The sequence below is a fragment of the Halolactibacillus miurensis genome (assembly GCF_900116255.1).
Classification (GTDB): Bacteria; Bacillota; Bacilli; order Bacillales; family Amphibacillaceae; genus Halolactibacillus; species Halolactibacillus miurensis.
Genome location: NZ_FPAI01000004.1, coordinates 1 through 57,671 on the forward strand (window position 1 = coordinate 1; position 57,671 = coordinate 57,671).

The 57,671-nt window shown below is 40.8% G+C and carries 57 protein-coding genes and 1 other annotated feature (1 of these 58 running past the window's edge); of the genes, 53 read left to right on the plus strand and 4 right to left on the minus strand.

What is annotated here, in order from left to right; genetic code table 11:
- Positions 1–59: 59 nt before the first annotated feature.
- Positions 60–1,577 (minus strand): IS200/IS605 family accessory protein TnpB-related protein, encoded by a 1,518-nt coding sequence (locus tag BM390_RS03665; protein WP_089852953.1) that lies wholly within the window; start codon positions 1,575–1,577, stop codon positions 60–62.
- 268 nt (positions 1,578–1,845) lie between these two features.
- Here BM390_RS03665 and BM390_RS03670 point away from each other — a divergent pair, with 268 nt between their 5' ends.
- From BM390_RS03670 to pyrE, 29 genes are all read left to right on the plus strand, one after another.
- Positions 1,846–2,676, plus strand: coding sequence for a cell division protein FtsQ/DivIB (locus BM390_RS03670; RefSeq protein ID WP_089852954.1), 831 nt, complete (start codon positions 1,846–1,848; stop codon positions 2,674–2,676).
- Positions 2,677–2,680: 4 nt separating this feature from the next.
- Positions 2,681–3,364: a DUF881 domain-containing protein gene (locus BM390_RS03675; RefSeq protein WP_062319806.1), complete on the plus strand. Its 684-nt coding sequence runs from the start codon at positions 2,681–2,683 to the stop codon at positions 3,362–3,364.
- Positions 3,365–3,380: 16 nt separating this feature from the next.
- Positions 3,381–4,094 (plus strand): DUF881 domain-containing protein, encoded by a 714-nt coding sequence (locus BM390_RS03680; RefSeq protein WP_089852955.1) that lies wholly within the window; start codon positions 3,381–3,383, stop codon positions 4,092–4,094.
- On the plus strand, positions 4,094–4,477 hold the full coding sequence (locus tag BM390_RS03685) for a small basic family protein (protein WP_062319810.1): 384 nt from the start codon (positions 4,094–4,096) through the stop codon (positions 4,475–4,477). The genes BM390_RS03680 and BM390_RS03685 overlap by 1 nt, the downstream gene beginning before the upstream one ends.
- A 319-nt stretch (positions 4,478–4,796) precedes the next feature.
- Positions 4,797–6,089 carry a cell division protein FtsA gene (gene ftsA / locus BM390_RS03690; RefSeq protein ID WP_371859877.1) on the plus strand — a complete coding sequence of 431 codons (1,293 nt, stop codon included), beginning with the start codon at positions 4,797–4,799 and terminating at the stop codon, positions 6,087–6,089.
- A 36-nt stretch (positions 6,090–6,125) separates the two neighbouring features.
- Positions 6,126–7,238: a cell division protein FtsZ gene (ftsZ, locus tag BM390_RS03695; RefSeq protein ID WP_089852957.1), complete on the plus strand. Its 1,113-nt coding sequence runs from the start codon at positions 6,126–6,128 to the stop codon at positions 7,236–7,238.
- Positions 7,239–7,462: 224 nt separating this feature from the next.
- Positions 7,463–8,251, plus strand: coding sequence for a sigma-E processing peptidase SpoIIGA (locus tag BM390_RS03700; protein ID WP_062319812.1), 789 nt, complete (start codon positions 7,463–7,465; stop codon positions 8,249–8,251).
- Positions 8,252–8,271: 20 nt separating this feature from the next.
- Positions 8,272–8,988, plus strand: coding sequence for an RNA polymerase sporulation sigma factor SigE (gene sigE / locus BM390_RS03705; protein ID WP_062319814.1), 717 nt, complete (start codon positions 8,272–8,274; stop codon positions 8,986–8,988).
- Positions 8,989–9,070: 82 nt separating this feature from the next.
- The gene (gene sigG / locus BM390_RS03710; RefSeq protein WP_062319816.1) at positions 9,071–9,856 is read left to right on the plus strand and encodes an RNA polymerase sporulation sigma factor SigG; all 786 of its coding nucleotides are present in this window, start codon (positions 9,071–9,073) and stop codon (positions 9,854–9,856) included.
- Positions 9,857–9,882: 26 nt separating this feature from the next.
- Positions 9,883–10,125: a PRC-barrel domain-containing protein gene (locus BM390_RS03715; protein WP_089852958.1), complete on the plus strand. Its 243-nt coding sequence runs from the start codon at positions 9,883–9,885 to the stop codon at positions 10,123–10,125.
- 106 nt (positions 10,126–10,231) lie between these two features.
- Entirely contained in the window at positions 10,232–11,023 is a 792-nt protein-coding gene (gene pgeF, locus BM390_RS03720) for a peptidoglycan editing factor PgeF (RefSeq protein WP_089852959.1), read from the plus strand.
- Between the two features lie 29 nt (positions 11,024–11,052).
- On the plus strand, positions 11,053–11,727 hold the full coding sequence (locus BM390_RS03725; protein WP_089852960.1) for a YggS family pyridoxal phosphate-dependent enzyme: 675 nt from the start codon (positions 11,053–11,055) through the stop codon (positions 11,725–11,727).
- An 8-nt stretch (positions 11,728–11,735) separates the two neighbouring features.
- A complete protein-coding gene (locus BM390_RS03730; protein ID WP_062319820.1) occupies positions 11,736–12,191 on the plus strand; it encodes a cell division protein SepF in 456 nt (151 codons plus the stop codon).
- A 2-nt stretch (positions 12,192–12,193) separates the two neighbouring features.
- Positions 12,194–12,445 (plus strand): YggT family protein, encoded by a 252-nt coding sequence (locus BM390_RS03735; protein WP_062319822.1) that lies wholly within the window; start codon positions 12,194–12,196, stop codon positions 12,443–12,445.
- Between the two features lie 9 nt (positions 12,446–12,454).
- Positions 12,455–13,237, plus strand: coding sequence for a YlmH family RNA-binding protein (locus BM390_RS03740; RefSeq protein ID WP_062319824.1), 783 nt, complete (start codon positions 12,455–12,457; stop codon positions 13,235–13,237).
- 65 nt (positions 13,238–13,302) lie between these two features.
- A complete protein-coding gene (locus BM390_RS03745) occupies positions 13,303–13,797 on the plus strand; it encodes a DivIVA domain-containing protein (RefSeq protein ID WP_062319826.1) in 495 nt (164 codons plus the stop codon).
- A gap of 74 nt (positions 13,798–13,871) precedes the next feature.
- Positions 13,872–14,084: a binding site (T-box leader), on the plus strand.
- A gap of 46 nt (positions 14,085–14,130) precedes the next feature.
- Positions 14,131–16,890 (plus strand): isoleucine--tRNA ligase, encoded by a 2,760-nt coding sequence (gene ileS, locus BM390_RS03750; RefSeq protein ID WP_089852961.1) that lies wholly within the window; start codon positions 14,131–14,133, stop codon positions 16,888–16,890.
- A 142-nt stretch (positions 16,891–17,032) separates the two neighbouring features.
- Positions 17,033–17,494 (plus strand): signal peptidase II, encoded by a 462-nt coding sequence (lspA, locus tag BM390_RS03755; RefSeq protein WP_255349933.1) that lies wholly within the window; start codon positions 17,033–17,035, stop codon positions 17,492–17,494.
- A complete protein-coding gene (locus BM390_RS03760) occupies positions 17,491–18,402 on the plus strand; it encodes an RluA family pseudouridine synthase (protein ID WP_089852963.1) in 912 nt (303 codons plus the stop codon). Before lspA ends, BM390_RS03760 begins: the two co-directional genes overlap by 4 nt.
- Before the next feature lie 186 nt (positions 18,403–18,588).
- Positions 18,589–19,131 carry a bifunctional pyr operon transcriptional regulator/uracil phosphoribosyltransferase PyrR gene (gene pyrR / locus BM390_RS03765; protein WP_062319828.1) on the plus strand — a complete coding sequence of 181 codons (543 nt, stop codon included), beginning with the start codon at positions 18,589–18,591 and terminating at the stop codon, positions 19,129–19,131.
- A 172-nt stretch (positions 19,132–19,303) separates the two neighbouring features.
- The gene (locus BM390_RS03770) at positions 19,304–20,671 is read left to right on the plus strand and encodes a solute carrier family 23 protein (RefSeq protein ID WP_089852965.1); all 1,368 of its coding nucleotides are present in this window, start codon (positions 19,304–19,306) and stop codon (positions 20,669–20,671) included.
- Positions 20,672–20,740: 69 nt separating this feature from the next.
- Positions 20,741–21,685, plus strand: coding sequence for an aspartate carbamoyltransferase catalytic subunit (locus BM390_RS03775; protein WP_062319831.1), 945 nt, complete (start codon positions 20,741–20,743; stop codon positions 21,683–21,685).
- Positions 21,651–22,928: a dihydroorotase gene (gene pyrC / locus BM390_RS03780; protein WP_062319833.1), complete on the plus strand. Its 1,278-nt coding sequence runs from the start codon at positions 21,651–21,653 to the stop codon at positions 22,926–22,928. The genes BM390_RS03775 and pyrC overlap by 35 nt, the downstream gene beginning before the upstream one ends.
- Positions 22,925–24,007 (plus strand): carbamoyl phosphate synthase small subunit, encoded by a 1,083-nt coding sequence (locus BM390_RS03785; RefSeq protein ID WP_062319835.1) that lies wholly within the window; start codon positions 22,925–22,927, stop codon positions 24,005–24,007. The genes pyrC and BM390_RS03785 overlap by 4 nt, the downstream gene beginning before the upstream one ends.
- A complete protein-coding gene (gene carB / locus BM390_RS03790) occupies positions 24,007–27,207 on the plus strand; it encodes a carbamoyl-phosphate synthase large subunit (protein WP_089852967.1) in 3,201 nt (1,066 codons plus the stop codon). Before BM390_RS03785 ends, carB begins: the two co-directional genes overlap by 1 nt.
- Positions 27,207–27,974, plus strand: a complete 768-nt coding sequence (locus BM390_RS03795) for a dihydroorotate dehydrogenase electron transfer subunit (RefSeq protein WP_062319837.1) — start codon at positions 27,207–27,209, stop codon at positions 27,972–27,974. Before carB ends, BM390_RS03795 begins: the two co-directional genes overlap by 1 nt.
- A complete protein-coding gene (locus tag BM390_RS03800; RefSeq protein ID WP_062319839.1) occupies positions 27,971–28,885 on the plus strand; it encodes a dihydroorotate dehydrogenase in 915 nt (304 codons plus the stop codon). The genes BM390_RS03795 and BM390_RS03800 overlap by 4 nt, the downstream gene beginning before the upstream one ends.
- A complete protein-coding gene (gene pyrF / locus BM390_RS03805) occupies positions 28,878–29,585 on the plus strand; it encodes an orotidine-5'-phosphate decarboxylase (protein WP_062319841.1) in 708 nt (235 codons plus the stop codon). The genes BM390_RS03800 and pyrF overlap by 8 nt, the downstream gene beginning before the upstream one ends.
- Entirely contained in the window at positions 29,575–30,192 is a 618-nt protein-coding gene (pyrE, locus tag BM390_RS03810; protein ID WP_062319843.1) for an orotate phosphoribosyltransferase, read from the plus strand. Before pyrF ends, pyrE begins: the two co-directional genes overlap by 11 nt.
- Positions 30,193–30,252: 60 nt before the next feature.
- On the opposite strand, the gene BM390_RS03815 is transcribed toward pyrE, so the two are convergent.
- On the minus strand, positions 30,253–31,965 hold the full coding sequence (locus BM390_RS03815) for an Rqc2 family fibronectin-binding protein (protein WP_089852968.1): 1,713 nt from the start codon (positions 31,963–31,965) through the stop codon (positions 30,253–30,255).
- A gap of 291 nt (positions 31,966–32,256) precedes the next feature.
- On the opposite strand from BM390_RS03815, the gene remA reads away from it, so the two are divergent.
- The 12 genes from remA to BM390_RS03880 all read left to right on the plus strand — a co-directional run bounded on the left by remA (position 32,257) and on the right by BM390_RS03880 (position 44,372).
- On the plus strand, positions 32,257–32,517 hold the full coding sequence (gene remA, locus BM390_RS03825) for an extracellular matrix/biofilm regulator RemA (protein ID WP_062319847.1): 261 nt from the start codon (positions 32,257–32,259) through the stop codon (positions 32,515–32,517).
- Positions 32,518–32,551: 34 nt separating this feature from the next.
- Positions 32,552–33,175, plus strand: a complete 624-nt coding sequence (gmk, locus tag BM390_RS03830) for a guanylate kinase (RefSeq protein WP_062319849.1) — start codon at positions 32,552–32,554, stop codon at positions 33,173–33,175.
- Positions 33,172–33,387 carry a DNA-directed RNA polymerase subunit omega gene (gene rpoZ, locus BM390_RS03835; RefSeq protein ID WP_369813733.1) on the plus strand — a complete coding sequence of 72 codons (216 nt, stop codon included), beginning with the start codon at positions 33,172–33,174 and terminating at the stop codon, positions 33,385–33,387. The genes gmk and rpoZ overlap by 4 nt, the downstream gene beginning before the upstream one ends.
- Before the next feature lie 79 nt (positions 33,388–33,466).
- Positions 33,467–34,663, plus strand: a complete 1,197-nt coding sequence (coaBC, locus tag BM390_RS03840) for a bifunctional phosphopantothenoylcysteine decarboxylase/phosphopantothenate--cysteine ligase CoaBC (protein ID WP_062319851.1) — start codon at positions 33,467–33,469, stop codon at positions 34,661–34,663.
- A gap of 2 nt (positions 34,664–34,665) precedes the next feature.
- Positions 34,666–37,077 carry a primosomal protein N' gene (gene priA / locus BM390_RS03845; RefSeq protein WP_089852970.1) on the plus strand — a complete coding sequence of 804 codons (2,412 nt, stop codon included), beginning with the start codon at positions 34,666–34,668 and terminating at the stop codon, positions 37,075–37,077.
- Positions 37,078–37,091: 14 nt separating this feature from the next.
- Positions 37,092–38,033, plus strand: a complete 942-nt coding sequence (gene fmt, locus BM390_RS03850; RefSeq protein ID WP_089852972.1) for a methionyl-tRNA formyltransferase — start codon at positions 37,092–37,094, stop codon at positions 38,031–38,033.
- Positions 38,026–39,387, plus strand: a complete 1,362-nt coding sequence (rsmB, locus tag BM390_RS03855) for a 16S rRNA (cytosine(967)-C(5))-methyltransferase RsmB (protein ID WP_089852974.1) — start codon at positions 38,026–38,028, stop codon at positions 39,385–39,387. The genes fmt and rsmB overlap by 8 nt, the downstream gene beginning before the upstream one ends.
- A gap of 20 nt (positions 39,388–39,407) precedes the next feature.
- Complete coding sequence (locus BM390_RS03860; protein ID WP_089852976.1) at positions 39,408–40,160, plus strand: Stp1/IreP family PP2C-type Ser/Thr phosphatase; 753 nt, start codon at positions 39,408–39,410, stop codon at positions 40,158–40,160.
- Positions 40,154–42,175: a Stk1 family PASTA domain-containing Ser/Thr kinase gene (pknB, locus tag BM390_RS03865; RefSeq protein WP_089852978.1), complete on the plus strand. Its 2,022-nt coding sequence runs from the start codon at positions 40,154–40,156 to the stop codon at positions 42,173–42,175. Before BM390_RS03860 ends, pknB begins: the two co-directional genes overlap by 7 nt.
- A complete protein-coding gene (rsgA, locus tag BM390_RS03870; RefSeq protein ID WP_089852980.1) occupies positions 42,176–43,060 on the plus strand; it encodes a ribosome small subunit-dependent GTPase A in 885 nt (294 codons plus the stop codon). It begins immediately after the preceding gene.
- Between the two features lie 2 nt (positions 43,061–43,062).
- Positions 43,063–43,722, plus strand: coding sequence for a ribulose-phosphate 3-epimerase (gene rpe, locus BM390_RS03875; protein ID WP_089852982.1), 660 nt, complete (start codon positions 43,063–43,065; stop codon positions 43,720–43,722).
- 2 nt (positions 43,723–43,724) lie between these two features.
- Positions 43,725–44,372, plus strand: coding sequence for a thiamine diphosphokinase (locus tag BM390_RS03880; RefSeq protein WP_089852984.1), 648 nt, complete (start codon positions 43,725–43,727; stop codon positions 44,370–44,372).
- 173 nt (positions 44,373–44,545) lie between these two features.
- Here the strand turns inward: BM390_RS03880 and rpmB are convergent, their stop codons facing one another.
- The gene (gene rpmB, locus BM390_RS03885) at positions 44,546–44,734 is read right to left on the minus strand and encodes a 50S ribosomal protein L28 (RefSeq protein WP_062319866.1); all 189 of its coding nucleotides are present in this window, start codon (positions 44,732–44,734) and stop codon (positions 44,546–44,548) included.
- Positions 44,735–45,088: 354 nt separating this feature from the next.
- Between rpmB and BM390_RS03890 the strand changes: the two genes are divergently transcribed.
- From BM390_RS03890 to rnc, 11 genes are all read left to right on the plus strand, one after another.
- Positions 45,089–45,451, plus strand: coding sequence for an Asp23/Gls24 family envelope stress response protein (locus BM390_RS03890; RefSeq protein WP_062319867.1), 363 nt, complete (start codon positions 45,089–45,091; stop codon positions 45,449–45,451).
- 37 nt (positions 45,452–45,488) lie between these two features.
- Positions 45,489–47,156, plus strand: a complete 1,668-nt coding sequence (locus BM390_RS03895; protein ID WP_062319869.1) for a DAK2 domain-containing protein — start codon at positions 45,489–45,491, stop codon at positions 47,154–47,156.
- 92 nt (positions 47,157–47,248) lie between these two features.
- On the plus strand, positions 47,249–47,914 hold the full coding sequence (gene sdaAB, locus BM390_RS03900) for an L-serine ammonia-lyase, iron-sulfur-dependent subunit beta (RefSeq protein WP_089852985.1): 666 nt from the start codon (positions 47,249–47,251) through the stop codon (positions 47,912–47,914).
- Positions 47,915–48,003: 89 nt separating this feature from the next.
- Positions 48,004–48,885, plus strand: a complete 882-nt coding sequence (gene sdaAA / locus BM390_RS03905; protein ID WP_062319871.1) for an L-serine ammonia-lyase, iron-sulfur-dependent, subunit alpha — start codon at positions 48,004–48,006, stop codon at positions 48,883–48,885.
- Between the two features lie 10 nt (positions 48,886–48,895).
- A complete protein-coding gene (gene recG, locus BM390_RS03910) occupies positions 48,896–50,932 on the plus strand; it encodes an ATP-dependent DNA helicase RecG (protein WP_089852987.1) in 2,037 nt (678 codons plus the stop codon).
- A gap of 92 nt (positions 50,933–51,024) precedes the next feature.
- Positions 51,025–51,588, plus strand: coding sequence for a transcription factor FapR (fapR, locus tag BM390_RS03915; RefSeq protein WP_062319876.1), 564 nt, complete (start codon positions 51,025–51,027; stop codon positions 51,586–51,588).
- A gap of 12 nt (positions 51,589–51,600) precedes the next feature.
- The gene (gene plsX / locus BM390_RS03920; RefSeq protein ID WP_089852989.1) at positions 51,601–52,605 is read left to right on the plus strand and encodes a phosphate acyltransferase PlsX; all 1,005 of its coding nucleotides are present in this window, start codon (positions 51,601–51,603) and stop codon (positions 52,603–52,605) included.
- On the plus strand, positions 52,602–53,543 hold the full coding sequence (fabD, locus tag BM390_RS03925; RefSeq protein ID WP_062319880.1) for an ACP S-malonyltransferase: 942 nt from the start codon (positions 52,602–52,604) through the stop codon (positions 53,541–53,543). Before plsX ends, fabD begins: the two co-directional genes overlap by 4 nt.
- On the plus strand, positions 53,540–54,274 hold the full coding sequence (fabG, locus tag BM390_RS03930; protein WP_062319882.1) for a 3-oxoacyl-[acyl-carrier-protein] reductase: 735 nt from the start codon (positions 53,540–53,542) through the stop codon (positions 54,272–54,274). The genes fabD and fabG overlap by 4 nt, the downstream gene beginning before the upstream one ends.
- A gap of 33 nt (positions 54,275–54,307) precedes the next feature.
- The gene (locus BM390_RS03935) at positions 54,308–54,541 is read left to right on the plus strand and encodes an acyl carrier protein (protein WP_062319884.1); all 234 of its coding nucleotides are present in this window, start codon (positions 54,308–54,310) and stop codon (positions 54,539–54,541) included.
- Positions 54,542–54,636: 95 nt separating this feature from the next.
- On the plus strand, positions 54,637–55,320 hold the full coding sequence (rnc, locus tag BM390_RS03940; protein ID WP_089852992.1) for a ribonuclease III: 684 nt from the start codon (positions 54,637–54,639) through the stop codon (positions 55,318–55,320).
- Positions 55,321–55,382: 62 nt separating this feature from the next.
- Here the strand turns inward: rnc and BM390_RS03945 are convergent, their stop codons facing one another.
- Entirely contained in the window at positions 55,383–55,592 is a 210-nt protein-coding gene (locus BM390_RS03945) for a DUF1128 family protein (RefSeq protein WP_062319887.1), read from the minus strand.
- Between the two features lie 122 nt (positions 55,593–55,714).
- On the opposite strand from BM390_RS03945, the gene smc reads away from it, so the two are divergent.
- Positions 55,715–57,671, plus strand: partial view of a chromosome segregation protein SMC gene (smc, locus tag BM390_RS03950; protein WP_089852995.1) — the 5' portion only. 1,613 nt of this gene lie beyond the right edge of the window; the window shows 1,957 of its 3,570 coding nt (coding positions 1–1,957); its start codon is at positions 55,715–55,717; its stop codon lies off the right edge, out of view.

The following is a 57,671-nucleotide window of genomic DNA, read 5'->3' on the forward strand; positions in this document are numbered from 1 at the left end:
AGACGACACTTATTCATATTTTTGAATAAATGTGTCGTCTTTTTTGATTCTAATTAAACTTACATTAAGAAAATCGTAAGATTTTCAGTGGCCTCCATTGGTGGGAGTATTTCTTTAAAACCCATTGCCCGACGGGCAATGACATAAGCGGCTGCCATGTGAATGGACAGACCGAGTCGCTTCATATATTTCATCTTACCAATTTGACTGGTATAAGCGGGATTCACAACGTAGACAGCGACCCCCATTTTTTCAGCTCTTGACTTGATCGCTAGGATCATCTTTTGATAAGCAAACTGACTCATTCGACGATTGGCTTTCCTATTTCCATAGGGACGCGACACTTTGGACCGCGTCGTATCCAATCTTTCGATGGCGAGTGGTTTATGATGTTTAACGGCATAGTCAACGAGGGCAATAACCTCTGCTTCTATGATTTTCGCCTGCTGTCCACTGGTTTTACCCTCTAAGTTAAACGGAAGCGTAAAGGCATCCACACATTGACCTATGGCGTTGACATTGGCGACAGCGATATGATTCACATTCAAATCAACACCAATCATGCCCGTTGATGTTGAGGTATTCAGATAGGGTGTAGCTGGCACATCGATTAAGCATTTAACGATGTAGTAGTCACCATGATCCTCAAGTGACCATCCAATAGGCTTCCCATACTTTTTCTTATCTTTCAGGTTCATTTGTGTCTGAATGGCATGGTTGACATGGTCTTGGCCATAAGGAAAAACAACGTCAGCGAGACGAATGACGCATTGGTCGATTGCTTTGAAGGTAAGGGTATGCGTCTCTGGGTGATAATGAAAGACAAAGTTACCTGATTTGGCGTCTTTCCGTCCCGAAATGGTCATCTTACCGTAACGCGCCGCTGCCCAATCTTTCTGCCAACGCTCAGGATGAGCGTGATAAGACTTTTGTGTTAACCGGCCGCGCGCGAGTTTCTTACTCCCGAAACACACACCCGTCACTTTGTTTGTCAATTGAATCAATTGTTTTTCATATCGATCTTTCTTAAAGTTTAACTGGCCCAAGCGAGACTTTAGGTGTTTGATTTCAACATCAAGGTGTTGATGCTCAAAATCATAAGCACAGTAAAATAAGCGTGTGGAATGCTTATATGCCACAACAAAAAAGGCCCCTTTTTGTTGTTCACGTGACGTTTTATTGAACATCGGTGTTCTTTTGACAAAAGAACCTTTTATCTTTTGAAGTGTCGTCAATCGCGCCTTCGTCGCTTTTATTTTTCTTTTAACGGCGTTGATTTGTTCTTTTTTATTACGCATGTACATGTTCTTCAATTCTCTTTGCGCGGATAGAAGGGCGCGTCCTTCTTGAACAGCACTGTTCGCATAATAATCATTTAATCCGTAACGTTGTTTCAACTGTTGATGGAGGGAGACGGAACTTTTCTCTTTCGAGCCCCTAAGCTCCCGGACCTCCGCTTGATAGCGAAAATGTTTGGCTTGATTAAACACCCGGAGGGTGTGATCCATGGACGTAACAAAATTAGGGTCAATCTTATGCTTATATAAGCGATTTGAAAAAAAGGCCTTCATGCCCATGATACCCACCCTCTCTTTGTTTTGTGACGGTCATTGTTAATGATTTAATTATACCGCGAAGAATATATGTTTGTCACTTCAAAAATATTCAAAACAAGCGATTCATCACCCACCTAGTGCTGACGCACTTGAGGAAGGTGTCTTCTCGCCCTAAAACGATAAAAAACCATTCAATAGTCATATGAAAAACTCCATCATGACCTATATAAATATGCTATAATTTAGGGTAGAGACACGATGATTACTTTATAGATAGAAGGCGTTAATAATGACCGAAGAAAAAAAGGTAGTATCGATAGAAGATCGGATACCAAAACTGAGAGAGACGCGCCGAAAGAAAGCGAATCGGCGCTTTATTTTTTATTTAACATGTTTATTAGTTCTTATTGTCTTTGTTGTTTACTTGCAATCTCCGCTAAGTTATGTGCGAGAAATAAATGTGACAGGATCACAATTTGTATCAAAAGACGTTATTCTAAAGCAAAGTGATATATCAACAGAACGGAGTCTATGGTCATTTCAACTCGAAAATATCGAAGCGAAGATCTTGGAACTACCAGAAATTAAAACCGCTAAAGTGACACGCTCATGGACACACGAAGTGACGGTGGCCGTCACAGAGTATAAGAAAATTGCTTATATTGACCAAGGGGAAAGTTTGTCGCCATTGTTGGAGAGTGGTCATACATTAGACCATGTTGAAAAAGTCGATTATAAAGGCGATGCCCCTTTACTCATTGGGTTTGACAATGAAGAGATTCGCAAGTTAATGATTGAAGGTATGCAAGCCTTACCGACCTATTTATTGAGTCATATTTCAGAGATTCACTATTCTCCAACAGAAGCGAATCCTTATCAAGTCCATTTAAATATGATTGATGGCTTTGAGTTGTTGACGACCATTAGAGGTTTTAGTGAACACATAAAGGCGTACCCATCTGTTGTGAGTCAATTAGATCAAGCCAATCCTGGTTTGATTGAAATTGATCACTCTGGGGCCATTTTTAATCAGTTTTCAGAACAACCGACGACTGATCCAGATTTAGAGATATATGAAGAAGGCGAAGAAAATCAATTGATTATAGAAGAGGATGAATAGGTTTATGCATGTGAAAGGTAAACATGTCATATTATCGCTTGTTTTATTTGTTTTTGGCTATTTAGTCGCTGTAAGTTATGAACAAGCACAAATATTGTTAGATGACGATCCGGTCTCGGTTGAAGAATGGGACCGTGCTTTTTACTATCGGCAACAGCTGATTGATTTCGAAGAGCGAAATAATGCGCTTGAACAACAAATTAACGATTTGCGGGTAGAGTTGCTTCAGATGGAAACTTCTCTTAGTGAAGAACAACAAAATCTAATGTCAGCTGTTGAATTAAAGCGAGAGTTACAAGCTTATGTCGGTGAGTTAGCGGTAGAAGGTCCGGGTGTGTTTATCACTTTGAAAGACCAGGATTATGTACCGGATGAAGCGAATGTGAATGACTATATTGTTCACGACCGACATGTCCAATTAGTCATTAATGAGCTCTTAAGTGCTGGGGCTGAAGCGATAGAAATTAATGGTCAGCGGATATTCCACCATAGTCATGTGTTTTGTGTTGGCCCTGTGATTACCGTTGACGGCAAAACACATCCTGCACCATTTACGATTGAAGCGATTGGTGACCAAGACACGCTTCGGCAGTCCCTTGAATTAGAGCAAGGCGTGATTGATCAGTTAGTGAATGAACGGATTGAAGTGGAATACGGTGAAAAACGAGTAGAAATGACACCACAATAAGAAGGATGACATATTTATGAAAAAACAGACAGTGATTCTCGCGGCGGCTGCCTTTTTTATCGGTGTCATGATTAGTTTGCACCTCTCAATTGAAGAGAAGCCTAAAACGCGTGATACGAGAGATTTATGGGAAATCAGAACAGCACTGTTAGAGGAACAAGAACGTCAACAAGTGTTGCAAGAAGAATTAAATGAATTGAAAAACATTCAAGCGGATTATGAAGACAATGTATACGTCACACAAACTCAGACATTGCGGAATCAAATTAGTGCCTTACAAGACCAAGCGGGTTTAACAGAAATGACAGGACCCGGCGTTGAGTTAACCCTTGTGGCGGATTTTGAACAGGCAAGTGAAACCGAAGGTTTCCCTGAGTTAACGAGTGAATTATTGAATCGATTGGTTAATGAGTTAAACGTCTATGGTGCTGAACACTTAGCCATAGGTGCTGAGCGCATTGTCAATCATACGGCGATTCGTGACGTAATGGGTCGTGTCTATGTCAATCAACGACCATTAAGGGATTTGCCAATCACCATTCTAGTCTTGACCGAAGAACCTGAGCGGCTCATTAACTACATGGAAGTAAGCCAAGCGATCAATGACTTAGCTATTCACAATATTAAACTTACCATGGACGAAAAACAAACCATCACCGTCCCTAAATATTCAGATGAATTATCGCTTAATTATGTTAAAGTAACAGATTATGAGGAAGGTGAAGAATAATGTGGTTAATGGTATTATTTTTAGGGCTAGGGATTGGGTTAGGATTGTTGTCAGATTTGACGATTCCAGCCGTCTACTCCAATTATTTATCGCTCGCGATCTTAGCGGCGTTTGATACCTTGCTAGGTGGTATACGGGCCCACTTTGAACATGTATTTAATCAATATATATTTGTTACGGGTTTTTTCTTTAATATTACCTTGGCTGTTTTATTAACGTTTATTGGTGAGCAATTAGGGGTAGACCTATATTTAGCAGCTGTGTTTGCGTTTGGCTGGCGTTTATTCCAAAATATCGCCATCATTAGACGCCGTTTATTTGATAAATGGCAGCAACAAAAAGTATTAAAGAAACAAAACCAATCGTCCTCGACTGCTGAATAGTCGAAATACATCGACAAATCGTGAAATACGTAGAATGAATCATGTAAAAACAATGGATTTCATGGTAAAATCATTAAAAAGTATGATATTTTTTAATAGACTATTAAATGTCTAGCAATTAAATGATATACTTAGCGTAGTGCATACCTTTTTAACAAAAAATTGTTGTTTTCATCACATCTTATTATAAAATATGATGATATGAAGGTAGAACATAAAAGAAATGAAAATCATGAATAAAAATCAAACATGTGAACATGGACAAAAAAAGAATTAAAGCGAGTGAAATAAGTGGTGTCACTTATAGGAGGTGCTAGTATTGGCTAACGAAGTGTTAGTAAGTTTGGACATAGGAACGTCCCAAATAAAAGTGGTCATCGGAGAAATAGCTGATGAACGTTTAAACATTATTGGTGTAGGTACGGCCAAGTCAAAGGGCATAAAAAAAGGTGGAATTGTCGACATTGATAAAGCGGTTCAATCGATTCGAGCAGCCATTGAATCTGCTGAAAGAATGGTAGATATGCACATTCATTCTGTTATTATTGGCTACAATGGCAATCAAGTAGAATTACTTCCTTGTCAAGGGATTGTGGCAGTACCAAATGATGATAAAGAAATAAACGATGAAGATGTGCTTCGTGTAATTGATAATGCTAAAGTCATCTCTTATCCACCCGATCGTGAATTTTTAGATCTTGTGATCAAACAATTTATTGTTGATGGTTTAGCAGGAATCAATGACCCACGCGGGATGATCGGTGTTAGGCTTGAAATGGAAGGCACGATTATTACGTCGTCACGAACAATGATACATAATACAACGAAGTGTGTGGAAAGAGCACAGCTTGATATTCAAGACCAAGTCTTACAACCACTAGCCGCCGGTGCCATTGCCTTGTCAGACGATGAGAAAGAACTAGGCGTGGCGTTAATTGATATCGGTGGTGGCACAACAACCGTCTCTATTTTTGATGATGGACAGTTAAAGGGCACACGAATGATTCCTATTGGTGGTGAGAATATCACTAAAGATATTTCGTATGGTTTAAAGACAAGTTTTGAAGAAGCAGAACAAATTAAAATCAAACACGGATATGGCTATTTCCCTGATGCCAATGAAGAAGAACAATTTGAAGTAAAAGCGATTGGTACAGAGGAGATTTCTACATTCAATCAAAAAGATTTATCTGACATGATCGAGGCACGACTAGAAGAGGTTTTTGTGTTAGTGGCTAAAGAAATTTCTAAATTAGGTTATCGTGACTTACCAGGAGGGTTTGTGTTAACTGGTGGTACGATGTTAATGCCAGGAGCATTAGAACTAGCTAGAGATCTCTATCAAGGTAATGTTCGTGTGGCTGTGCCTGATTACATTGGCGTAAGAGAACCACAATACACGCCTGGTGTAGGTATTTTGAAATTCGCGTATGATAATGCGAAAATACAAGGGAAACCTCTATCAGATGCTGTCTCGGACCAAGCGCAATATGAGGAACGACCGGTCAAAAAAGACAAGCCAAAACAATCGAAACCAATGAAACAGAAAAAACCAAAAGATGAGACAAAAGAGTCAGGTGTAGCAAAATTATTCAAAGTATTTTTCGATTAATAAAATAGAGAACTGTTGCGATTAGGAGGAAAGAATATGTTAGAGTTTGATACAGAATTAGATCAATTAGCAAAGATTAAAGTTATCGGGGTTGGTGGCGGTGGTAACAACGCTGTCAATCGTATGATTGAACACGGTGTTCAAGGAGTGGAATTTATTGCGGTGAATACCGATGCGCAAGCACTAAACTTATCAAAAGCAGAAGTGAAGATTCAATTAGGTACGAAACTGACACGTGGCCTCGGTGCAGGTGCGAACCCTGAAGTTGGTCGCAAAGCTGCTGAAGAAAGTAAGGAACAGTTAGAAGAAGCCTTACAAGGGGCGGATATGATCTTTGTGACAGCTGGTATGGGTGGCGGTACCGGAACGGGTGCGGCACCCGTCATTGCTCAAGTCGCAAAAGAAATTGGTGCCTTAACGGTGGGTGTTGTGACGCGTCCGTTTATGTTTGAAGGTCGCAAACGTTCAACACAAGCGATTCAAGGTATTGATGGATTAAAACAAAATGTCGATACGTTAATCGTGATTCCAAATGACCGTTTATTGGAAATTATCGACAAAAACACACCGATGCTAGAAGCTTTTAGAGAAGCTGATAATGTGTTACGCCAAGGTGTGCAAGGGATCAGTGATTTGATTGCCACACCAGGTATTATTAACGTCGATTTTGCGGACGTGAAAACAATTATGCAAGATAAAGGGTCAGCTTTAATGGGCATCGGGATTGCGACAGGTGAAAATCGTGCCGCTGAAGCAGCGAAAAAAGCCATTTCGTCACCGTTACTTGAAACAACCATTGACGGTGCTCATGGTATTTTGATGAATATCACGGGTGGTGCTGGCTTTACCTTGTACGAAGTACAAGAAGCAGCAGCGATTGTTACTGATGAAGCAGACCAAGAAGTGAATGTCATTTTTGGTGCGGTGATGAATGAAGAATTAAAAGATGAGATTGTTGTAACGGTTATCGCGACGGGTTTTGATGAGACAAAGAAAAAGTCAGATCATACGCGTCCGACTCAAACAACAAGACCAACTCAAGAAACAAAACAAAAACAAGAACAATCAACACCAGATGAACCGGCGTTTAACGAAGACGACACTTTGGATATTCCAACGTTTTTACGGAATCGCAACCGTCGTCGATAAGCTGATAAAATGACATGTTGAATAAATAGTGAACCACGTAGGATGAGAGAATAACTTTCATCCTACGTGGTTTTTTCATTTCTAAAGTAGGTCACTGCATAAGAGGGGGGACTGATTTTTATACAAAACCTCCATCATAAACGGTTTATTTGCACAATCATTTGACAAGCTTTGCGACATGGCTCTGATATGATGGTACCTATAAGGGAAGGAGGCCGGTTTACGTGTACGTTGATCTCGTATTTTTGCTGACTTATGGCGCGCATATACTACTCATTACTTTAACGTGTCACATTATGGGTATGAAGACATCACGTGTCTGGTGTCACGTAATTTCTTTTCTACTCAGTCTTATCGATATTATGCCAGTACTTATGTCTTTCTCCCACTACCGTTTTATACAACTGTTACTCTCCCTTATTTGTTTAAGCTGGTTATTTTTCTCACCTAGTAAAGCTAAAATAAGTCAACGATTTGTGACAATGACAATGGTATCTTGTTTTTTTGCAGGCGCGTTATTACTCATTAAGTCACACATAACGGCATCACTTCCATTGATGCTGATGTTGTTCATCGTCAGCTATCATTTATACTTACGTTTTTATCAACATGGTGTCTGTCGCCATATTCAAACAGAACATCTGTATGATATCACGGTAACGATGAATCAACAAACCGTTCAATTAAAGGCGTTTTTTGATACTGGTCATCAATTAATTGACCCCATTACACATGCTTCCGTACTATTTATTGATCCCATCACGTTTAATCAATTCAACCTTCATCTTGAACAAACGGATGAGGATAAAAAAAGACAGTTATTTTATCAAGATATCAATGCGAATGTACAGGCTATGACGTGCATCAAGCCTGATTGTGTTACCGTTATTGATCACGGAGAGGTAAAAGAAGTGAGTCATGTGTTACTCGGGTTAAGGCAACAGAACTTTAGAGAGGAGGAAGGATTTCAAGCGTTATTCGGTCCACAGCTATTGACGTTATTAAAATCATAAAGGAAAGGGTGCGGAGGAGTATGAAAGTGTGTCGTATTATGTTTAAGCGTTGTCGAGAATGGCTAATCAAACGAATGATGAAGAAACAAGCCGTTTATTATATCGGCGGGAAAGAAGCGCTCCCTCAGCCGCTTAACCGTGAAGAAGAGTATCAATTATTGGAACGTTTAGACCAAGGTGACCAAGCAGCGAAAGCGAGTTTAATCGAACGTAATTTACGTCTTGTCGTGTATCTGGCGCGTAAATTTGAAAATACCGGTGTGCATATTGAAGATTTAATTAGTATAGGGACGATCGGACTCATCAAAGGCGTGAATACATTTAAATTGGAAAAAAAGATTAAATTGGCTACATACGCGTCGCGTTGCATTGAAAATGAAATTTTGATGTTTTTGCGTAAAACAAGTAAGCGAAAAACAGAGGTGTCATTTGATGAACCGCTTAATGTAGATTGGGACGGTAATGCCTTATTACTTTCAGATGTGTTAGGGACAGAACCGGATGTCATTGAAAAAGATATTGAACAACATGTCGATCATGCCCTATTGAAAGAAGCACTCAAAAAATTATCAACGCGTGATCAATATATTATGACGCTACGCTTTGGTTTGAATAAAAAAGATGAACTCACACAAAAAGAAGTGGCAGATTTACTCGGCATTTCTCAATCATATATTTCACGTTTAGAGAAGAAAATCTTAAAGCAGTTACAGTATAGTTTTCAAGAGTCGATGTAGATTCACCAGATACTTCCTGCATATTCATAGGTGACTTGGTGATACTTCCTAGTAGACGTAATATTCAACTAGGAGGTTCACAATGGCCAGATTTAAGGTTGACTTATGTGGTGTTGATACAAAGGCATTACCGGTACTAAAGAATGAAGATATGCGCATCCTTTTCAAACGTTATCAAGCAGGCGATCAAACAGCGCGTGAAACAATTATTGGTGGCAATTTGCGTCTAGTATTAAGTATCATTCAACGCTTTCAGCACCGAGGAGAATCAGGCGATGATTTATTTCAAGTGGGGTGTATCGGTTTAATTAAAGCGATTGATAACTTTGATTTAAAACATAACGTTAAGTTTTCGACTTATGCGGTTCCAATGATCTTAGGAGAAGTTCGACGTCACTTTAGAGATCACCAACCTATTAGAGTTTCTCGGTCCATAAAAGATTTAGCTTATCAAATTATGAAAACACGAGAAAAATTGATGAATGAGCGACATGTTGAACCAACATTAAAGGAAGTGAGTGAAGTCCTAGGCGTGAAGCTCGTCGATGTCGTTTTTGCGTTAGATGCCATTCAAGAACCGATGTCGTTATTTGATCCGATTTATGACGATGGGTCGGACCCTGTATTATTAATGGATCAAGTTACGAGTGATAAAGAGCCCGAAACAGATTGGGTAATGAACCTTGCCTTAAAACAATCGTTAGACGGTTTAAATAAACGGGAATTTTTCATTTTAAATAAACGCTATTATGAAGGATTAACCCAGTCAGAAGTCGCAGATGAAATTGGTATTTCACAAGCCCAAGTGTCCCGGTTGGAAAAACAGGCGCTAAAGGCGATGAAACAGAAGATGAAAGAAGTTGAGTAATGTTTTGAAGGGAAAGAAGGTGACCTATGCGTTACACAGATTTAAAAAAACGTGAATGTGTCTCAACGACGACAGGAGAGCGGTTAGGTTTTATTACCGACGTCATCATTGATGAGAACAAAGGTGTTGTGACCCATCTCGTCATCGGAGAAAAACGTAAAATGTCCATGAGAAAAGAGGCAGAAGAACACGTGATTGATTTAAGGGAGATTGAGACAGTCGGAGAAGACGTCTTAATTGTTGCCTTAAAAAATAATCAAAGAAGATGATTAAAGAGAACCATTTCTTTCATACGTGAGAGAAATGGTTCTTTTTCCATGCGTATATATGATAAAATAAAAACGAATGAAAGAAATTGTGTGAGGAAGCGATAAAATGGAACTATTCAAAAGACAATCACCTCGGCGACTGCATGCGGAGGAGATTCAGAACCACTATCAGATTAATTTAGGGATCTCTACACGTATCGGTGGGGTATCAAAAGATCCGTTTACGAGTTTGAATACAGGCCTTCATGTGGGTGATGATGATGCCGACGTAATTGAAAATAGAAGACGTGTGTTAAATGAAATGAACCAATCATTAAGTCAAGCCGTCTTTGCAGAACAAGTGCATGGTAAGCGTGTGGCGGTGGTGGAAAAAGTAGATGCTGGGCGCGGTGCCTACACCTTAACCGACCACATACCAGGTGTAGATGGGCTGATTACGAAAGCCTCTGGGGTCGTGTTGGCTCAGTTTTATGCTGATTGTGTGCCGCTTTACTTTTTTGATCCCGTTCAGCGCCTCATCGGGATTGCGCATGCAGGGTGGAAAGGGACGGCGAAAGGGATGGCTAAAACGATGCTCGAGACGTGTCTGTTACTTGGTAGTGAGATCGAACATATACACGTCGCGATCGGACCAGCGATTGAAAAAGAGCATTATCAAGTAAGCCGTGCGGTGGTAGAGCAAATGCCGCTACCTATCACAAATGAGCTAGCAACTAAGTTATCAGAAGATCAATATGTTTTAGATTTAAAAGCAGTGAATGAACATTATTTAGTGACATTAGGGGTTAAGCCCCATCACATCAATAAATCATCTATCGATACGTACAGTCATCCGGATTTATATTCATTTAGGAGACAACAACAAACCGGACGTATGATGGGCTATATTTTTCAGTAGAAAAAGAATGGGTAAGAGGGGGACATGACATGACACTAGACCGACGTTATCGCAAACTACAAGAAGACATTAAGGCAGCTTGTGGCAAAGCTCAACGCGATGTGAGTGAGTTAACACTCATTGCCGTGACGAAATATGTTACAATAGATGAAACAAAGAAAGTAAAGGCGCTTGGTATAAGCGATTTAGGTGAAAATCGGGTGAAAGAAGCCCAAGAAAAGATCGAAGCCATAAAGGACGTTGCCTGGCACTTTATTGGGCCACTGCAATCGCGCAAGGTAAAAGAAATTGCAGAGAAAATCGATTATTTTCACGCGCTTGACCGGATGAAAATCGCAAAAGAACTCAATAAACGGCGCTCAAGTCCATTGAATTGCTTTATTCAAGTCAATATTAGTGGCGAAGCAACGAAGGGTGGCGTTGAACAAGAGGCACTTCAAGCCTTTGTTGAGTCATTATCAAGCCTTGAAAACATCCGTATCGTAGGGCTCATGACGATGGCGCCCCATTCGACTGATGAATCACTTGTACGCGGTGTATTTAAGGAGTTAAGAAGGTGCTGTGATCACATTAAGTCACTAGAGTTACCTCATGCGCCGTGTGACTATTTATCAATGGGGATGAGTAATGACTTTGAGTGGGCTATTTTAGAAGGGGCAACCCATCTTAGAATTGGCTCGACATTAGTAAATCCTGAAAGGTAGGGAGAAATATGAGTATGAAAAATAAGTTTCGGACATTGTTTTCTGTCGATGAAGAAGAATACTATGAAGAAATACCAGATGACTCTTACGAGGCTTTTCAAAAAACACGTAGTGACAAACACGACAAAGACGAACCGAAAAAGAAAAAAGAAAATATTGTGAGTTTACAGTCGGTTCAGTCTCAAGCTAAAGTAGTCTTGTCTGAACCGAGACGGTATGATGAAATTCAAGATATTGCCGATCACGTTGTCAATAGACGGTCTGTTGTCATTAACTTGCAACGCGTATCAAAAGAAGAAGCCACGCGGATTGTCGATTTTTTAAGTGGCACTGTTTATGCGGTCTCAGGCGATATTCAAAAACTTGGACCCCATACGTTTTTATGTACACCTGATAATGTTGAAATCGAAGGTGCGATTTCTTCACTTACAGATGACGAATTTGATGAACAAGGAAGGTATTAACGATGGAAAGTATATTATTAAGATTGTTTGATTTGTATCAATTTGCGATTATTGGCTATATTTTGATGTCTTGGTTCCCAGGTGCACGACAATCCTCAATTGGTCGCTTTTTAGGTTCGATTGTGGAACCATATTTGGAACCATTTAGACGGATTATTCCGCCGATTGGCATGTTGGATATTTCAGCCCTTGTCGCGTTATTTGTCTTAAGCTTTGCGCGTCGTGGACTGATTTATATTCTTTATGTTTTATAGGTGAGTGCGATGGAGTTATATCAACATTTCAGACCAGAAGAACGCCCATTTGTCGATAATGTTCTCAATCTCAGAGACCAAGTCGAACGACAATTTATGACGAGATTTACCGATTTTTTAGATCCGAGAGAGGCGCATATTTTTGAATCCATTATTGGGAATGATGATCGGTTCAACGTCACGTGTTTATTTGGTGACAACCAGGTGGAACGGACGATGTATGCATTAAGTCCTTATTATGAATCGGTTGAAGATGATGATTTTCCGGTTTGTTTACTTGAAGCTTCCTTTCCAACGAAATTTGTAGACATTAAGCACCCCGATGTGTTAGGCAGTTTTCTATCACTCGGGATTGACCGAAAGAAGTTAGGGGATATCACGATAGAGGAGGCAACGGGAACCATTCAATTGCTTGTCCATCAGGATATATGTCCGTTTGTTTTACGAGAATTTACTCAAGTAAAAAAAGCGCAAGTAGCTTTTATTGAAGCCCCTTTAATCACCTACCGTCCACATCCATCGACGTGGACGACTCATCAAACGACAGTATCGTCCTTGCGTTTAGATGTATTAATCAAAGACATGTATCAGATGAGTCGTAAAGATGCGAAGGCGTTGGTGGAACGTGAGTGGGTGAAGGTGAATTTTAAAGTCGTGGATTCTCCGGCCTTTACCGTTGAACCTAATGATTTGATTAGTGTGAGAAAAAAAGGTCGAGCTAGGTTATCGTCAATTGAAGGGCAAACAAAGAAAGAAAAATGGCGCATTTTGTATCAACGTTTGGTACAATAGAAGAAAGGGTTTTCTTTTAACACATGTTGTCGAAAGGCATAAACGATACGAAGGAGGAATACATAATGGCATTAACACCACTAGATATTCACAATAAGGAATTTTCCAGAGGGATGCGCGGGTATGACCAAGATGAAGTCAATGAATTTTTAGATCAAGTCATGAAAGATTTTGAACTGGTCATTCGCGAAAAGAAGGAATTAAAGCGTGAGATCGAATTACTAGAAGATAAATTAACGCATTTTTCAAACATTGAAGAAACATTAAATAAATCTATTCTCGTAGCGCAACAAACCGCCGATGAAGTGAGAGGCAACGCGACGAAAGAATCGAAGCTAATTGTCCGAGAAGCTGAGAAAAATGCTGATCGTATCATTAATGAAGCTCTAGAAAAAGCACGTCGGATTGAAATTGAAGTAGAAGAACTTAAGAAGCAAGGGAAAGTCTTCCGTACGCGTCTGAAAATGTTGATTGAAGCTCAACTAGAACTTGTTGAAGCAAACGATTGGGACCAATTATTAAATATGGAACTCAATGAATTGGACGAAGACGACGAATAAAAATATTGACACGACTTGACGGCTGTGCAATAATTACCTATAATTCATGGACAGGGTATTTAATTAAATGAAACGATAAAGCGATGCGAAGAACAGTAAGTCATTTATTATCATAAGAGCGAACTAGGGGTGGTGAAAGCCTAGTATGATCCCTAAATGAACGAATATCATCTTCAAGCTTTCATTCTGAACTCATAGTAAGAATGAACGTCTACGTCACGTTACGACAAAAGAGTGAGCTTAATAAGCTAACTAGGGTGGTACCGCGAGTTCTCCTCGTCCCTTTTGGGATAGGAGGACTTTTTTTATTGAAAATTTTAAGGAGGATGAACAATGGAGTATAAAAAAACGTTACTCATGCCACAAACAGACTTTCCAATGCGAGGAAACTTACCGAATAAAGAACCAAAAATGCAAGAAGAATGGGACGCACAAGACCTCTATGAACAAGTACAAGCCCGTACGAAAGATCGTCCGCTTTTTGTTTTGCATGATGGACCGCCGTATGCTAACGGTGACTTACACATGGGACACGCGTTAAATAAAATTTTAAAAGATTTTATCGTGAAATTTAAATCAATGACAGGTTTTAACGCACCTTACGTCCCAGGTTGGGATACACACGGGTTACCGATTGAAAATGCCCTGCAAAAGAAAAAAGTCGATCGTAAGAAATTAACGGCGGCTGAATTCCGCGAAAAATGTGCCGATTATGCGATGAAGCAAGTCGATAATCAACGGACACAATTTAAACAACTTGGTGTACGTGGAGACTGGGATCATCCTTATGTTACGTTAGATAAAAATTATGAAGCTGCTCAAATTAAAGTGTTTGGTGACATGGCGAAAAAAGGTTACATCTATAAAGGCCTTAAGCCGGTATACTGGTCACCATCATCTGAATCAGCTTTAGCTGAAGCAGAAATTGAATATCAAGATAAACGTTCAGCTTCTATTTATGTTGCTTTTAACGTAAAAGATGGTGGCGACTTATTAGATGGTGACGAACAGTTCCTCATCTGGACAACAACACCATGGACGATTCCGTCTAACTTAGCGATTGCTTTGCATGCGGATCTTGACTATGTCGTTGTAAGTGTGAATGATGAAAAAATCATCGTCGCAGAAGAGTTGCTCGAGACTGTAAAAGATGAGCTCGAATGGACTGATTATGAGATTGTTAAAACCTTTAAAGGACAAGCAGCTGATAACTTAGTTGCGAAACACCCATTATATGACCGTGATTCTTTAATTATTTTAGGCGATCACGTTACGACCGATGGTGGGACAGGTCTTGTCCATACCGCCCCAGGTCATGGTGAAGACGACTTTATCGTTGGTAAAAAGTATGGCCTCGATGTTTTATGTCCTGTAAATGATAAAGGGGTCTTTACTGAAGAAGCTCCTGGATTTGAAGGCCTGTTTTATGATGAAGCTAATAAATTGGTCACAGAAAAATTAGATGAAGCGGGTGCGCTTAAGAAGCTGAGCTTTATTACCCACTCGTACCCACACGATTGGCGTACAAAAAAACCGGTCATTTACCGCGCAACGAATCAATGGTTTGCGTCGATTAAAGACTTTAGAGATGATATTCTCTCAGAAATTAACCGCGTGAATTGGATTCCTAAGTGGGGCGAAACGCGTCTTTATAATATGGTACGTGATCGTGAAGATTGGTGTATTTCTCGTCAACGTATTTGGGGTGTGCCTATTCCAGTATTTTACGGAGAAGACCAAACGCCAATTATTACAGATGAAACAATCAATCATGTCGCTGAGCTCTTTAAAGAACATGGTTCAAATGTTTGGTTTGAACGCGAAGCGAAAGATTTATTACCAGAGGGCTTCACATCAGAACATAGCCCAAATGGTGAATTTACGAAAGAACTGGATATCATGGATGTCTGGTTTGACTCAGGTTCATCTCATGAAGGTGTCCTCGAAGAACGTCCTGAATTACGTCGTCCGGCTGACCTATACCTTGAAGGTTCTGATCAGTACCGTGGTTGGTTCAACTCATCACTGTCAACATCGGTAGCTGTAAGTGGTCGTTCACCGTATGAATCGGTATTAAGCCATGGTTTCGCACTTGATGGTCAAGGCCGCAAGATGAGTAAATCGATTGGTAACGTCGTACTGCCATCAAAAATTATGAAACAATACGGTGCGGATATTTTACGTCTTTGGGTGGCGTCTGTTGATTACCAAGCAGATGTGCGTGTATCTGATGATATTATGAAACAAACATCAGAAGGCTATCGTAAAATCCGTAACACGTTCAGGTTCTTACTAGGTAACATCAGTGATTTTGATCCAAGTAAAGACGCGGTAGCTGAACAAGATTTACATGAAGTTGATCGCTACATGTTAATTAAATTACAACAGTTAATCAAAAAAGTCACAAAGGCGTATAACGAGTATGACTTCCAAAAAGTTTATAATCGTGTACACCAATTCGTCTCACAAGAACTAAGCGCGTTTTATCTTGACTTTGCGAAAGATATTCTATATATCGAATCGGCTGACAGTACACGTCGCCGCGCAATTCAGACGGTGTATTATGAAACAGTTGTCGCCGTCACAAAACTTATTGCGCCAATTTTGACGCATACTGCAGAAGAAGTGTGGCAATATATCCCGCAAACAGAAGCGAGTCATGTCCAGTTAACGGATATGCCAGAAGCGCGTGAAATTGGTGGGGAAGCGGACTTACTTAAGAAATGGGATCATTTCTTAGTCGTGCGTGACGATATTCTAAAAGCATTAGAAGAAGCACGTGCAGAAAAAGTCATTGGTAAGTCGCTTGAAGCGAAGATTACCGTAAAAGCTAAAGATGACTTGACGCATTCCGTCCTTGAACAGATTGACCGCCTCGATCAATTGTTTATCGTATCAAAAGTGGATCTCGTCACAACCGGTGACATCGCTAAAGGATATGATTATGTTGAAGTGGCTGTAGAAAAATATGACGCTGACAAATGTGAACGCTGCTGGGTAGCAGATGACACGGTCGGTACAGTTGAAGCTTATGAGACACTATGTGAACGCTGTGCAACGATTGTTGATGAACATTATCAAGATGTAGAATAATGAATGTAAAAAGAAACGTCTGTTTGAGCCTCCACCCTACGTGGTGCCGGCTCATGTAAAGACGTTTCTTTTTTTAATTGAAGAAAAATACCGCAAAGTGTGGTAAAATCGAGAAAGAGTAAAAAGAAAGTGGGGAAAATGCGTGTATTATGTGATTGCTGTGGTCATGATTATCATTGACCAGTGGACGAAGTATTTAGTCATTGAAAATATGACGATTGGTGAGAGTATTCCGATTATCGACAATATCTTTTACTTAACATCACACCGAAACCCTGGAGCGGCGTGGGGGATTTTACAAGGTCAAATGTGGTTCTTTTATGTAATCACGCTCATCGTGGTTGGTATTATTATCTACTACATCGAGCACTATGCAAAAACGAATCGCCTGTTAGGGATTAGTTTAGGTCTTGTCTTAGGTGGCGCGATTGGGAATTTTATTGACCGTGTGAGATTTCAAGAAGTCGTCGATTTTCTTGATGTATATATCTTTAGTTATGATTACCCGATTTTTAATGTCGCTGACTCGAGTCTTGTCGTTGGCGTGATTCTGATTGGTATTATCACCTTATTTGAGGAAGTTAGAAAGGATAAAAAAGCATGAGTGAAACGTATGACGTATTAGAAGAAGAAAAAAGCCAGCGGATTGATAAATATTTATCTGAAAAACGTGAAGATTTATCAAGAGCCCAGATCCAAACATGGATCAAGGAAGGTTATATAACAGTTAATGCACGGACGGTTAAAGCGAATTATAAAGTACAACCGAACGACCAGATTGTCATAGAAGAAAAACCGCCAGAGGAATTAGATATTCAACCGGAAAATATTCCATTAGAAGTGGTGTATGAAGATGCGGATGTCGTCGTTGTGAATAAGCCAAAAGGCATGGTTGTCCATCCGTCAGTTGGACACCCAAACGGGACACTTGTTAATGCGTTAATGTATCATATTAAAGATTTATCGGGCATTCATGATGTGGTTCGACCAGGTATCGTTCACCGAATTGATAAAGATACAAGCGGCTTACTTATGGTGGCGAAAAACGATCACGCTCATCAATCGTTGGCACAACAATTGAAGGATAAGACGGTAAAACGGTCGTATATCGCCTTAGTGCATGGAGATATTCCACATGAATACGGCACGATTGATGCACCGATTGGTCGCGATACGAAAGACCGTCAAAAGATGACGGTTGTGACAGGTGGGAAGGAAGCTGTCACCCATTTTGAAGTGCTTGAACGGATTGGGCAACAATATACGGTCATTAAATGTGTGCTTGAAACAGGGCGTACGCACCAAATTCGTGTGCACATGCGTTACATTGGCTTTCCGCTCGTCGGTGATCCAAAGTATGGACACCGAAAATCAATTGATACTGAAGGTCAAGCACTACATGCACAGGAAATTGGTTTTCATCATCCAACAACTGAGGAATGGTTAACGTTTACCTCAGAACCACCAAAGATTTTAACCGACACATTAGAAAATCTACGCCAAAGCTATTGACTTTAAAGCGTATGTCGGGCATAATGGAAACAGAATTAAATAACACCTTTAAAGACAGTCCCGTGAGACTGAAAAGGCCGATTGTATGATTAGCATATCTGACTAATCCCTTTTCTCTGTGCGCGGAGAAAAGGGATTTTTTGATTATAGGTCGAGTAAAGGACAGTTGAGGGGAGGCATAAACAAATGAAAGAAAAAGCACAAATACTTGATGAAGCGGCTATTAATCGTGCCCTCACACGTATTGCACATGAAATTCTTGAACGTAATAAAGGTGTGGATGATCTCGTCTTAATCGGGATTAAAACACGAGGTGTCCCGTTAAGTAAAAGGTTAAAAGAAAAAATCAACCACATTGAAGGGATAGACGTTCCAATTGGTGAGATTGATATAACGCTTTATCGCGATGATTTAACGCACGTATCGACAGAATCATCACCACAAGTCAATGATGCGACGATTGAGACAAATATTGACGGTAAAAAAGTGATTCTCGTGGATGATGTGCTCTTTACAGGTCGAACCGTTAGAGCTGCGATGGATGCACTCGTTGATCTTGGACGTCCGGCACAAATTCAGTTAGCGGTCCTTGTTGATAGGGGGCACCGAGAACTACCGATTCGCGCGGATTATATCGGAAAAAACATTCCGACCTCACAAGATGAGATTGTGACGGTTCAGTTATCAGAACATGACACCATCGATTTAGTGAGTATTAATGAAAAATAAGCACAAACCTTTAATGTAAGTCCAGAGAGGCTTCGAAGGTTGTAAATAGGATACGTGTACCTAAATGGACACGTCTACCTCTTTATGACGTTCGAGCGTCGTAAAGAGGTTTTTTTAATGCCTTGAAACAGATAAAACAAATGAGAGAGATTAAAAGGAGGAAGTCATGTCGATGGAAAGATTAGATATGGTCATGGACGTTAGAGACGTTCCAAAAAAATCAAAATGGTTTATGTTAAGTTTACAGCACTTATTCGCTATGTTTGGAGCCACTGTGCTCGTTCCGTTTTTAACCGAATTACCCGCATCAGTTGCCCTCATTTCAAGTGGGACAGGGACATTAAGTTACTTATTAATCACAAGAGGACGTATCCCCGCATACTTAGGTTCAAGTTTTGCGTTTATCACGCCAATCATCTCAGCTCGAGCGGTCGGTGGTGGGATTGAAGGCGCGATGATGGGGAGTTTTGTCGCAGGTCTACTATACGGCCTTGTGGCGCTCTTAATTGCTTCATTCGGTCTTGACTGGATCATGAAAGCTTTACCACCTGTTGTTGTCGGCCCGGTCATTATCGTGATCGGTTTAGGCCTTGCGCCAACCGCTGTTGATATGGCGATGAACGTCCAAGGCGAGTATAGTGCGACGCATTTTTCAGTTGCGATTCTTACACTGGTTGTCACGATTGTGGGTTCCTTGTTCTTTAGAGGATTCTTTGGCCTCATTCCCATTCTTATCGGGATCATCGTCGGTTATACGTATGCATTGATTCAAGGGATTGTAGATACATCCGCTATTCAAGCAAGCTTTACCAAGATTATTGAAGCCGGCTCATTTACAGAATTTCTAAGTGCAGTTTTTGTCGCACCGGAGTTTGTTATCCCGTTTGTGCATTATCAACCGCTCGACGTCTTAAATTTAAATATTATGGCGATTATGGTACCTGTCGCACTCGTCACAATTGCCGAACACATTGGTGACCAGATGGTCCTATCAAAAGTTGTTGGACGTAACTTCTTAAAAGACCCTGGTTTACACCGCTCGATTTTAGGTGATGGTGTTGCAACCATGATCGCCTCTGTATTAGGTGGACCACCTAATACAACGTATGGTGAAAATATCGGGGTACTAGCGATTACGAGAATCTTTAGCGTCTTCGTTGTTGGTGGGGCTGCGGTTCTGGCGATTACTTTCGGATTTATCGGCATTATTTCAGATGTGATTATCTCAATTCCAACACCAGTAATGGGTGGGGTATCGATTCTTTTGTTCGGGATCATCGCCTCAAGTGGACTTAGAATGTTAGTGGATAACCAAGTCGACTTAGGTAATAACCGTAACTTAATTATCTCATCGGTCATCCTTGTGATTGGGATCGGTGGCGCCATGGTTCAATTCTCCATTGGTGACTTCGGATTTAAAGTAGAGGGTATGGCCCTCGCAGCTTTTATCGGTGTATTTTTAAACTTAATCTTACCAGGCAAAGAAGCCGCCTTTGGTAACGGTAAAATGTTTGGCGATACCGATATGGATCAAGAATAAAATGGGCTAGCTTCGGCTAGCCTTTTCTAAAACAATGATGTACATAATTCAAGAAAGGGTGACGGACTAATGAAAGATTTTGTATCGATGAAAACAATGACAAAAGACCAACTACTCGGATTATTAAAAAGAATTGAAGCGATTGAAACCGGTCAAGTTAAACCAAGTTATAAAAAAGAAGAGATGTTTATTGCGAATTTATTTTATGAACCGAGTACACGGACAAAAATGAGTTTTGAAGTAGCTGAGAAGAAGCTCGGGCTTAACGTGCTCGATTTTCATGTCGAATCTTCAAGTGCATTAAAAGGTGAAACAGTCTACGATACGGCTAAAACATTTGAAGCTATTGGTGCAAAAGCCATTGTCATCCGTCATCCAAAAGAAAATGCGGTACAAGAACTGGCGGCCCAACTTGACATTCCTGTCATTAACGGTGGCGACGGTAAGGGTGAGCATCCGACCCAATCACTACTGGACTTATATACAATGTATCAAGAATTCGGTTCATTTGAAGGGTTAAAAGTAACGATTGTTGGAGACATTCTCCATTCACGCGTGGCACGTTCCAATGCGATTGCTTTATCAACACTTGGCGCTGACGTACGGTTATCCGCAAAAGAAAGTTACCGAGATGACACGCTTGATTTTCCTTATCTCGAGATTGATGAGGCGGTTGAAGATAGTGACGTGATCATGTTGTTGAGAATTCAACTGGAACGCCACTCAAGTAAAGAAGCACTCAATAAAGCCGATTACTTAAATCAGTACGGCTTAACCATCGATCGGTATAATCGATTGAAAGAACATGCGATTGTCATGCATCCAGCGCCTGTAAATCGAGGGGTGGAAATAGACGACACGCTCGTTGAAGCAGAGAAATCAAGAATCTTTAAACAAATGGCCAACGGTGTTTATAGCCGGATGGCTGTCATCGAAATGGTTTTGTTTCAACAACAGTTAAAAAAGGGGGAAATTAAACATGACTTTACTTATCCAGAACGCTTATACAGTTAATGATCAACAACAAACGATTGATATCTTGGTAGTGGACGGAAAAATCGACCAAATGGGGCAACACATCGAACCGACAGAAACAGATACGGTAATCGATGCGACGGGCCTTATCCTTGCGCCAGGTTTTATTGATGTCCATGTCCACTTAAGAGAACCAGGTGGGGAACATAAAGAAACAATTGAAACAGGAACAAAAGCAGCAGCTAAAGGTGGCTATACGACGATTTGTGCGATGCCAAATACAAACCCAGTGCCGAGTGATGTGTCCTCGCTTAAAGTGGTACAAGACAAGATTAAACAAGATGCCTTCGTGAAAGTCTATCCTTACGCGTCGATTACGAGCGGATTAAAAGGCGAAGCGCTTGTTGACTTTGACGCTTTAACACAAGCAGGAGCGTTTCAATTTACTGACGATGGTGTCGGCGTTCAAACGGCTGGCGATATGTATGAAGCGATGAAGCAAGCAGCCAAAAATAATAAAGCGATTGTGGCACACTGTGAAGATAATTCACTCATTTACGGTGGCTGCGTGCATGATGGTGACGTGGCGAGTCGACTAGGTGTCAACGGTATTCCATCGATTTGTGAAGCGACGCAAATTGCGCGTGACGTTTTGTTGGCTGAAAAAGCAAACTGTCATTATCATGTGTGTCACGTCTCAACAAAAGAAAGCGTGCGAGTAGTAAGAGATGCGAAACGAGCCGGTATTCACGTAACCGCAGAAGTATCACCCCACCATTTGATCTTAACGGAAGATGACATTAAGGAACGTGACACGAACTTTAAAATGAATCCACCCCTGCGCGCAAAAGAAGATCGCGACGCACTGCTTCAAGGTTTACTAGATGGTACGATTGATTTTATCGCCACCGATCATGCGCCGCACCATAGTGATGAGAAAAATCAGCCGATTGAGACAGCGCCGTTTGGTATTGTCGGGTTAGAGACAGCATTTTCTCTCCTATATACTCATTTTGTAGAAACAGGTGTGATGACGTTAGCGGATTTAATTGGCTACTTAGCAGTGAAGCCGGGTGAAGTTTTCGGACTAACACAAGGGAAACTAGAACTAAATAGACCAGCGGATTTAGTTTTATTAGATGTACAGGCAAAAACAGTTATTGATAAAAGCACATTTGAATCAAAGGGCAGAAATACCCCATTTGATCAAATGAATGTAACGGGTCAAGTTATGATGACGTTCGTTGACGGAGAACTTGTCTATAAGGGGGAAACAAAATGAAACGACAACTCATACTAGAAGACGGAACGGTATTTACCGGTGATGCCTATGGTGATTTAAATCAAAAAGAAGGCGAAATTGTCTTTAATACAGGAATGACAGGGTACCAAGAAATTTTATCTGACCCTTCTTACTGTGGTCAAATTGTGACGATGACATATCCGCTGATCGGTAATTACGGTATTAATCGTGATGATTTTGAATCGATTGATCCGTCAGTGTTTGGCTTTGTCGTAAAAGAAATGTGTGAAGCTCCGTCAAACTTTAGACATGAAGAGACACTTGATGAATTCCTAAAACAGAAAGAGATTCCAGCCATTAGTGGCATAGATACGAGAAAGCTCACGAAAATTATTCGAAAACACGGAACGATGCGCGCCGTCCTAACAGCCGCAGGAGATGAGCATAACGACAAGCCGATATTTTCACAAGGCATGACAGACCAAGTCAGTCGTGTCTCAACGAAAAACCCTTATGTGGTGCCAGGTAGAGGACACCGGGTTGTCCTTGTTGATTTTGGGATGAAGCACGGTATATTACGCGACCTCACGAAACGCAACTGTCACGTGACCGTCGTACCTTATGACTATACCGCCAAACAGATTTTAGCATTAAAACCAGAAGGTATTATGTTGACCAATGGACCAGGAGACCCGAAAGATGTGCCGGTGGCGATTGACATGATTAAAGACATCATGCCACATGTACCCGTGTTCGGTATTTGTCTTGGTCATCAACTGATTTCCCTCGCCGCGGGTGCGGATACGGAAAAAATGCGCTTCGGTCATCGCGGATCGAACCATCCCGTGAAAGACTTAACAATTGGTAAAACACACTTAACTTCACAAAATCATGGCTACGCGGTGACACGTGCGTCATTAGAGGGAACGGATTTGGAACTGACGCACATTGCCATCAATGACGATTCAGTTGAAGGGGTCAAACATACGACGTACCCAACATTTTGTGTGCAGTATCACCCAGAAAGTTCACCAGGTCCAGAGGATACGAGTTACTTATTTGATCAATTTATGACGAATATTGAAAACGCAAAACGATTAAACAAGGAGGCGCTCTAATGCCAAAACGTACAGACATCAACAAGATCCTCGTGATTGGTTCAGGTCCGATTATTATTGGTCAAGCCGCAGAATTTGATTACTCAGGAACACAAGCGTGCCAAGCATTAAGAGAAGAAGGCTATACAGTCGTGCTTGCGAACTCTAACCCAGCGACCATTATGACTGATCATACGGTTGCAGATACAGTATATATGGAACCTTTAACCGTTGAATATTTATCAAAAATCATTCAAAAAGAGCGTCCAGATGCGATTTTACCGACCTTAGGTGGACAAACAGGTTTAAACTTAGCCATTGAGTTAGAAAAAAGTGGCATACTAAATAAATACCCAACCGAAATGTTAGGGACCAGCCTTGATGCCATTCAATTGGCAGAAGACCGTGAAAAGTTCCGTCAGTTAATGCATGATTTAAATGAACCGGTACCAGAAAGTGAGATTGTTAATTCTGTTGATGAGGCTCTCGCCTTTGCAGATCAAATCGGTTACCCACTGATTGTTAGACCAGCCTATACGCTCGGTGGTTCTGGTGGGGGTATGTGTTATAACGAACAAGACTTACGGGAGATTACCCGCAGTGGGTTGCAGTATTCGCCGGTTAATCAATGTTTAATTGAACGTAATATTGCCGGATTTAAAGAAATCGAATACGAAGTGATGCGCGATAAAAATGATCAAGCGATTGTTGTATGTAACATGGAAAATATTGATCCGGTTGGGATTCATACCGGAGACTCCATCGTTGTTGCCCCGTCACAAACACTCAGTGACCGTGAATACCAAATGTTGCGAAATGCCTCACTAAAAATTATTCGCGCATTAGAAATTGAAGGTGGCTGTAACGTTCAGCTCGCCCTTGACCCGGATAGTTTCCAATATTACATCATTGAAGTGAATCCGCGTGTGAGTCGCTCAAGTGCCCTCGCATCCAAAGCAACAGGTTATCCGATTGCCAAGATTGCCGCTAAAATTGCGATTGGTTTAACGCTTGATGAAATAAAAAATCCTGTGACCGAAACGACTTATAGTGCGTTTGAACCCGCACTTGATTATGTTGTGACAAAATTCCCACGATTCCCATTTGATAAATTCACCTCTGGTAATCGCACGCTAGGAACACAAATGAAAGCAACTGGTGAAGTAATGGCCATTGGTCGTACCTTCGAAGAGTCATTCTTAAAAGGGATTCGTTCTCTTGACTTTAATGATGATGATTTCTACTTGCCAGAATGTGTGGATTTAACGGATGAAGATTTACTCGAACAAGTCGTAAAAGCTGATGACCGACGCATCTTTGTCTTAGCAGAACTACTGCGTCGTCATTACACGGTTGAACAGCTATTTGAGCTAACGAAAATGGATCGCTTCTTCTTAACGAAACTACAAAAAATTATTCAGTTTGAACACGTGTTATTAAATGAAAAACTAACAGCCGTATCGTTAGAACAAGCCAAAAAACTCGGGTTTTCAGATCGCCAACTGGAGCGAATTACCCGTCTTTCTGAAGATGTCATTTATAACATGCGTATGGAACATAACATTAAACCGGTCTATAAGATGGTTGATACGTGCGCGGCAGAATTCGAATCAAGTACGCCGTACTTTTACTCGAGTTATGAAGAAGAGCAAGAATCACTTGTCTCTAACCGTGAAAAGGTGATCGTCATTGGCTCAGGTCCGATTCGAATTGGACAAGGGATTGAGTTTGATTATGCGACCGTCCACTCTGTCCTTGCCTTAAAAGAAATGGGCTATGAAGCGATTATTATGAATTCAAACCCAGAAACCGTCTCGACTGACTTTAGTGTGTCAGATAAATTATATTTTGAACCACTAACATTAGAAGATGTGATGCATGTGGTTGAACTTGAACAACCTGTCGGTGTGATTGTGCAGTTTGGTGGACAAACGGCCATTAACTTAGCAGACGGTTTAACGAGACGCGGCGTCACGATTCTTGGTACTGACTTAGAAGCCATCGACCGGGCAGAAGACCGTGATAAATTTGAACAACTGCTTACAAGCTTATCGATTCCACAACCAAAGGGCGAGAGTGTCAAGGCGCTTGATGAAGCGAAAGTTGTTGCGAACCGTATCGGTTACCCAGTTCTAGTTAGACCATCATACGTTATTGGTGGGAGTCAAATGGAGATTGTCTATAATGACACAGAACTTGCCCATTATTTAGAAAAGACGACGCATATTAAACGTAAACATCCTGTGTTAATTGATAAATATTTAACAGGTATCGAAGTTGAGGTTGATGCGATTAGTGACGGAGAAACGACGATTATTCCCGGCATTATGGAACATATTGAGCGCGCGGGCGTGCACTCTGGTGACTCGATTGCGGTGTATCCAACCCAGCGCCTAAGTAAGGAAACGAAACAACAATTAATTGATACGACCATTAAGATTGCTAAAGCCTTAAATATTAAAGGCCTGATCAATATTCAGTTTGTCGTCCATCAAGATAATGTCTACGTACTTGAAGTGAATCCGCGTGCGAGCCGGACGATTCCATTCTTAAGTAAAATTACCGATGTCACGATGGCAAATCTCGCAACGCGTGCCATTATGGGTGAATCTTTAGCGAGTCTTGGCTATGAAGAAGGGCTATTAGAAGAAGCGGATCACGTGTCAGTTAAAGTACCGGTCTTTAGCTTCCAGAAACTAAAAAGTGTCGATACGATTTTAGGGCCTGAAATGAAATCAACAGGTGAGGCGATTGGACGCGATAAAACACTCGCAAAAGCACTGTTTAAAGGGCTTGTCGCTTCAGGTATTGAGATTCCGTTTGAAGGTGCGGTGTTATTTACTGTCGCAGATAAAGATAAAGCAGAAGCAACAGACATTGCGCGTGGCTTCCAACAACTTGGTTTTGATATTTATGCGACGCAAGGGACAGCGGAACATTTGATAGAGAACGGTGTGATTGCGACAGCGGTCGATAAGATTGGTTCAGATCAAGAAAATGTTTTATCATTGATTGAAAAGAACGCGGTACACTTTGTTGTTAATACGCTGACATCAGGTAATAAACCGCTTAGTGATGGGTTTAAAATTAGACGAGCAGCAGTAGAACATGGTATTGCCTCACTCACGAGTCTTGATACAGCGCGCGCGATTCTTAATGTCATCGATCAAACAACGTTCCAAGCACGTCCGATGGTTGTTAATCAGGAGGTCATTCGCTAATGAAAAAGTTAGAGACACACGTGGTGTCGATTGAGAATATTGCAAAGGCAACGTTTAAGTTAGTGATTCATGTTCAGGCAGACATGTTAAATACGATAAAACCAGGTCAGTTTGTTCACATTAAGGTGGGGGAAGGGACGGAGCATATGCTTCGTCGCCCTATCTCTATTTGTGATATCAGTAACACAAATGAAACGATGACGCTGATCTTTAAAGTGTTTGGTAAGGGGACAGACCAATTAGCTAAACTGACAGAAGGTCACGCGATTGATTTGTTGATTCCATGTGGTAACGGTTATCCAATGGATGACATTGAAGCCGAACATGTGCTACTTATTGGTGGTGGGATTGGTGTGCCCCCGCTTTATTATCTCGGTAAACAGCTTATTAAAAAAGGCATCAAAGTGACAAGTATCTTAGGCTTTCAATCAGCAGCGGATGTCTTTTATGAAGATGATTTTCAGACGCTTGGGGATGTCTTTGTTGCTACGAACGATGGTACTTACGGGATACATGGGTTTGTGACCGATGTTATTAATGAACAATCGCTCTTTGGTGATTACTATTTTAGTTGTGGTCCGACTCCGATGCTTCAAGCGGTTGAAACAAAATTAAAAGATACAACCGGTTATTTATCACTTGAAGAACGTATGGGTTGCGGCATTGGTGCTTGCTATGCGTGTGTTGTTAAAACAACGGACGGTGAATCAACGAAAAAGGTCTGCCAAGACGGGCCAGTTTTTAAAGCAAATGAGGTGCAGTTATGAGTCTATTAAAGGTGGAATTACCAGGGTTAGCATTAAAGAACCCGATTATGCCTGCGTCTGGTTGTTTTAGTTTTGGAAAAGAATACAGTCAGTTTTATGACTTAAGTAAACTTGGCTCAATTATGGTTAAAGCAGCGACATTACATAAACGACTTGGTAATGATACCCCGCGAGTGGCGGAGACAAAGTCGGGTATGCTGAATGCGATTGGCCTACAAAATCCTGGTGTGGAAACAATTATCAATGAAGAACTACCATTTTTAGCTGGATTTGATTTACCGGTTATTGCTAATGTTGCTGGTAGTACGATTGAAGAATATGAACAAGTGGCAACAGCCTTAAGACGTAGTGATATTGCGGCAATTGAACTCAATATTTCATGTCCGAATGTGAAAGAAGGTGGCGTCCAGTTTGGTACCGACCCAGAAGTAGCCGCGGAAGTGACCCGACGCGTAAAACAAGCGGCAAACGTACCGGTCTATGTTAAGCTTTCACCGAATGTGACGGATATCGTCGCCATCGCTAAAGCAGTTGAACAAGCGGGGGCTGATGGATTAACAATGATTAATACACTGACAGGGATGACGATTGATTTAAACAAACGTCGTCCGTTGTTAAGTAATGGTGTAGGTGGATTAAGTGGGCCGGCGATCAAACCCGTGGCCATCCGGATGATTTATCAAGTATATGAAGCGGTCAATATCCCGATTATTGGTATGGGCGGGGTAAGAGATGCAGAAGATGTCTTAGAATTCTTGCTTGCAGGCGCAAGCGCGGTCGCGGTTGGTACAGCGAATTTCGAAAATCCTCTCGTTTGTTCTGAGATTATTGATGACTTACCATTTGTTTTAAATAAGTATGGGTTTGATTCAGTGACCGATGCGATAGGAAAGGGGCATATCGATGCGTAAACCGATTTATTTAGCACTAGATTTTGAAGACTTTCAGACAGCTGATCAGTTTTTAATTAAACACCAATTGACCGATGTACCGGTGAAGGTTGGGATGGAGTTATTTTATAACGAAGGCCCCGATGTCGTCAAACGTTTACGCGCAAGAAATCAAGAGGTATTTCTTGATTTAAAACTGCATGATATTCCGACGACGGTCTATAAAGCGATGAAAAATATTGCGCGCTTAGATGTGCAAATGACCAATGTTCATGCACTTGGTTCAGCAGAGATGATTAGGCGAGCAAAAGAAGGATTAATAGAAGGTAGTTTAAACACGGTCGCAGACTTAATTGCAGTCACGATTTTAACGTCACATAATGAGCATACACTGCGTGAGGAATTAAAGCTTAATCAATCTGTGGACGAGGCAGTGATCGACCTTTCGGCATTAGCTAAACAAAATGGGGCTGATGGCGTGGTTTGTTCAGCTCTAGAGGTTCCGAAAATTAAAGCAGCACTTGGACAAGCGTTTCTCACTGTGACACCAGGCATTCGCCTAGTGAATAGTGGAGCAGATGACCAACAACGTGTAGCGACACCCGAACTTGCCAAACAAAATGGGGCTGATTACTTAGTGATTGGGCGTAGTATTACTCAAAGTGACAACCCAAGACAACAATATTTAAAAGCATTGGAGGCAGTTAATTATGACATATGAACACCGAATCATTAAACATTTACTTGATATTGATGCGGTTCAAATAAAGCCTGATTGCTCATTTACTTGGACATCTGGAATTAAGTCACCCATTTATTGTGACAATCGGTTGACGATGAGTTATCCAGACGTAAGAAAACTGATCACAACGGGCTTTATTAATAAACTCGCTGATATGAAAGATAACATTGATGGTATTTCAGGTTGCGCAACTGCGGGTATTCCACATGCAGCATGGTTAAGTCAGCAACTCGATTTACCGATGAGTTATGTACGTGGGTCAGCAAAAAAACATGGTAAACAAAATCAAATTGAAGGTGTTATTAAACCAGGTGATAACATCGTCGTTATTGAAGATTTAATTTCAACTGGTGGGTCTGTCATTGAAACAGTCCGTGCGATTGAAGCTGTTGGCGCAAACGTCGTTAAAGTGCTCGCGATATTTAGTTACGGTTTGAAAAAAGCAGAAGCAGCGTTTGAAACAGTGAACGTCCCATATGAAACGTTAGCAAACTTTGATCAACTGATTGAATACTTGCTAGATGAAGGCACCATTACTGCCGAGGAGCAACAAGACTTACTTAGCTGGCGCGATGAGTTAAAGTAGTCAAGAGTTCAGACCATAAAAAGAGACGCTCCCATGACAATAGGAGGCGTCTCTTTTCTATTAATGTGTATGAGCTTGATCATTTTCTTTTAATTGTTCTACGATGGCTCTATTCGGTGTCACGGCGACGGTTTTCTGATGGTCATAAATCACATACCCTGGTTTTGCGCCGTTTGGTTTATGCACATGTTTGATTTCAGTATAATCAACCGGAACGGCACTTGACTGTTGAGCTTTACTGAAATACGCCGCTAAGAGAGCGGCTTCATTTAACGTCGCCTCACTTGGGGCATCAGAGCGAATCACAACGTGTGAGCCTGGAATATCTTTTGTGTGTAACCAAATATTTTGTTTTCCGGCAAGCTTCATCGTTAAATAGTCATTTTGTTTATTGTTTTTTCCGACCAAGATGATCGTCCCATCACTTGATTGATATCGATCAGGTGATGGTTTTTTCGGTTTATTCTTTTTCTGGTTTTTAAGCACTTTCTTTTTAATCAGACCTTCATCTTCTAATTCTTCTCTAATCTCATCTAAATCTTCTAAACGTGCTTTTTCAATTTGTTCGATGAGTTGGTCAAGATAGTCAATCATCTCATACGCTTTTTGGATTTCAATGTCTAACATCTTCTTAGACGTCTTCAATTTTTGATACGTCTTAAAATAACTCTGAGCATTCTCACTCGGTGATTTATTCGGATTTAATTCGATCGTCAGTGTGGGTGTATCTTCTTCGTAATAATCTAATACATCAACAGAGGAATCACCTTGCTTAACTAGGTGCATATGCGCCGTTAATAATTCGCCTTTCTTTTGATAGCTCGGCGCATGCTCGGCTTTTTTTAACGTCTGTTGTTGCTTTTTGATTTTTCTTAAGGTTTTACTGCGTTCATTTTGTAATACCCGAATCAAATCACCCGCGCGTTGTTTAACTAAATCACGTTCGGCTTTATCGCGATAGAAATAATCAAGTAAGGCATTGACTGATGCAAAATGTTTTAAGTTTTCACTAAAGGATTTAAGTGGAAACAGATAAAACGCATGTTTCGTTTGATCAATCACAGGATCAATCTGACCGTTTTCAATATCGACTAAAAGTTGATGAAAACCATGGATTTGTGAGTCAATATCATCCCCAAAAGTCTGTAGTTCTTGCTCAATTTGAGGGGAGACACCCATGAAATGTGTCATGAACGCGCGCTCATGTAAAGATTGTTTTACGATTGTTTCTCTATCTTTTTTGTTTAAATCAAAGGGATTCACTTTATCTTGTGTCGGTGGATAAATATAAGGTTGTCCCGGTTGAATCGTACGGAAGCGATTTTGATACGGTGATAAATGTTTCATCGCATCTAAAATGTGTCCTTTATCAGCATCGACTAAAATAATATTGGAATGTTTACCCATGATTTCAATGATCAGTCGCTTTCGAATATCATCACCGATCTCATTCTTCCCTTGAATAGACAGCTCAATGATGCGTTCATTCTCATATTGGATAATCTCGCGGATAAAACTACCTTCCAAATGCTTTCTTAGTAACATACAAAACATCGGTGGTTCCTTTGGATTAGTAAATTTCTCATCCGTTAAATGGATACGTGCATACACAGGATGCATCGATAATAATAACCGGTGTGTTTTTCCATTGGCGCGGATATTTAAAATTAATTCGGTTTTTGTTGGTTGATAAATTTTCAATATACGACCTGTTGCAAGTAATGCCTGTAATTCTTTACTTACCCGTCGTGTCACCATACCATCATATGTCATACGTCATCACCTCGTGTTGTTATTATAGCACGGATAGACGTGTGATGATACCGACGAAATAGCCGACTACTTTTACTATGAACACGAGAGGGAACGAGTGAAACATTTACAAAAACGAGCATCATTGTGTATACTGAAGTTACGAGATGACGTGATTAAGATGGTTAAATCGATGATGAATAAAAGAATTTCGTCAAGAAGCATTCCAAAATGGCGCATTTTATACTATAATTATAAAGATTATTATGTCATTCATATGATGAGCGGCTATAGTTTAAGGGGGAGCAAAAATTGAGTTTACGATTAATTAATATCGGATTTGGTAATGTTGTCTCAGCCAACCGAATTATCACGATTGTTTCACCAGAGTCTGCGCCAATCAAACGTATTATTTCTGTCGCAAGAGAGAATAATAAACTTATTGATGCAACATATGGTAGACGGACACGTGCGGTGATTATCACAGATAGTGACCACGTCGTTTTATCTGCGGTTCAACCAGAGACAGTTGGTAACCGTGTTGTGACACACGAAGAAGAATTATTAGATTAAAGCTAACGGTATTAGCTTGATTGGGGGATTAACGTTGTTATTTAAACAAAAAGGCATTCTTTTCGTTTTATCTGGACCTTCCGGTGTAGGTAAAGGAACAGTGAGAAAAGCGCTGTTTAAAAAAGATACATCATTAAAATATTCGACATCGATGACGACACGTCCAATGCGACCGGGTGAACAAGAAGGTGTGGATTATTTCTATCGTTCAAAAGAAGCTTTTGAACAAATGATCGAGAACAATCAACTACTCGAGCACGCTGAGTATGTCGGGAACTATTACGGTACACCGCGTGAGTATGTTGAACAACAATTAGAAGACGGTAATGATGTCTTTTTAGAAATTGAAGTTCAAGGGGCACTGCAAGTCAAAGCAAACTTCCCAGAAGGTGTGTTTATCTTCTTATCACCACCAAGTTTGGAAGAATTAAAAAATCGGATTGTCAGTCGTGGCACAGAAACAGAAACACTTGTGATGAATCGATTGAATGCCGCAAAAGAAGAAATTGATATGATGGACGCTTATGACTATGTTGTTGTGAACGATCAAGTTGATCACGCGGTAGAAAACGTCCAAGCGATTGTTAAAAGCGAGCACTGTAAACGTGAACGTGTCGCATCTGAATACAAGAAAATCCTGGAGGTGAGTCAATCATGATGTTAGATCCATCTATTGACCAATTATTAACGAAAATTAATTCTAAGTATACCCTTGTGACCTTATCATCACGTCGTGCACGTCAAATTCAAGATGAAAAAATTGTTCAAATTGAAGAGCCGACCTCAGCAACAAATGTCGGGATCGCACTAGAAGAAATCTATGCAGATAAGTTGACATTTATTTCAACTGAATACAAAGAACGTCGCTAAATTTACACACGTTAACCCCCTTGTTCGCCAATTACGGTGGCTTGGGGGTTTTCATGCATAAAGAAAGGGTGAAGAAACGATGACATTATCCGGAAAAAAGATTGTCCTTGGGGTGACGGGTGGCATTGCGGCATATAAAGCCATTAGTTTAACGAGTAAACTCACACAAAGTGGGGCGATTGTCAAAGTGATTTTAACAAACGGCGCACAAAAATTTGTCACACCGCTATCATTTCAAGCCATTTCAAGACAACCTGTTTATTTAGATACATTTGATGAATTAGATGCATCAGAAATTCAACACATTGCCCTCGCTGATTGGGCTGACTATGTTGTCGTTGCACCAGCGACGGCTAATATGATTGGTAAATATGCGCAAGGTATTGCGGATGACTTATTATCAACGATGCTTCTTGCGACGACATGTCCCGTGTTTTTTGCACCTGCCATGAATGTGCATATGTATGAGCACCCAGCCGTGATTGAAAATATGAATACGCTACGTAAAAGGGGTGTGTCCTTTATTGAACCAGACGAAGGCTACCTTGCTTGTGGCTATGTCGGTAAGGGCCGTTTAGCTGAACCAGAGGAGATTGTGCGATTTCTCGAACAAACGACTAATAAACGCGCACTTTTAAAAGGAAAGCGACTATTAATATCTGCTGGTCCAACACAAGAAAAAATAGATCCAGTCAGATACTTAACGAATCATTCATCAGGCAAGATGGGGTATCAATTAGCCGCGGTAGCACAAGAACTCGGAGCGGACGTGACGTTAATAAGTGGTCCCGTTCACTTAGAGGCACCTGTTGGTGTCACTAAAATTGATGTCACAACGGCAGAAGATATGTATGAAGCGGTGACGTCGCGCTACCATGAAGCAGATATTGTGATTAAGACTGCCGCTGTTAGTGACTATACGCCTAAAGTGACGTATGATCAAAAAATGAAGAAACAAAAGCAACCGCTCGTTCTTGAGATGGTGCGCACAAAAGATATTTTAAAAACACTCGGTGAGAAGAAAACGCATCAATATTTAGTTGGTTTTGCGGCTGAGACCGAAGATGTCTTAACCTACGGTAAAGGAAAATTACAGCATAAACAATTAGATATGATCGTGATTAATGACGTATCAAAGCCCAATCAAGGGTTTCATGCTGATACAAATGCGGTCACCATCGTGACGAAAAAAGGTCAAGAACAAACCTTACCGCTTCAATCCAAACGAAGGGTTGCAGAGGAAATTTTACGGGTGATTAGTGAGGAAGTTGATTAAGTATGACAGAAAAAATAGCCCGCGTTGTCGTGGATGTTCCTGCAAGTAATATTGATCGTTTCTTTGATTACCTCATCCCAGACCATTTATTAGGTGCCTTAGAAGTTGGGATGCGTGTCATTGTGCCGTTTGGTAACCGAACGATTATGGGTTATGTGCTACATACAGTCAATGAAACAACGCTAGATGAGTCAAGATTAAAAGCGATTAAAGCGACACTTGATGTGCAGCCGGTGCTAACCAAAGAACTGATTGACTTAGGTCAATGGCTGGCTGAATCAACGATGAGTTTCTTTATCTCTAGCTTTCAAGCGATGTTACCCCAAGCACTAAAAGCGACGTACGATAAATCGCTCCACCGTCTGGAAGAACCGAAAAATCAACAGCTAGCGGATTTATTTGACGGCCGTGACTATATCGCCTTTGATGAATTGAGTGAACATATACCTTTGCGGGTGATTAACGAGGAGATAAAAGAAAAAACGGTCGAATGGGATTATCACGTGACGACGAATGAAAGTTATAAGTTTGTCCAAATGGTAGAAGTGGTTGGAACAGAGGCCGAATTTGATGCTTATCTTGCCGAATTAACGAAGCAGTCAAAAAAACAATTTGAGCTGGTTCAATACTTTTTGGATCATCCAGCGACACAGCCTTTAAAACAAGTGTTGTCAGAGAATCAAACGACCCGGAACACGTTAAATAAATTAAAGGATCATCAATTAATTCGATTGGTTAAACAACAAGTTAATCGAGATCCTTATCAAGGACAAACAGAAAAAACAATACCGCTCACATTAGCCCCGCAACAACAAGCGGCCTTAGATGCGATCGTGTCCAAGATGGATCAAAATTTACCGGACACCTTCTTGCTGCATGGGGTCACCGGTAGTGGTAAAACTGAAGTGTATCTTCAAGCGATTGATCATGCGATCAAACAGGGCAAAGAAGCGATTGTTCTCGTACCGGAAATAAGTTTAACACCGATGATGGTGGAACGATTTAAACGTCGCTTCGGTGACGCGGTCGCGGTGTTACATAGTGCGCTATCTAAGGGTGAGCGATTTGATGAGTGGCGAAAAATTCAAAAGAAACAAGTGAGTGTTGCCGTTGGTGCGCGTTCAGCTATTTTTGCCCCGTTTGAAAACCTCGGGATGATTATTATTGATGAGGAACATGAGTCAACGTATAAACAAGAAGATCATCCGCGTTACCATGTGCGTGATGTCGCCAAAAAACGTGCTATCTATCACGCTTGTCCCGTTGTGCTAGGGACCGCAACGCCGACACTTGAAACGTATGCGCGGGCAAAAAAAGGCGTCTATCACCTGATTGAGATGCCAGAGCGAATCAATCAATCTGTTATGCCAAAAGTGACAATTCAAGATATGCGAGAAGAACTGCACCAAGGAAATAGAACGATGTTTTCACGTCAATTAAAAGAAGCCATTCAACAACGGATTGATAAACAAGAACAAGTCGTCTTATTCTTAAATCGCCGCGGCTACTCAACGTTTGTTATGTGTCGAGATTGTGGTCACACCGTTGAATGTCCCGATTGTGATATATCACTGACTTACCATCAACGTGATCATCGATTGAAGTGCCACTATTGTAATTACAGTGAGCCGATGCCTAAAGTCTGTCCAAATTGTGAGTCGGAATCGATTCGCTTTTTTGGGACCGGGACTGAGAAGGTCGAAGAAGCTTTAAATGAAACTTTTCCCGAGGCACGCATCATCCGAATGGATGTCGATACGACTAGAAAAAAAGGCGCGCATGAACGTTTATTAAAACAATTCGGAAAAAAACAAGCGGATATTTTACTGGGGACACAAATGATTGCTAAAGGATTAGATTTTCCAGATGTGACGCTTGTCGGTGTGTTAGCAGCTGACGGATTGTTAAACTTACCTGACTTTAGAGCCGCAGAAAAGACGTTTCAATTACTTACACAAGTATCAGGTCGAGCGGGCAGACACGAATTGACGGGGGAAGTGATTATCCAGACGTATACCCCGGAACATTACAGTGTGTTATTTGCGAAAGAGTATGATTATCACGGTTTCTTTAAACAGGAGATGACGCTAAGAAAGGCCTATCAGTATCCGCCTTATTATTTCCTTACGTTAATAACCGTGACGCATGAAAACCGCTTAAAAGCAGAGGAAGTGACACGCGTGATTCAAAAACTTCTCAATAAACATTTAACAGAACAGGCTATCATCCTCGGACCTACGCCATCACCCATTGAAAGAATTAAAGGTCGTTATCGCTTTCAATGCATGGTAAAATATAAAGATGAACCGGACTTAATGACAGTGTTAAGAAAAATATTAAAACATTATGAGGCTGAAAGTAATAAAAATCAGTTAATGATCCATATTGATTTAAATCCACAACAACTTATGTAGAAAGAAGGTTAAACATGAAGCGTATTGTATTTATGGGAACACCGGATTTTAGTGTCCCTATCTTAGAACAATTAGTGAAAGACGGTTATGATATTCCGCTGGTCGTCACTCAACCTGACCGACCTAAGGGGCGTAAAAAAGTGTTAACGCCACCGCCAGTTAAAGTGGCCGCCAAACGATTAGGCTTGCCGGTCTTTCAACCGGAAAAAATAAAAGAAGATTATGCGCCAGTTCTTGAAGCGAAGCCAGATTTAATTGTGACAGCGGCGTTTGGCCAAATTGTTCCTAATATTTTGTTAGAGGCACCGATAGACGGATGTATTAATGTTCATGCCTCGCTATTACCCGAATATCGCGGGGGAGCACCGATTCATCAAGCGATTATTGATGGGAAAAGCGAAACAGGCGTGACGATTATGTACATGGTCGAAGCGCTAGATGCAGGCGATATCTTAACCCAACAAAAAATCTTAATTGAAGAAGATGACCACGTGGGGAGTCTATTTAATAAATTGAGTCACATAGGACGTGATTTATTACAAGCTACGCTGCCGGCATTATTCGCAGGTGAGCTTACGCCAGTGAAACAAGATGAAGCGCAGGTGACGTATGCGCGAAATATTACCCGTGACCAAGAGCGAATCGATTGGAAAGAAACAAATACGCATGTTTATAATCATGTGCGAGGTCTGCATCCATTTCCTGTCGCAAGCACGACCTTAGACGGAACTAATTTAAAATTATGGTGGGTGGAAAAAACGCCCGCTCAAACGGATCATGCGCCTGGTACCATTACCGCATTAGAACAAGATGGGGTGATTGTACAAACAGGGGATGGTTCAGTAAAATTAACAGATATTCAACTGGCAGGGAAGAACCGCATGCCAATTAAAGACCTCTTAAATGGACAACATCCATTAAGTGTAGGGAAAGTATTAGGTGAAAATGATGAGTAAAACAGTCCGAGCACATGCTTTAGATGTGCTAGTTAAAGTAGGAGATAATGGCGCGTTTAGTCATTTATTGATTGATCAAACATTAAAAAATAACGCCTTAGATATCAGAGACCAAGGTTTATTCACCGAACTCGTTTATGGTACGTTGAATCGTAAATTAACACTCGCGTATGACCTTGACCAGTTCGTGAAAAAAACAGGGAAACTCCAAAGTTGGGTAAAGTGGTTACTTTATTTATCTTTTTATCAATTAAAGTATTTAGATAAAGTACCTGACCATGCTGTTGTCAATGAAGCGGTTGAAATTGCTAAAAAGCGCGGACATCAAGGTATCGTTAAACTCGTCAATGGTGTTCTGCGCCAAGCGCTACGTCAAGGGTTTCCTTCATACGAAACGATTGAACCAGTAACGAAACGATTGAGTATCGAAACGAGTACACCAGAATGGTTAATGGAACGCTGGATCGATAGTTACGGCTTAGAAAAAGCAGAAAAAATCGCCACCGCTCAACTAATCAAAGCAGATAAAGCCGTTCGAGTAAACTTACTTAAGATGACACGCGAAGACGTCAAACAACAATTAATTGAAGATGGTTTTGAGGTAGAGGCCTCTCCTTTTTCATCGAAAGGGCTTATTATTAACGCGGGCAACATTTTAAAACATCCTTTCTTTGACGAGGGGATTGTCACAATCCAAGATCAAACGTCTATGTTAGTCGGAGAGATGATGGCTGTTGAAAAAGATCAAGTCATCCTTGATAGTTGTAGTGCACCAGGTGGTAAAACAACCGATTTAGCTGAACGGTTATCGAATACGGGTCGAGTGTATAGTTATGACTTACATGAGAAGAAAACAACATTAGTTGACAAAAAAGCGGCGCAATTGGGCCTGATTAATATTAAGACAAAAGCGATGGATGCGCGCGAGTTAGATCAACTATTTGAGGTCAAAACATTTGACCGGATTCTTATTGATGCACCGTGCTCTGGTTTTGGTGTGATTCGAACAAAACCTGATATCAAGTATACAAAGACTAGTGAAGACGTGTTAAATCTCTCGATGATTCAATTTGATATGTTAAACACCATCATGCCACTATTGAAAGAAGACGGGAAACTGATTTATAGCACGTGTACGATTGATCCAACTGAAAATGAAGCGTTGATTGCTGAATTTTTATCAGGACAAACGCGATATGAAGTTGATCCGACATTCTTTACCGAATTGCCGGCATTTTTACAACAATCCGTTGGGGTTACCCCTTTTGGTCTGCAAATTTTCCCGGATGATTTTCATACGGACGGGTTCTTCTTAACGCGTTTACAATATAAACAAGCAACTGATGAAACATAATCAGTCGGTGAGGTGAAAAGATGACACATGTATTTATAACGGATCAAGGACGCGTCAGACCCTACAATGAAGATACGGGAGGCGTCGTCTGTAATCAAGACAAGCAAGCGCTCTATATTATTGCGGATGGTATGGGGGGGCATAATGCGGGAGATGTTGCTAGCGCGATGGTGCTCAAGTATTTTCAAACGCATTGGTCGAAAGAACAACGATTGACACGTGTCGATGATGTCGAACAGTATCTTACTCAGTCGTTACAAAATGTGAATGAACATATTTATCAAAAAGCTTTGGAAAATGAGGCCTATCGTGGTATGGGGACAACCGTTGTGGCTGTCATTATTGTCGATGATATGGCTGTTGTCGCTCATGTCGGTGATAGCCGTTGTTATAAAATGTCGGGCATAAAGCTGCGACAAATCACAAAGGATCACTCACTAGTGAATGCCCTTGTGAGCGCAGGTGAAATTACCGAACAAGAAGCAAGGGTCCACCCGAAGAAAAACATCTTAACTCGCGCTGTTGGTACTGACCAGCCAATCGACATTGATGTCACCATGGTCAGTTGTGAGCCCGGTGAACAATTGTTGCTTTGTACTGATGGATTAACGAATAAACTGTCGGATGAGGATATACAAGCGATTATTTTATCGGCAGAGACGCTTCATGAAGCTGGAGAAAAGTTAATCGCTGAAGCGAATGCACGTGGCGGTGAGGATAATATTTCCCTCGTCTTAATTAGTGAAGATACAGGAGGTGAAGCCTCTTGTTAGAAGGTAAATTATTAGGCGAACGTTATAAAGTCCAGTCACTCATCGGTGGTGGTGGTATGGCAAATGTCTATTTAGGGTTTGACACCATTTTAAAGCGAGAAGTGGCGATTAAAGTACTAAAGCTTGAGTATGCCAATGATGATGATTTTATCAGACGATTTCATCGTGAGGCACAAAATGCGACGAGCTTATCTCATCCGAATATTGTCACCATTTTTGATGTAGATGATGAAGATGATATTTATTATATGGTCATGGAGTATGTGGATGGTATGACGCTCAAGCGTTACATTCAACTTCATGCCCCGCTGGACCCAGATGAAGCGGTCATGATCACGTCCCAGATTGCCGAAGCGATTCAACATGCCCATGATCATCATATTATTCACCGTGACATCAAACCACAAAATGTTCTAGTGACCCATGATAAGCAAGTAAAGGTCACTGATTTTGGGATAGCGCTGGCTTTAAGTTCGACGTCAATGACTCAAACAAATGCCGTCTTAGGTAGTGTCCATTACTTATCACCGGAACAGGCCCGTGGAGGTTTGGCGAATACGAAGTCAGATATTTATTCACTTGGGATTGTCTTGTTTGAATTATTGACCGGACGCTTACCGTTTTCAGGCCAATCAGCGGTTTCTGTTGCATTAAAGCATTTACAACAAGTCGTACCCCCGGTGAAGAAGTGGGCGGAAGATGTTCCACAAAGTGTGGAGAATGTCGTACTAAAGTCAACGGCAAAAGATCCATTAAATCGTTATCAGTCAATGGATGAATTTATTGAGGATTTACGGACGGTCTTAAATGATGATCGGCTTCATGAAGCACCGTTTCAAGTGCCTTTTATTGAAGGAGATGAAACGAAACAAGTTCCCGTGATCCAAGCAAACTTATTTGAAAATCAGTCAGCACACGATACGGTTGTTCACCGAAAGCCAGCCATGGTTCAAGATGAAAAAAAAGCTACCTCTTCGCTTGAGAAAAAACAAGCGTCGAAGAAGAAAAAAATTATTTGGGGCAGCTCTATTGCCGCCATTGTTATACTGTTGAGTGTATTGTTTAGTTTGTTTGTCCTTCCGATTTTATTACAACCTGATGATGTTGAACTGATTGAGTTAACGAATCGCGATGTTGAAGAAGCGAAACGATGGTTAGAAAATAATCATTTAACTTATGACATTGAAGAAGTCTTTGACGATACAGTCGAAGTGAATATGGTTATAAGTCAGTCGCCTGACTCCGGACGGTTCGTGAAAGAGGAAACGGCTGTTAGTCTTGTTGTTTCATTAGGTAAGGAACCGATTGAGATAAGTGACTATACCGATCAATCATATAGTCAAGTTGAAAGACTGTTATTGAGCCAAGATTTTCAAAATGTTCAGCGGATCGATGTGTATTCAGATGAACCGGTTGGAACCATTCTAACCCAGGTTGAGCCTCAGCCAGGTACAAAAGTCGTACCATCTGAAACGATTGTTGTGTTTGAAGTGAGTGTCGGTAAGCGTATGGTGACGTTAGATGATTTAACTGGTTTAGATGAAATAGAAGCGCGAGATTATTTGACGGATAAAAATTTAGTCGCAAAAGTAACAGAAGAACATCACGAGAGCGTGCCAGAAGGTGAGGTCATTCGTCAATCACCGGAAGGTGATGTCGAAGTAGAAGAAGGCTCTGTCGTAAACCTTGTCGTGTCACTTGGGGAAGAAGAAAAACCTGTCAAAACCTATAGAGAAGAGGTGACCGTATCTTATACGCTGGATGAATTACCTGCTGATGATGACAATACAACGGAAGAAGAGCGCTTAATTCCACAAGAAGTGAGAATATATATTGATGACATCTCACATGATTTATCGGAGACGTACCAAGTCCAGATGATTACATCAGATACTACCTTTACCATTCCTCTAGAAATTGCACCGAATGACCAAGCGGTTTACCGCGTGGAACGTGATGATCAGACAGTGGTTCAGAAAACAATCCGATATGATGACATTGAAGGTGGTGAATAAATGACCGAAGGAAAGATTATGAAAGCGCTAAGTGGGTTTTATTATGTAGAAGACCAGGTAGGGGAAATATTCCAATGCCGAGCAAGAGGTGTGTTCAGGAAAAATAAAGAAACGCCTCTTGTAGGAGATTTTGTTGAATTTGAATCAGCTAATAAGACAGACGGTACCGTTACCAAATTGTTACCGCGTAAAAACGCCTTAATCAGACCGCCCGTCAGCAATGTTGACCAGGCGCTGATTGCGGTATCCGTTAAAGAGCCGGATTTTAGTACGGTGTTACTAGACCGATTTTTAGTGTTGGTTGAAAAGCATAAGATTGAACCGGTGATTTTACTAACTAAAATGGATTTGCTGGAAGAGGATGATTATCAAACCGTTGCTCATTACCGAGAAATTTATGAGGCTATGGGCTATGTTGTAAAAGAATTCTCCACCATTATAGAGCAAGATTCAAGGCAATTAGAAGATTTATTAACAGGCAAAACGACAGTGATTGCGGGTCAATCGGGTGTGGGGAAATCTAGTTTTTTAAACCAATTAAACCCAGACTTAAAAATTAAGACAGCTGAAATTTCTGATAGTTTAGGGCGCGGGAAGCATACAACACGTCACGTGGAGTTAGTCCCTATCTTAGGTGGTCACGTTGCTGATACGCCAGGATTTAGTTCGTTAGATTTTGCCGAGATTGATTTAGAGGAGTTGCCGAAATTATTTGTTGATTTCGAACAATATAGTGACGCGTGTAAGTTCAGAGGATGTATGCATATGAATGAACCGAAATGTCGCGTCAAACAAGCGGTCGATACAGGAGAAATTGCCCTGTTTAGGTATGAGCATTATCAACAGTTTTATGAAGAGATTAAACAAAGAAAGCCGAGGTATTAATTATGTCAAAAATAGCCCCATCGATTTTATCCGCAGACTTTAGTAAATTAGGCGATGAGATTAAAGAAGTTGAACAAGCAGGTGCGGATTATATTCATGTTGACGTCATGGATGGGCATTTCGTCCCTAATATTACGATTGGTCCACTTGTCGTTGAAGCGATTCGCCCCATATCAACTTTACCGCTGGATGTTCATTTAATGATTGAAAATCCAGATCACTATATTGATCAATTCGCAGACAGTGGGGCGGATATTATTACCGTACATTATGAAGCGTGTACCCACTTGCACCGAACGATTATGCATATTAAAGAAAAAGGTGTGAAGGCAGGACTTGTCATCAATCCTGCGACACCTGTGGAGTTGATTCGACCGATTTTACCAGAACTCGATTTATTGCTGTTTATGACAGTGAACCCAGGGTTTGGTGGTCAGTCATTTATCCCGAGTGTACTCGATCAAATTAAACAAGCCGATCAGTGGCGTAAAGATATGCAACTTGACTTAGAATTTGAAGTAGATGGTGGCATTAATACAGAAACAGCTCGTTGGTGTAAAGAAGCAGGTATTGATGTATTCGTTGCGGGGAGCTTTATTTTTAATAAAACCGACCGTAAAGAAGCGATTGATCAATTACGTCAAGTCATCGAGGAAAAGTAATTATGACCGTTTACGGTATTGTTGCAGGAGGGCCAAAGGCTCTCCTTCCTTGTTTAAAGAATCAACCTGTTGATTATTGGATTGGTTGTGACCGAGGAAGTTTATATATTCTAGAAGAAAGTCTGCCGCTATTTCAAGCGATTGGTGATTTTGATTCTGTCACGGCGGAAGAACGACAACGAATTAAACAACATGCGAAACACATGCATCTTTTTCCGGCGGATAAAGACGATTCAGATTTAGAACTTGCGGTTAAATCAATACATCAACAACCAGAAGACACCTTGATTTTTTATGGTATTACTGGCGGTCGATTAGACCACACGTTAGCTAATCTCGCTTTGTTGAAACGCTTAGTTAAACGAAATATCAAGGCAAAAATGATCGATCGTTATCATACGATGGACGTCTATGTACCGGGTGTGCATAAGGTTCAACTAAACCCCGAACGTTATATTTCGATTTTACCTGCGACCGAAAAAGTTATCGGAGTGACGTTAGACGGGTTTAAATATCCGTTAGTGGATCGGACATTAGAAGAGGGCTCGAGTTTGACGTTATCGAATCATCTCCTAACGATTGAAGGGTCTATTTCCTTCACTAAAGGCATACTCATAGTAATAAGTGCTGAAGACCAAGAAACTTTTTAATGAGAGGGTTGAGGGGAATGCTCTTTTTTACAGTGAAAGTGCCAAGTTTTATCGGGAAGATATTGCAGCGGATGCGAAAGCATTAGCTTAAGGTGTCGTCATTAAGATGTAAAGGCATAAAAATAAAGCGCAGGCCATAAGTGGCAACTGCGCTTTATTTCATCATTAACGTATTATACACGTTCAACTTTACCAGATTTTAATGCACGAGCAGATACGTAAACACGTTTTGGTTTACCGTCTACCATGATGCGTACTTTTTGAACATTTGCTTTCCAGTTACGTTTGTTAGCGTTCATAGCGTGTGAACGATTGTTTCCAGAAACTGTCTTACGTCCGGTTACGACACATTTACGGCTCATATTTTTCCCTCCTACATACAACTATCTCATTTCATACTCATATAATTTATCATAGTTAATCGACAATTGCAATTAAATTTAAGTAAAAAACTTCTTTTAGAAGCTTATCACTTCAAGGTTTTTAGTCGCAAATCAAGGATAAACACTTGACAGCATAAGGTTTTTCATTCAAAGTAATGGGAGAAGAAAAATTTAAAAAACAAAGGGATAAAAGTGTTTCCTACGCTTTCTTTTGTTAAATCCTTTTCTTAAGTGAAAAAGTATTGTAAAATGTTTAATGGCTATGCATGTTTTTAATCGTGAAAGAAATGAAGAGATAATAAAAACGGTAGATTCAAATTAGGAGGTAAACAGATGACAATTGAATTAACAACAAAAGATGGTCACGTCACTATAACAAATGAAGTTATTGCTACTGTCGCTGGTGGTGCAGCCATTGAGTGTTACGGTATCGTTGGTATGGCGTCAAAAAATCAATTAAAAGACGGTATTGCCGAAATCTTAAGAAAAGAGAACTTTTCTAAAGGTGTGGTTGTGACACAACAAGAAGATGAAATTTCTATTGATATGTATATTATTGTGAGCTACGGTACTAAGATTTCTGAAATTGCTCACAACGTGCAATCACAAGTCAAGTATACATTAGATAAGACATTAGGCTTACCAATTAAAGCAGTAAATATTTATATTCAAGGCGTACGTGTTCAAGCTGACTAACGTCTATTTTTGTAAGGTTTAAAGGGAGGAACTCATTGTGGTATTAAAACAACTAGAAGGTGACAAGCTCCAAGAAATGGTGTTAGTTGGCGCCGATCACTTATCAAATAATGCAGATATGATTGATGCATTAAACGTATTCCCTGTGCCAGATGGCGATACAGGAACAAACATGAATTTATCAATGACATCAGGTGCTCAGGAAGTAAGTAAGCTAAAAAATCCAACGATTAGTGACGTAGCTAGTGCGTTTGCTAAAGGTCTTTTAATGGGTGCTAGAGGAAACTCAGGTGTTATTTTGTCTCAACTTTTTAGAGGGTTTAGTAAAGGGGTTGAAGGACTTGATGTTCTTACAACGAAAACTTTCGCTAAAGGTTTAGAGAACGGTGTGAAAACAGCGTACAAGGCGGTTATTAAACCTGTAGAAGGAACAATTTTAACTGTCGCAAAAGATACAGCAAATAAAGCGTTAGAAATTGCTGAAACGACAGAAGACTTAGAAGTATTTCTAGAAGAAGTTGTAAAAGCGAGTAAAGTATCTTTGGATTATACCCCAGAACTCTTACCGATTTTAAAAGAAGTCGGTGTTGTTGATAGTGGTGGTAAAGGACTTGTTGTGATTTATGAAGCGTTTTTAGCTTCATTAAAAGGTGAAGCCTTACCAGAACGTGAAGTGGCTTCTGTGGCGATGGATGACTTAGTAAGTGCTGAACATCACCAATCACATCACCAAGATTATATGGATACATCAGAGATTGAATTCGGTTACTGTACGGAGTTCATGGTGAAGTTCGAAGACGATAAGTTAAAAGATCATCCGTATGACGAAGAAACATTCCGTTCGGAATTATCAGAAATGGGTGATTCATTACTCGTTGTTTCAGATGATGATTATGTCCGTGTGCATGTGCATGTGGAATATCCAGGTGAAGCGATGAACTTAGCGCAACGTTTTGGTAGCTTTATGATGATTAAAGTAGAAAACATGCGTGAACAACACAGTGCAATCGTGAACGAAGACCAACCGAAAGAAACGGCAAAAGAATTAAGTGAATACGGTATTGTCGCTGTTTCAGTTGGTGAGGGTATTGCTGAATTACTTAAGAGTCTAGGTACAACAGTCGTGATGCAAGGCGGACAGACGATGAATCCTAGCACAAAAGATATAACAGAAGCAATTAAAGCAGCCCATGCGAAAAAAGTGATCGTCTTACCTAATAATAAAAATATTATTATGGCCGCTGAACAAGCAGCTGAATTAGCCGAGTGTGACGTCGTCGTTGTACCGACAAAAACCATTCCTCAAGGCATGAGCGCCTTACTTGCGTTTAATTCAGAGGCGAATTTAGAAGAAAATAAACAACAGATGATTGACGGTGCAAAAGCTGTGAAGACGGGGCAGATTACGTATGCCGTTCGCGATACGCAAATTGACGGTTTGACAATTGAAAATGGCCATTTTATGGGCTTACTCGATGGCAAAATCAAAGCATCTAATAAAGATCAATTTGAAACAATCAAAGCGTTACTGAATGAATTAGTTGATGAAGATGATGAGATTTTCACGTTATTACAAGGTGAAGATGCAACAGATGAGTTAACGACAGCGATCGTTGATTACTTAGAAGCAGAATTTGAAGATCTTGAAGTTGAAGTTCATCAAGGACAACAACCCATCTATTCTTATATTTTCTCAGTTGAATAAGCGTGAATTTAGACGAAAAGTGTTTCGAATTTTTATTTCGAGACACTTTTCTTTATATCATTAATTTTTAAAGTTGAAGGGAAGATGACTGAATGGGGAAATTTCAATCAGTTTTTGATATTATAGGACCTATCATGGTTGGGCCATCGAGTTCTCATACCGCAGGAGCAGTGAAAATTGGACGAGCGACACGTTACTTGTTTGCTGAAGACATTCATTACGTCAAATGTCACTTGTACGGCTCGTTTGCAAAAACGTATAAAGGACACGGGACTGATGTTGCTTTAATCGCGGGGATTTTAGGATATAATACGGATGATGAGCGAATCATTGACGCTTTGTCTCACGCAAAAGATCAAGGCATTCATGTGGAGTTTATCGAAGATTATTCTGCGGTACCTCATCCAAATACGGTGAGAATCGAAGTAATGAATGCCACAGATCATTTAGAGTTGGTCGGTCAATCGATTGGTGGGGGTAAAGTTGAAATTGTTGAGTTAAACGGCTTTAACTTAAACTTGTCAGGTAACCATCCTGCCATCTTAGTGATGCATAACGACCGTTTCGGAGCGATCGCATCAGTGACAGAAATTTTAGCCCGTTACGAAATAAATATCGGACGGATGGAAGTAAATCGTAAAGATGTTGGTAAAGAAGCGCTCATGACAATTGAATTAGATCAGAACATTGAACCAGAGGTAGAAGCCGCTTTACGTGATGCTAAACATATTTTGCGGCTCGCTAAAGTCGTCGATTGATGTTTGGGTTCAGTTAATGTCGCGTCATATCGTTTGTTGTAAGTATAATCTCGATAGAGATAAATAGAGACAAGGAAAGGGAAGTTAGGATGTTTCGTACTGTAAAAGAATTAATTGAACTGGCAGAATTAAAAAATACAGCCATTGCAGATCTTATGATTGAACGTGAAATGGCTTTATATGAATTGAGTTATGAAGATGTATTTAGTCGAATGGAATCTCAGTTAGTAGTGATGGAAGAAGCTATTGAGCGAGGTTTAGAGGGCGTGCGCTCTGTTACTGGGCTGACTGGTGGCGATGCGGTGAAAATCAATAAGTATCTCACTGAACACGAGCCTCTCTCAGGTCCTATTTTACTAGATGCGGTTAGTAAAGCGGTGGCGACAAATGAAGTTAACGCTGCGATGGGGAAAGTGTGTGCTACACCAACAGCAGGGAGTGCCGGCTGTGTCCCTGGTGTGTTATTTGCGGTAAAAGACCGATTACACGCGTCAAGAGAAGATATGGTCAAGTTTTTATTTACGACAGGCGCCTTTGGGTTAGTGGTGGCGAATAATGCCTTTATTTCGGGCGCGCAAGGGGGTTGTCAAGCAGAAGTTGGGTCAGCCTCTGCAATGGCGGCGGCTGCTGTCGTTGAAATGGCAGGCGGGACGCCCGAGCAGTCCGCGCATGCTTTTAGTATCACACTAAAAAATATGTTAGGGTTAATATGTGACCCTGTCGCTGGTCTCGTTGAAGTACCTTGTGTGAAGCGCAATGCACTAGGCGCCTCTCAAGCCATTGTATCTGCCGATATGGCCTTAGCCGGTGTGAAGAGCGTCATTCCAACGGATGAGGTTATTTCAGCGATGTACCGCGTCGGTCAACGGATGCCTGTAGCATTTAAAGAGACCGCAGAAGGTGGTTTGGCTGCCACACCAACGGGGAAACGACTAGCTCAAGAAATATTCTCAAATCAAACGACAAAGTGAGTGGATAACGATGTTGGATAGTCGAGTAACGACAATAAAAGGTGTTGGTGAGGCACTAGAAGAAAAACTCAATCAATTACACATCTATACGGTTAGAGACTTAATTTATACTTTTCCATCACGTTATGATCATCATCAAATCTTACCGCTAAGCGAACTGATCCACGAACAAAAGGCGACGATTCAAGGGACAATCGTCGCCGATAGTTTAGTGAGCTTTTTTGGTAAGAAAAAATCTCGTTTAACTTTTCCCTTACAAGTCGGTGATGTGATAGTAAAAGTCATCATGTTTAATCGCCACTTTTTAAAAACACAATTACAAGCAGGTAAAACGGTGACTGTCACAGGAAAGTGGGATCAATACCGTCAACAGTTAACAGCGGAGCATCACTTTCTTGGTGAGAAAGGACCGGATGAGCCGATTGAACCTGTGTACCTATTAAAACAAGTCGTTCCGTCAAAACGGTTTAAAAAACTAATCAAACAAGCCTTAGAACAAGTCGAAGGACAACTAGATGAATTTTTACCCGATACATATATGACGAAGTATAAATTGATTTCTTTAGCTTACGCGCTTAAACAGATGCATTTCCCGGAAAGTTTTAAACATTTAAAACAAGCAAAGCGACGACTCGTGTATGATGAATTGTTGTTGTTTCAGTTAAAACTTCAGGCGATTAAAAAGTTTAACCGCGAACGAACGACCGGTGTTAAAAAACAACCGGATTTTGAGCTGGTGCAACAGTTTATCCATGCGTTACCGTTCACGCTGACAGACGCTCAGATGAAAGCGATGAAACAGATTCAGGCAGACTTAACCTCACCTTATCGCATGCACCGCTTACTGCAAGGGGATGTTGGTTCAGGGAAAACGATTGTGGCGGCGATTGGCATCTACTTGACACATACGGCTGGTAGTCAGAGTGCGTTAATGGTGCCGACAGAAATTCTGGCAGAACAACACTATCAAGGTTTTTGTCAGCTGTTTAAAGACACGCTCCACATTGAATTGTTAACAGGGTCAGTCAAAGGTAAAAAACGGCGGGAGATTTTAGCGGGACTTGCGAGTGGCGAAGTAGATGTCGTCATCGGAACACACGCTTTAATTCAAGCTGAGGTTGATTTTGATTCCCTCGGCTTTGTTGTCATTGATGAACAGCACCGATTTGGTGTGAATCAACGGAAAGTGTTGCGTGAGAAAGGCATGGATCCTGATGTGCTATTTATGACCGCAACCCCAATCCCGCGGACATTAGCGATAACAAGTTTTGGGGATATGGATGTGTCTATTATTGATGAGATGCCCGTTGGTCGAAAACCGGTTGAAACGTTTTGGGTGAAAGACACTATGTTAGACCGTATCTTAGCATTTATTGAAAAGGAAGTAAATAAAGGGCATCAAGCGTATATTGTTACACCGTTAATAGAAGGGTCTGATAAGATGGATATCCAGAATGCGGTTGATCTGTATCAACAGTTAGCGGTATATTATGACAGCCGGGTATTGATTGGCTTACTACATGGGCGTATGACAAATGATGAAAAAGATGCGGTCATGAAGGAGTTTACTGAAGGAAAGCGTGATGTATTAGTCTCGACAACGGTCATTGAAGTCGGTGTGAATGTCCCAAATGCGACCGTGATGGTTATTTATGATGCGGAGCGGTTCGGTCTTTCACAACTACACCAGTTACGTGGTCGAGTAGGAAGAAGCGATACACAAAGTTATTGTATCTTGATTGCTGATCCAAAAGGTGATGTCGGAAAAGAGCGGATGCGGGTCATGACAGAGACGACCAATGGATTCGAACTGGCTGAGTATGATTTAAAGTTACGTGGTCCGGGGGATTTCTTCGGTAAAAAACAAAGCGGTTTACCAGAATTTCGTTTAGCGGATTTAGTGGAGGATTATCGTACGCTTGAGACAGCAAGACGCGATGCGACTGATATTATATACGGTGATTTGTTAGATAATGACCTAGACTATGCCCCTTTAAAACAACATGTGGAAACGATTTTAAAACAATATCAACAAGGATTTGATTAATTTAGACTTGCAAAAACAATCAAAGTCATATATATTACTATTAGTACCTAGTCATAGGATGAAGAAACGGCACAGATATAGGTGGTGAAAACATGCGATTACCAAAGAAAATTCGCCAAGAGAAATTAAAAGATAAAATTGAAGAAACGCCTTTTATTACTGACGAAGCCTTAGCGGACTTTTTTAGGGTCAGCATTCAAACGATTCGGTTAGATCGGATGGAGTTATCGATTCCAGAATTACGTGAACGAATCAAGTCGGTAGCGACAGATCAGTGGAATGAAACAGTGAAGGCACTCCCGCTAGATGATGTGATAGGAGAGATCATTGATCTTGAACTTGATCACCGAGCGATTTCCATATTAGATATTACGAAAGACCATGTATTTAGTCGCAATGATATCGCGCGTGGGCACCATTTGTTTGCCCAAGCCAATTCACTTGCGGTGGCCGTGATTGATGATGAACTTGCCTTAACTGAAAAGGCTGAGATTAAATTTACTCGACAAGTGAAACAAGGCGAACGTGTCGTAGCTAAAGCACACGTAGAAACGTTGGAAAAACACAACCGGACACGTGTGGTCGTGGAAAGTTTTGTAGAAAGCGAACCCGTTTTTAAAGGGAACTTTACGATGTATCGCCAGAAGGAACAGTAGGAGGCAAAATTCATGCGAATTGTCATAGATGCAATGGGTGGCGACCATGCACCAGAAGCCATTGTAAAAGGTGCGATGTTAGCAACCAAAGCTCATAAAGATTTAACGATTATTTTAGTCGGTGATGAATCAAAGATTCAGCCGTTTTTAACTTCAACCGAGCGGATTGAGATGATCCATACGACGACCGTGATTTCAGGGGACGATGAACCCGTAAAAGCGGTACGTCGTAAAAAAGATGCTTCTTTAGTCTTAATGGCTAATGAGGTGAAAGAACACCGCGCGGATGCGTGTATTTCAGCCGGGAATACGGGGGCATTAATGAGTGCGGGGTTATTTCAAGTTGGCCGAATTAAAGGTATTGAGCGCCCAGCATTAAGCCCAACGTTACCGACGATTGATCAAAAAGGCTTCGTCCTGCTTGATGTCGGAGCGAATGTTGAAGCGAAACCGAAACATTTACTACAATATGGTATCATGGGGTCAATTTATGCCGAAAAAGTACGCGGGATAAAACAACCACGCGTCGGTTTATTAAATGTTGGAACAGAAGATAATAAAGGAACAGAATTAACAAAAGAAGCGTTTCAATTGTTACAACAGGCACCGATTAACTTTGTTGGTAACGTGGAAGCGCGTGACTTACTCTCAGGTGTGGCCGATGTGGTCGTAACGGATGGTTTTAGTGGCAATATTGCTCTTAAAACAGTCGAAGGGACAGCGATGAATATGTTTAAGATGCTTAAAGCAACTTTCATGTCATCACTAAAAACTAAACTCGCCGCCGCCGTCTTAAAGAAAGATTTAAAAGGTTTAAAAGACCAATTAGATTACGCAGAGTACGGTGGCGCGGCTTTATTCGGTTTAAAAGCGCCTGTGGTTAAAGCGCACGGGTCTTCCAATGACCGAGCGATTTATAGCGCCATTAAACAAACTATGACCATGGTTGAACACCGGGTGAGCGAGACGATTGCTGACACGGTTCAATCAATGAAGGACATGGAGGTGAGCGAATGAAACGTGTTGTCTTCATGTTTCCTGGACAAGGGTCCCAAGACTTAGGGATGGGCATGAGTCTATATCAACATGACCAAAAAACCAAACAAACGATTGACCAAGCAAATGATTGGTTAGGTTTTGATCTGCGCGGGTTAATGTTTGACGGTCCAATCGAATCATTAACAGAAACAAAACATGCTCAACCGGCGCTTGTTTTAACAAGTGGTGTATTGTTAGACGCTCTAAAAGCAGCAGGGGTTGAACCTGTTGCGGTCTTAGGACATAGTTTAGGAGAATATAGTGCCCTTGTTGCGAGTGGGAGTTTAACTTTAGAACAAGCAACGACACTCGTCTACCAAAGAGGGGTATTGATGGAACAAGCCGACCCAGAAGGTAAAGGCGGGATGAGTGCGGTCCTTGGTCTAACTGAGGATGTGCTTGAAGACGTATTAAATACGACAAATAACCAAGTAGAAATAGCTAACCTTAATTCACCTGGTCAAATTGTTATTTCAGGTGACAAACAAAAGATTGAAGAAATAACGCCGTTATTAAAAGAAAAAGGCGCCAAACGTGTCATTCCTTTAGCGGTAAGTGGGCCGTTCCACTCGTCATTTATGAAGCCGCAAGCAGACAAGTTTGCATCTGTCTTAAAGGATGTGGATGTTAAAGTCCCGCAAGTCCCGTTATTACATAACGTGACAGCGCAAGCGGAAACAGACCCGGATGAAATTAAACACAGGTTAACAGAACAGCTCTATAGTAAAGTACGGTTTGAAGAAAGTATCCGCCATCTGTTAGATCATGATGAAATTGATGCCTTTGTCGAAGTCGGTAATAAAAAAGTATTAACCGGCTTAGTGAAAAAAATTCATCGACGGGCACGTGTTTTTCAAGTAGAAGATCAAGACTCATTGACGGCCTTTGTTCAATGGTACAAGGAGGATGAATCATGACAAAAGTTGCCCTTATTACTGGAGCATCGCGAGGAATTGGTCGAGAAATCGCCTTAACTTTTGCTGAAAATGGCTATAGTGTTGTGGTAAACTACAATGGTAATGAAGACAAAGCGTTGGCTGTGAAGGCTGAAGTAGAAGCTTTAGGTCAAGAAGCCCTTGTGGTAAAAGCAAACGTCGCCGATGAGACTGATGTCAAAAGCATGGTCAAAGAGACGATCGATACGTTTGGACAGATTGATGTTGTCGTTAATAATGCGGGTATTACGCGTGATAATTTGCTTATGCGCATGAAAGAAGCCGATTTTGATGCGGTGATTGATACGAATTTAAAAGGTGTCTTTCTGATGATGAAAGCTGTCGCACGTCCGATGATGAAACAAAAAGGTGGCGCGATTGTTAACTTAAGTTCTGTTGTGGGCTTGTCAGGAAACCCTGGTCAAATTAACTATGTCGCAGCGAAGTCAGGTGTGATTGGCATGACAAAATCAGCCGCGAAAGAACTCGCAGCCAAACAGATTCGTGTCAATGCGGTGGCTCCTGGGTTTATTACGACTGATATGACAGATGCACTCTCAGATGAACAAAAAACATTATTGCTCAATCAAATACCACTCAAAGCTCTTGGGGAACCGAAACAAGTGGCTGATGCTGTGTATTTCTTAGCGTCGGATGCGGCAAGCTATATTACAGGACAGACGCTGTCGGTTGATGGTGGCATGTACATGTAATCATAATATTATTTGAAAGGGGGTGAATGACAAATGGCAGAAACTTTCGATCGCGTAAAGAAAATTGTTGTTGACCGTTTAGATGTGGAAGAAGAAAAAGTAACACTTGAAGCATCTTTCAAAGATGATCTTGAAGCAGATTCACTAGATGTTGTTGAATTAGTGATGGAACTTGAAGATGAGTTTGATATGGAAATTGCTGATGAAGAAGCAGAAAAAATTCAAACAGTAGCTGATGCTGTGAACTACATAGACAGTCAAGCTTAAAAAATATTGAAAAAGGTCTCGTTTTTTTAAACGAGACCTTTGCTTTTTTCACTAAATAAAGATAAGATATAGGGAGAAAAAAAGGAGGTGAAGGAATGAATTTTAAAGATTTACAAAAAGAGTTAAGGATTTTCTTTCATGATCAAAAGATACTTGAACAAGCATTTACTCATTCATCCTACGTCAATGAGCATAAAAATCGGATTTATCAAGATAACGAGCGATTAGAGTTTTTAGGTGATGCCGTTTTAGAACTGGGTATTTCTCAATATCTCTACCGTGAATTTCCAAACAAAGCCGAAGGTGAATTAACTAAATTAAGAGCATCCATCGTTTGTGAACCGGCCCTGGTGAAATTTGCGAAAGAATTGCATTTTGATAAATTTGTCTTACTAGGAAAAGGTGAAGAACGCACCGGAGGAAGAAAACGACCGGCACTCTTAGCAGATGTATTTGAAGCTTTTATCGGGGCGTTATATCTCGATCAAGGATTTGAAGTCGTGGTTTCGTTTTTAAAACAGCATGTCTATCCCAAAGTCAAAGAAGGGGCCTTTTTACATGGGCTGGATTATAAGAGTCAACTGCAAGAATTGATCCAACAAAATAAACATGCTGAAATTGAATACGAAATTATCGCTGAACATGGACCTGCCCATGACCGTGAGTTTGTCGCTCATGTGAAAATTAATCAAGAAGTATCAGGAAAAGGCCACGGCCGGACGAAAAAAGAAGCAGAACAACGTGCAGCTAAACGGGCGCTTGATTTGCACCAATCCTAAAAAAATAAAGTGTACAAAACATCGCTTGAATCCCTGTAATTAACATAGATTCAAGCGATGTTTTATTTTCGTAAGGCTTTTAATTCAGTAATGACAGCCTCATTTTCTTGTAAAGATAAATGCGAGCGTGCTTCGATAAAATTGACAAGTGCAGCTAAATCATCTATCTTGTCTGGATCAAAATCTTCTGGATTAAATACACCTTCATTCACAACATTTAACCTTGATTGTAACGTCTTTAGCAATGACTCAAGTGATTGGTTCGTTGACATTTGTTTATCCCCCCTCATATCTCATCTTCTAACTGTCCTTAATCTATGATAAAATAAAGTCGGCGAAAAAGAAACAAGGAGTGCCTAAACTCTTTGGTTTAATTAGAAAAGGTGACGACAATATGCATTTAAAAAAATTAGAATCGGTCGGGTTTAAATCCTTTGCCGAAAAGATTCACGTTGATTTTGTCCCAGGTGTGACAGCTGTTGTTGGTCCAAATGGCAGTGGTAAAAGTAATGTGACAGATGCGATTCGCTGGGTACTAGGTGAACAATCAGCGAAATCATTGCGTGGAACGAAAATGGAAGACATTATTTTTCAAGGGAGTGATACGCGTAAGCCACTTAATATGGCTGAGGTAACCTTAACGCTAGATAACCGTTCAGGAACCCTTCCGCTGGATTATAATGAAATCAGTGTGACACGCCGGGTCTATCGCTCAGGCGAGAGTGAGTTCTACATAAACAAAGAGTCTTGTCGACTGAAAGATATTGTTGATTTGTTTTTAGATTCTGGTTTAGGACGCGAAGCCTTCTCTATTATTAGTCAAGGTAAAGTTGAAGAGATTTTAAGTTCAAAGGCGGAAGAACGCCGGGTGATCTTTGAAGAAGCGGCGGGTGTTTTAAAATATAAACAACGCAAGAAAAAAGCTGAGTTTAAATTGGTTGAAACAGAAGAAAACTTAAACCGCGTAGAGGATATTCTTCATGAAATTAATCAACAGCGCGAACCGCTCTTAGAACAAGCGACAGTGGCTAAAGATTACTTAGCGAAAAAGAAAGCATTGATGACTGTTGAAAAGTCCGTTCTTCATACAGAAATTGATCGTATGCTCACAGAATGGCGTGCACAGTTAGCGAAAATTGACCAATTAAAAGATCATGTGATTCAAGCGCAACTGGAGTTAGATCAAAAAGAGCAAAAAAATGATGATATTCATGCGCAGTTAGACCACATTGACGAAGAGGTTCAGTCTTTTCAAACGTCCTTATTAGAAGTAACAGAAACACTTGAAAAACAATCGGGTGAACAAAAACTCTTATTGGAACGTGAACGTCATGCACAAGCTTCGCTAGATAAAATAGTAGAAGATAAAGAAAAAAACGAACAAGCACTCACTGATGAGCGAAAGAGAAGACAGTCACTTGAAACGACGTATAGTACGATGCTTGAATCTGTACAAGATTTGAAAATTAAAATCGCTCATATGAAAGAAAAATTAGCGGTGTCTGTCGATGACCTTGACCGACAATTAGCCGATAAGAAAAGTGATTATATCGAGCTTTTAAACGAAGAGGCACGACTCAAACACGCCAGAGACTCATATGAAAAAGACTATCACAACTTGTCTAACAAAGAGTTAGATTTTAAAGCGCAGGTAAACGATAAAAAATCTCTATGCGCTGAACTAAATGACGAGCTAAAAGAGCTCACGCAAGAAACGGCAGCGTTAGGTGAGACGCTTGAACGTCAGAATAAGGATGTCAGTGCTTTAAAAAGCAAGTTAGACGAAGAGTCAGCGCGACTTCAAGACATGTACGATAAACGCCGCCATGCAGAAAGACAAATTGATCAGTTAGAATCTAAGAAAGATATGTTAGAAGAGCTTAAAGAAAGCTTTCAAGGTTTTTATCAAGGGGTTAAAGCTGTCCTTAAAGCACGCGATAAAAACGCTCTAACAGGTATCCACGGAGCCGTGATTGAGCTGATTGATATTCCGCGTGACTATCAAATGGCTATGGAGTCGGCAATGAGTGCGCAATCCCAGCACGTGATTGTCTCAGATGAAAAAGCCGCCCGAGAAGCTATTCAATATTTAAAAACACATAACCAAGGGCGAGCGACTTTTTATCCGCTCACGACCATTAAACCGCGTGTGCTGCCACATGTCTATAAAGAGCGATTACAACATGAACCAGGCTTTATTGCGGTCGCAAGTGACGTGATTCATACGAGTGAACCTTATCGCCCTGTGCTTCAATATTTACTCGGACAGACGTTGATTGCTAAAACGTTAAAAGATGCGAATAGTATCGCAACCGCTGTTGACCGGAAATTCCGGGTAGTTACGCTTGATG

What these genes read in the sequence shown, in the direction of transcription:
- BM390_RS03665 (WP_089852953.1), bottom strand. Translation starts at nt 1,577, where the DNA reads ATGGGCATGAAGGCCTTTTTTTCAAATCGCTTATATAAGCATAAGATT.
- BM390_RS03670 (WP_089852954.1), top strand. Translation starts at nt 1,846, where the DNA reads ATGACCGAAGAAAAAAAGGTAGTATCGATAGAAGATCGGATACCAAAA.
- BM390_RS03675 (WP_062319806.1), top strand. Translation starts at nt 2,681, where the DNA reads ATGCATGTGAAAGGTAAACATGTCATATTATCGCTTGTTTTATTTGTT.
- BM390_RS03680 (WP_089852955.1), top strand. Translation starts at nt 3,381, where the DNA reads ATGAAAAAACAGACAGTGATTCTCGCGGCGGCTGCCTTTTTTATCGGT.
- BM390_RS03685 (WP_062319810.1), top strand. Translation starts at nt 4,094, where the DNA reads ATGTGGTTAATGGTATTATTTTTAGGGCTAGGGATTGGGTTAGGATTG.
- ftsZ (WP_089852957.1), top strand. Translation starts at nt 6,126, where the DNA reads ATGTTAGAGTTTGATACAGAATTAGATCAATTAGCAAAGATTAAAGTT.
- sigE (WP_062319814.1), top strand. Translation starts at nt 8,272, where the DNA reads ATGAAAGTGTGTCGTATTATGTTTAAGCGTTGTCGAGAATGGCTAATC.
- sigG (WP_062319816.1), top strand. Translation starts at nt 9,071, where the DNA reads ATGGCCAGATTTAAGGTTGACTTATGTGGTGTTGATACAAAGGCATTA.
- BM390_RS03715 (WP_089852958.1), top strand. Translation starts at nt 9,883, where the DNA reads ATGCGTTACACAGATTTAAAAAAACGTGAATGTGTCTCAACGACGACA.
- pgeF (WP_089852959.1), top strand. Translation starts at nt 10,232, where the DNA reads ATGGAACTATTCAAAAGACAATCACCTCGGCGACTGCATGCGGAGGAG.
- BM390_RS03725 (WP_089852960.1), top strand. Translation starts at nt 11,053, where the DNA reads ATGACACTAGACCGACGTTATCGCAAACTACAAGAAGACATTAAGGCA.
- BM390_RS03730 (WP_062319820.1), top strand. Translation starts at nt 11,736, where the DNA reads ATGAGTATGAAAAATAAGTTTCGGACATTGTTTTCTGTCGATGAAGAA.
- BM390_RS03735 (WP_062319822.1), top strand. Translation starts at nt 12,194, where the DNA reads ATGGAAAGTATATTATTAAGATTGTTTGATTTGTATCAATTTGCGATT.
- BM390_RS03740 (WP_062319824.1), top strand. Translation starts at nt 12,455, where the DNA reads ATGGAGTTATATCAACATTTCAGACCAGAAGAACGCCCATTTGTCGAT.
- BM390_RS03745 (WP_062319826.1), top strand. Translation starts at nt 13,303, where the DNA reads ATGGCATTAACACCACTAGATATTCACAATAAGGAATTTTCCAGAGGG.
- ileS (WP_089852961.1), top strand. Translation starts at nt 14,131, where the DNA reads ATGGAGTATAAAAAAACGTTACTCATGCCACAAACAGACTTTCCAATG.
- BM390_RS03760 (WP_089852963.1), top strand. Translation starts at nt 17,491, where the DNA reads ATGAGTGAAACGTATGACGTATTAGAAGAAGAAAAAAGCCAGCGGATT.
- pyrR (WP_062319828.1), top strand. Translation starts at nt 18,589, where the DNA reads ATGAAAGAAAAAGCACAAATACTTGATGAAGCGGCTATTAATCGTGCC.
- BM390_RS03770 (WP_089852965.1), top strand. Translation starts at nt 19,304, where the DNA reads ATGGAAAGATTAGATATGGTCATGGACGTTAGAGACGTTCCAAAAAAA.
- BM390_RS03775 (WP_062319831.1), top strand. Translation starts at nt 20,741, where the DNA reads ATGAAAGATTTTGTATCGATGAAAACAATGACAAAAGACCAACTACTC.
- pyrC (WP_062319833.1), top strand. Translation starts at nt 21,651, where the DNA reads ATGACTTTACTTATCCAGAACGCTTATACAGTTAATGATCAACAACAA.
- BM390_RS03785 (WP_062319835.1), top strand. Translation starts at nt 22,925, where the DNA reads ATGAAACGACAACTCATACTAGAAGACGGAACGGTATTTACCGGTGAT.
- carB (WP_089852967.1), top strand. Translation starts at nt 24,007, where the DNA reads ATGCCAAAACGTACAGACATCAACAAGATCCTCGTGATTGGTTCAGGT.
- BM390_RS03795 (WP_062319837.1), top strand. Translation starts at nt 27,207, where the DNA reads ATGAAAAAGTTAGAGACACACGTGGTGTCGATTGAGAATATTGCAAAG.
- BM390_RS03800 (WP_062319839.1), top strand. Translation starts at nt 27,971, where the DNA reads ATGAGTCTATTAAAGGTGGAATTACCAGGGTTAGCATTAAAGAACCCG.
- pyrF (WP_062319841.1), top strand. Translation starts at nt 28,878, where the DNA reads ATGCGTAAACCGATTTATTTAGCACTAGATTTTGAAGACTTTCAGACA.
- pyrE (WP_062319843.1), top strand. Translation starts at nt 29,575, where the DNA reads ATGACATATGAACACCGAATCATTAAACATTTACTTGATATTGATGCG.
- BM390_RS03815 (WP_089852968.1), bottom strand. Translation starts at nt 31,965, where the DNA reads ATGACATATGATGGTATGGTGACACGACGGGTAAGTAAAGAATTACAG.
- rpoZ (WP_369813733.1), top strand. Translation starts at nt 33,172, where the DNA reads ATGATGTTAGATCCATCTATTGACCAATTATTAACGAAAATTAATTCT.
- coaBC (WP_062319851.1), top strand. Translation starts at nt 33,467, where the DNA reads ATGACATTATCCGGAAAAAAGATTGTCCTTGGGGTGACGGGTGGCATT.
- priA (WP_089852970.1), top strand. Translation starts at nt 34,666, where the DNA reads ATGACAGAAAAAATAGCCCGCGTTGTCGTGGATGTTCCTGCAAGTAAT.
- fmt (WP_089852972.1), top strand. Translation starts at nt 37,092, where the DNA reads ATGAAGCGTATTGTATTTATGGGAACACCGGATTTTAGTGTCCCTATC.
- rsmB (WP_089852974.1), top strand. Translation starts at nt 38,026, where the DNA reads ATGAGTAAAACAGTCCGAGCACATGCTTTAGATGTGCTAGTTAAAGTA.
- BM390_RS03860 (WP_089852976.1), top strand. Translation starts at nt 39,408, where the DNA reads ATGACACATGTATTTATAACGGATCAAGGACGCGTCAGACCCTACAAT.
- rsgA (WP_089852980.1), top strand. Translation starts at nt 42,176, where the DNA reads ATGACCGAAGGAAAGATTATGAAAGCGCTAAGTGGGTTTTATTATGTA.
- rpe (WP_089852982.1), top strand. Translation starts at nt 43,063, where the DNA reads ATGTCAAAAATAGCCCCATCGATTTTATCCGCAGACTTTAGTAAATTA.
- BM390_RS03880 (WP_089852984.1), top strand. Translation starts at nt 43,725, where the DNA reads ATGACCGTTTACGGTATTGTTGCAGGAGGGCCAAAGGCTCTCCTTCCT.
- rpmB (WP_062319866.1), bottom strand. Translation starts at nt 44,734, where the DNA reads ATGAGCCGTAAATGTGTCGTAACCGGACGTAAGACAGTTTCTGGAAAC.
- BM390_RS03890 (WP_062319867.1), top strand. Translation starts at nt 45,089, where the DNA reads ATGACAATTGAATTAACAACAAAAGATGGTCACGTCACTATAACAAAT.
- sdaAB (WP_089852985.1), top strand. Translation starts at nt 47,249, where the DNA reads ATGGGGAAATTTCAATCAGTTTTTGATATTATAGGACCTATCATGGTT.
- sdaAA (WP_062319871.1), top strand. Translation starts at nt 48,004, where the DNA reads ATGTTTCGTACTGTAAAAGAATTAATTGAACTGGCAGAATTAAAAAAT.
- recG (WP_089852987.1), top strand. Translation starts at nt 48,896, where the DNA reads ATGTTGGATAGTCGAGTAACGACAATAAAAGGTGTTGGTGAGGCACTA.
- fapR (WP_062319876.1), top strand. Translation starts at nt 51,025, where the DNA reads ATGCGATTACCAAAGAAAATTCGCCAAGAGAAATTAAAAGATAAAATT.
- plsX (WP_089852989.1), top strand. Translation starts at nt 51,601, where the DNA reads ATGCGAATTGTCATAGATGCAATGGGTGGCGACCATGCACCAGAAGCC.
- fabD (WP_062319880.1), top strand. Translation starts at nt 52,602, where the DNA reads ATGAAACGTGTTGTCTTCATGTTTCCTGGACAAGGGTCCCAAGACTTA.
- fabG (WP_062319882.1), top strand. Translation starts at nt 53,540, where the DNA reads ATGACAAAAGTTGCCCTTATTACTGGAGCATCGCGAGGAATTGGTCGA.
- BM390_RS03935 (WP_062319884.1), top strand. Translation starts at nt 54,308, where the DNA reads ATGGCAGAAACTTTCGATCGCGTAAAGAAAATTGTTGTTGACCGTTTA.
- rnc (WP_089852992.1), top strand. Translation starts at nt 54,637, where the DNA reads ATGAATTTTAAAGATTTACAAAAAGAGTTAAGGATTTTCTTTCATGAT.
- BM390_RS03945 (WP_062319887.1), bottom strand. Translation starts at nt 55,592, where the DNA reads ATGTCAACGAACCAATCACTTGAGTCATTGCTAAAGACGTTACAATCA.